This is a genomic window from Pseudomonas sp. Irchel 3F3, assembly GCF_900187545.1.
Lineage (GTDB): Bacteria > Pseudomonadota > Gammaproteobacteria > Pseudomonadales > Pseudomonadaceae > Aquipseudomonas > Aquipseudomonas fortuita.
In genome coordinates this window covers 510,362-559,692 of sequence record NZ_FYDS01000003.1, presented here as the reverse complement: position 1 = coordinate 559,692, position 49,331 = coordinate 510,362, and the positions used below count along the sequence as shown (strand labels likewise).

The 49,331-nt window shown below is 62.5% G+C and carries 47 protein-coding genes (1 of these 47 cut by a window edge); 38 read left to right on the top strand and 9 right to left on the bottom strand.

Annotation, left to right across the window (positions count from 1 at the left end):
- From CKW35_RS08750 to CKW35_RS08715, 8 genes are all read left to right on the top strand, one after another.
- A partial coding sequence (locus CKW35_RS08750) for an FAD-binding protein (RefSeq protein WP_218192385.1) occupies window positions 1-178 on the top strand: 178 nt, incomplete at its 5' end.
- A 75-nt stretch (window positions 179-253) separates the two neighbouring features.
- Window positions 254-1,075: an ABC transporter substrate-binding protein gene (locus CKW35_RS08745; protein ID WP_023048067.1), complete on the top strand. Its 822-nt coding sequence runs from the start codon at window positions 254-256 to the stop codon at window positions 1,073-1,075.
- Window positions 1,076-1,084: 9 nt separating this feature from the next.
- Window positions 1,085-1,438 (top strand): DUF4398 domain-containing protein, encoded by a 354-nt coding sequence (locus tag CKW35_RS08740; RefSeq protein ID WP_016488287.1) that lies wholly within the window; start codon window positions 1,085-1,087, stop codon window positions 1,436-1,438.
- Window positions 1,435-2,247, top strand: a complete 813-nt coding sequence (locus CKW35_RS08735) for an OmpA family protein (protein ID WP_016488286.1) — start codon at window positions 1,435-1,437, stop codon at window positions 2,245-2,247. The genes CKW35_RS08740 and CKW35_RS08735 overlap by 4 nt, the downstream gene beginning before the upstream one ends.
- 342 nt (window positions 2,248-2,589) lie before the next feature.
- Window positions 2,590-4,032 carry a PLP-dependent aminotransferase family protein gene (locus CKW35_RS08730; protein WP_016488285.1) on the top strand — a complete coding sequence of 481 codons (1,443 nt, stop codon included), beginning with the start codon at window positions 2,590-2,592 and terminating at the stop codon, window positions 4,030-4,032.
- Window positions 4,033-4,096: 64 nt separating this feature from the next.
- Complete coding sequence (locus tag CKW35_RS08725) at window positions 4,097-4,576, top strand: hypothetical protein (RefSeq protein ID WP_095115700.1); 480 nt, start codon at window positions 4,097-4,099, stop codon at window positions 4,574-4,576.
- A 129-nt stretch (window positions 4,577-4,705) separates the two neighbouring features.
- Entirely contained in the window at window positions 4,706-4,960 is a 255-nt protein-coding gene (locus CKW35_RS08720) for a YkgJ family cysteine cluster protein (RefSeq protein WP_009684718.1), read from the top strand.
- Window positions 4,961-4,993: 33 nt separating this feature from the next.
- Entirely contained in the window at window positions 4,994-5,599 is a 606-nt protein-coding gene (locus tag CKW35_RS08715; protein ID WP_095115698.1) for an START domain-containing protein, read from the top strand.
- Window positions 5,600-5,702: 103 nt separating this feature from the next.
- Here the strand turns inward: CKW35_RS08715 and gltA are convergent, their stop codons facing one another.
- Window positions 5,703-6,992: a citrate synthase gene (gltA, locus tag CKW35_RS08710; protein ID WP_016488282.1), complete on the bottom strand. Its 1,290-nt coding sequence runs from the start codon at window positions 6,990-6,992 to the stop codon at window positions 5,703-5,705.
- A gap of 352 nt (window positions 6,993-7,344) precedes the next feature.
- On the opposite strand from gltA, the gene sdhC reads away from it, so the two are divergent.
- From sdhC to CKW35_RS08655, 11 genes are all read left to right on the top strand, one after another.
- On the top strand, window positions 7,345-7,731 hold the full coding sequence (sdhC, locus tag CKW35_RS08705) for a succinate dehydrogenase, cytochrome b556 subunit (protein ID WP_008091902.1): 387 nt from the start codon (window positions 7,345-7,347) through the stop codon (window positions 7,729-7,731).
- Window positions 7,725-8,093 (top strand): succinate dehydrogenase, hydrophobic membrane anchor protein, encoded by a 369-nt coding sequence (gene sdhD / locus CKW35_RS08700; RefSeq protein ID WP_003254214.1) that lies wholly within the window; start codon window positions 7,725-7,727, stop codon window positions 8,091-8,093. The genes sdhC and sdhD overlap by 7 nt, the downstream gene beginning before the upstream one ends.
- Window positions 8,094-8,096: 3 nt before the next feature.
- The gene (gene sdhA, locus CKW35_RS08695; RefSeq protein WP_016488281.1) at window positions 8,097-9,869 is read left to right on the top strand and encodes a succinate dehydrogenase flavoprotein subunit; all 1,773 of its coding nucleotides are present in this window, start codon (window positions 8,097-8,099) and stop codon (window positions 9,867-9,869) included.
- A gap of 11 nt (window positions 9,870-9,880) precedes the next feature.
- Window positions 9,881-10,585, top strand: a complete 705-nt coding sequence (locus CKW35_RS08690) for a succinate dehydrogenase iron-sulfur subunit (protein WP_008091906.1) — start codon at window positions 9,881-9,883, stop codon at window positions 10,583-10,585.
- Between the two features lie 245 nt (window positions 10,586-10,830).
- Window positions 10,831-13,662: a 2-oxoglutarate dehydrogenase E1 component gene (locus tag CKW35_RS08685; protein ID WP_016488280.1), complete on the top strand. Its 2,832-nt coding sequence runs from the start codon at window positions 10,831-10,833 to the stop codon at window positions 13,660-13,662.
- 42 nt (window positions 13,663-13,704) lie between these two features.
- Entirely contained in the window at window positions 13,705-14,925 is a 1,221-nt protein-coding gene (gene odhB, locus CKW35_RS08680; protein WP_016488279.1) for a 2-oxoglutarate dehydrogenase complex dihydrolipoyllysine-residue succinyltransferase, read from the top strand.
- A 96-nt stretch (window positions 14,926-15,021) separates the two neighbouring features.
- Window positions 15,022-16,458 carry a dihydrolipoyl dehydrogenase gene (gene lpdA, locus CKW35_RS08675; protein ID WP_016488278.1) on the top strand — a complete coding sequence of 479 codons (1,437 nt, stop codon included), beginning with the start codon at window positions 15,022-15,024 and terminating at the stop codon, window positions 16,456-16,458.
- 172 nt (window positions 16,459-16,630) lie between these two features.
- On the top strand, window positions 16,631-17,797 hold the full coding sequence (gene sucC, locus CKW35_RS08670; RefSeq protein WP_008091914.1) for an ADP-forming succinate--CoA ligase subunit beta: 1,167 nt from the start codon (window positions 16,631-16,633) through the stop codon (window positions 17,795-17,797).
- On the top strand, window positions 17,797-18,681 hold the full coding sequence (gene sucD, locus CKW35_RS08665; RefSeq protein WP_003254203.1) for a succinate--CoA ligase subunit alpha: 885 nt from the start codon (window positions 17,797-17,799) through the stop codon (window positions 18,679-18,681). The genes sucC and sucD overlap by 1 nt, the downstream gene beginning before the upstream one ends.
- Before the next feature lie 392 nt (window positions 18,682-19,073).
- Window positions 19,074-20,387 carry a branched-chain amino acid transport system II carrier protein gene (brnQ, locus tag CKW35_RS08660; RefSeq protein ID WP_016488277.1) on the top strand — a complete coding sequence of 438 codons (1,314 nt, stop codon included), beginning with the start codon at window positions 19,074-19,076 and terminating at the stop codon, window positions 20,385-20,387.
- A 233-nt stretch (window positions 20,388-20,620) separates the two neighbouring features.
- Entirely contained in the window at window positions 20,621-21,370 is a 750-nt protein-coding gene (locus CKW35_RS08655) for a DUF599 domain-containing protein (RefSeq protein ID WP_060516951.1), read from the top strand.
- 67 nt (window positions 21,371-21,437) lie between these two features.
- Here CKW35_RS08655 and CKW35_RS08650 read toward each other — a convergent pair whose 3' ends face one another.
- Complete coding sequence (locus CKW35_RS08650; RefSeq protein ID WP_016488275.1) at window positions 21,438-21,722, bottom strand: hypothetical protein; 285 nt, start codon at window positions 21,720-21,722, stop codon at window positions 21,438-21,440.
- A gap of 154 nt (window positions 21,723-21,876) precedes the next feature.
- Between CKW35_RS08650 and CKW35_RS08645 the strand changes: the two genes are divergently transcribed.
- The 4 genes from CKW35_RS08645 to CKW35_RS08630 all read left to right on the top strand — a co-directional run bounded on the left by CKW35_RS08645 (window position 21,877) and on the right by CKW35_RS08630 (window position 25,610).
- Window positions 21,877-22,353 (top strand): PaaI family thioesterase, encoded by a 477-nt coding sequence (locus CKW35_RS08645; RefSeq protein ID WP_016488274.1) that lies wholly within the window; start codon window positions 21,877-21,879, stop codon window positions 22,351-22,353.
- Window positions 22,350-22,832, top strand: coding sequence for a PaaI family thioesterase (locus CKW35_RS08640; protein ID WP_016488273.1), 483 nt, complete (start codon window positions 22,350-22,352; stop codon window positions 22,830-22,832). The genes CKW35_RS08645 and CKW35_RS08640 overlap by 4 nt, the downstream gene beginning before the upstream one ends.
- Window positions 22,833-22,901: 69 nt before the next feature.
- Window positions 22,902-24,806, top strand: coding sequence for a molecular chaperone HtpG (htpG, locus tag CKW35_RS08635; protein ID WP_070086416.1), 1,905 nt, complete (start codon window positions 22,902-22,904; stop codon window positions 24,804-24,806).
- Window positions 24,807-24,884: 78 nt separating this feature from the next.
- A complete protein-coding gene (locus tag CKW35_RS08630; protein ID WP_016488271.1) occupies window positions 24,885-25,610 on the top strand; it encodes a dienelactone hydrolase family protein in 726 nt (241 codons plus the stop codon).
- A gap of 115 nt (window positions 25,611-25,725) precedes the next feature.
- Here CKW35_RS08630 and CKW35_RS08625 read toward each other — a convergent pair whose 3' ends face one another.
- Window positions 25,726-26,589, bottom strand: coding sequence for a pirin family protein (locus CKW35_RS08625; RefSeq protein ID WP_060516953.1), 864 nt, complete (start codon window positions 26,587-26,589; stop codon window positions 25,726-25,728).
- Window positions 26,590-26,706: 117 nt separating this feature from the next.
- On the opposite strand from CKW35_RS08625, the gene CKW35_RS08620 reads away from it, so the two are divergent.
- Entirely contained in the window at window positions 26,707-27,711 is a 1,005-nt protein-coding gene (locus CKW35_RS08620; RefSeq protein WP_095115696.1) for an amidohydrolase family protein, read from the top strand.
- 73 nt (window positions 27,712-27,784) lie between these two features.
- Here CKW35_RS08620 and fabB read toward each other — a convergent pair whose 3' ends face one another.
- The 5 genes from fabB to CKW35_RS08595 all read right to left on the bottom strand — a co-directional run bounded on the left by fabB (window position 27,785) and on the right by CKW35_RS08595 (window position 34,705).
- On the bottom strand, window positions 27,785-29,005 hold the full coding sequence (fabB, locus tag CKW35_RS08615) for a beta-ketoacyl-ACP synthase I (RefSeq protein ID WP_016488268.1): 1,221 nt from the start codon (window positions 29,003-29,005) through the stop codon (window positions 27,785-27,787).
- A gap of 11 nt (window positions 29,006-29,016) precedes the next feature.
- A complete protein-coding gene (gene fabA / locus CKW35_RS08610) occupies window positions 29,017-29,532 on the bottom strand; it encodes a 3-hydroxyacyl-[acyl-carrier-protein] dehydratase FabA (protein WP_016488267.1) in 516 nt (171 codons plus the stop codon).
- Window positions 29,533-29,739: 207 nt separating this feature from the next.
- Entirely contained in the window at window positions 29,740-31,671 is a 1,932-nt protein-coding gene (locus tag CKW35_RS08605) for an ATP-binding protein (protein WP_095115694.1), read from the bottom strand.
- Window positions 31,668-32,558, bottom strand: coding sequence for an ABC transporter substrate-binding protein (locus tag CKW35_RS08600; protein ID WP_016488265.1), 891 nt, complete (start codon window positions 32,556-32,558; stop codon window positions 31,668-31,670). Before CKW35_RS08600 ends, CKW35_RS08605 begins: the two co-directional genes overlap by 4 nt.
- The gene (locus CKW35_RS08595; protein ID WP_023048241.1) at window positions 32,558-34,705 is read right to left on the bottom strand and encodes a TonB-dependent siderophore receptor; all 2,148 of its coding nucleotides are present in this window, start codon (window positions 34,703-34,705) and stop codon (window positions 32,558-32,560) included. The genes CKW35_RS08600 and CKW35_RS08595 overlap by 1 nt, the downstream gene beginning before the upstream one ends.
- A gap of 241 nt (window positions 34,706-34,946) precedes the next feature.
- On the opposite strand from CKW35_RS08595, the gene CKW35_RS08590 reads away from it, so the two are divergent.
- From CKW35_RS08590 to CKW35_RS08525, 14 genes are all read left to right on the top strand, one after another.
- Window positions 34,947-35,972: an NAD(P)H-dependent glycerol-3-phosphate dehydrogenase gene (locus CKW35_RS08590; RefSeq protein WP_095115692.1), complete on the top strand. Its 1,026-nt coding sequence runs from the start codon at window positions 34,947-34,949 to the stop codon at window positions 35,970-35,972.
- A 36-nt stretch (window positions 35,973-36,008) separates the two neighbouring features.
- Entirely contained in the window at window positions 36,009-36,356 is a 348-nt protein-coding gene (locus tag CKW35_RS08585) for a DUF4389 domain-containing protein (RefSeq protein ID WP_016498711.1), read from the top strand.
- Window positions 36,353-36,811, top strand: a complete 459-nt coding sequence (gene sixA, locus CKW35_RS08580; protein WP_016488262.1) for a phosphohistidine phosphatase SixA — start codon at window positions 36,353-36,355, stop codon at window positions 36,809-36,811. Before CKW35_RS08585 ends, sixA begins: the two co-directional genes overlap by 4 nt.
- A 101-nt stretch (window positions 36,812-36,912) precedes the next feature.
- Window positions 36,913-37,299, top strand: a complete 387-nt coding sequence (locus tag CKW35_RS08575) for a hypothetical protein (RefSeq protein WP_023048239.1) — start codon at window positions 36,913-36,915, stop codon at window positions 37,297-37,299.
- 93 nt (window positions 37,300-37,392) lie between these two features.
- On the top strand, window positions 37,393-38,181 hold the full coding sequence (locus CKW35_RS08570) for an alpha/beta fold hydrolase (protein WP_016488260.1): 789 nt from the start codon (window positions 37,393-37,395) through the stop codon (window positions 38,179-38,181).
- Window positions 38,178-39,032 (top strand): alpha/beta hydrolase, encoded by an 855-nt coding sequence (locus CKW35_RS08565; RefSeq protein ID WP_095115690.1) that lies wholly within the window; start codon window positions 38,178-38,180, stop codon window positions 39,030-39,032. The genes CKW35_RS08570 and CKW35_RS08565 overlap by 4 nt, the downstream gene beginning before the upstream one ends.
- A 109-nt stretch (window positions 39,033-39,141) precedes the next feature.
- Complete coding sequence (locus CKW35_RS08560) at window positions 39,142-39,936, top strand: DUF4892 domain-containing protein (RefSeq protein WP_016488258.1); 795 nt, start codon at window positions 39,142-39,144, stop codon at window positions 39,934-39,936.
- Between the two features lie 12 nt (window positions 39,937-39,948).
- On the top strand, window positions 39,949-41,001 hold the full coding sequence (locus CKW35_RS08555) for an AI-2E family transporter (protein ID WP_016488257.1): 1,053 nt from the start codon (window positions 39,949-39,951) through the stop codon (window positions 40,999-41,001).
- 175 nt (window positions 41,002-41,176) lie between these two features.
- Window positions 41,177-41,266: a K(+)-transporting ATPase subunit F gene (gene kdpF, locus CKW35_RS08550; protein WP_003251485.1), complete on the top strand. Its 90-nt coding sequence runs from the start codon at window positions 41,177-41,179 to the stop codon at window positions 41,264-41,266.
- A gap of 9 nt (window positions 41,267-41,275) precedes the next feature.
- Window positions 41,276-42,970, top strand: a complete 1,695-nt coding sequence (gene kdpA, locus CKW35_RS08545) for a potassium-transporting ATPase subunit KdpA (RefSeq protein WP_023048237.1) — start codon at window positions 41,276-41,278, stop codon at window positions 42,968-42,970.
- Window positions 42,971-42,979: 9 nt separating this feature from the next.
- Window positions 42,980-45,034 (top strand): potassium-transporting ATPase subunit KdpB, encoded by a 2,055-nt coding sequence (kdpB, locus tag CKW35_RS08540; RefSeq protein WP_016488255.1) that lies wholly within the window; start codon window positions 42,980-42,982, stop codon window positions 45,032-45,034.
- Window positions 45,035-45,044: 10 nt separating this feature from the next.
- Window positions 45,045-45,602, top strand: coding sequence for a potassium-transporting ATPase subunit KdpC (gene kdpC, locus CKW35_RS08535; RefSeq protein ID WP_095115688.1), 558 nt, complete (start codon window positions 45,045-45,047; stop codon window positions 45,600-45,602).
- A gap of 132 nt (window positions 45,603-45,734) precedes the next feature.
- Window positions 45,735-48,389 (top strand): sensor histidine kinase KdpD, encoded by a 2,655-nt coding sequence (locus tag CKW35_RS08530; RefSeq protein WP_016488253.1) that lies wholly within the window; start codon window positions 45,735-45,737, stop codon window positions 48,387-48,389.
- Window positions 48,386-49,081 carry a response regulator gene (locus tag CKW35_RS08525; protein WP_016488252.1) on the top strand — a complete coding sequence of 232 codons (696 nt, stop codon included), beginning with the start codon at window positions 48,386-48,388 and terminating at the stop codon, window positions 49,079-49,081. The genes CKW35_RS08530 and CKW35_RS08525 overlap by 4 nt, the downstream gene beginning before the upstream one ends.
- Window positions 49,082-49,145: 64 nt before the next feature.
- On the opposite strand, the gene CKW35_RS08520 is transcribed toward CKW35_RS08525, so the two are convergent.
- A protein-coding gene (locus CKW35_RS08520) for a LysR family transcriptional regulator (RefSeq protein WP_016488251.1) crosses the window boundary here: on the bottom strand, window positions 49,146-49,331 show its final stretch. It continues 720 nt past the right edge of the window; only the last 186 of its 906 coding nucleotides appear in the window; its start codon lies off the right edge, out of view — the gene reads right to left on this strand; it ends in the stop codon at window positions 49,146-49,148.

Here is a 49,331-nt window from a genome sequence, read left to right as displayed (position 1 = left end):
ACAGCTGTACATCGCCGTCGGTATCTCCGGCGCGATCCAGCACCTGGCCGGCATGAAAGACTCCAAAGTGATCGTTGCGATCAACAAGGACGAAGAAGCGCCGATCTTCCAGGTGGCCGATTACGGCTTGGTCGCTGACTTGTTCGAAGCGGTTCCGGAGCTGGAAAAGCTGGTCTGATCCGCCTGCTTCACTTATAAAGAACCCGGCCCTCGCATTGAGGGTCGGGTTTTTTTATGGGTTGAGGAGTGAGGGATGACGTTGCGCGGAACGGGCAGGGCGCTGGTATGCATGGCGGCGTTGGCGTCGCCGCTGGCCATGGCAGCAGGCAAGTGTGAGCGCCTGGTGGCAACCGGCAGCCCCGATGCGCCGCCCTACTCTTGGCAGGACCCGAAAGACCCGAAACATTTGATCGGTGCCAACGTGGACCTGTTGCGCCAGGTGGCTGGCGAGCTGGGCGTGAAGGTGGAGGTGCTGAATGCCGGCCGTCGCGACCAGGCCCTGGAAGAGGTGCGCAGCGGGCGTATGGACCTGCTGCTCGATACACCCATGCAGGTCGAACAGCTCACCGCGCTGGACTACATCCACCCACCCCTTCAGCTCAACGAATACCTGGTGTGGACACGCCATGACGCCGAGTTGACGTTCGATGGCCCGGCGGACCTGGCCAAATACCAGGGCAGCTTGTCCGAACGCGCGCGCCTGACCCCGGCCTTTACCGCGTTTGCCAAGGCCCAGCTGAAGCTGGTGCCGGCGCAGAACCTGACCCAGGCATTCCAGAAGCTGGTGCTTGGCCAAGTGGATTATGTGCTCGCCGGCCGCTATTCGGGCATGGCCATGGCCCAGAGCCTGGGCATGAACAATGACCTGATCGCCCGCGGCCTGCCGGTGGACCGGCCAGGTCTGTATCTGGCCCTTTCGCACAACTCGGCATGCAATGACAGCTGGTTGCGTGGGCAATTGGCAAAAAAACTGACAGAATTGCCGATCTCCGGTGCGTCCGAGGCCGTCCTGCAACGAAATGTCGAGCGCTGGAAAGCGCAATTGCAGGTGCCGGCGGACGCCCCCAAACACTAGGAAGATTGCGTGAGAACCCAACCACTAATCCTTGCCTTGGCCGTGCTCGGCCTGGCTGGCTGCGCCAATGATCCGGCCCCTGACGAGCAGATGCGCATTTCCGAACAGGCACTGGAGCAGGCCAGGGCCGTAGGTGCCACCGAGCAGGTCGAGACGCTGAAGATGGCTGAAGACAAGCTGGCCCGGGCCAAGACCAACATGCTGACCGAAGATTACCGCGATGCGCGCATGCGCGCCGAGCAGGCCGAACTGGATGCTCGCCTGGCCGAGGCCCAGGTGCTGAACCAGAAGAGCGAAGAGCAGTTGCAGCTGCTGCAGTCGCGGGTCAAGCGCTTGCGCAAGCAGCTGGAGGTGCAGCCATGATCCGCCGTACGCCATTGGCCGCGTTGGCGTTGCTGGCGCTGGCAGCAGCCTTGCAAGGTTGCGCCAGCCAACGCAGCTCTGCAGCGCTGGAGGAAGCCAGTGCCACTTTCGCCAAGGTCAAGGATGATTCCGATGTGCTGCGCAGTGCGCCGCGTGACGTGATCCGCGCGGGCGAGTCGCTGGCCCGTGCCGAGCGCCTGTCCAGCTACATCGGCACCGGTTCCGATGTGCGTCATTACGCTTACCTGAGCCAGCGTTACAGCGAGATTGCCAGTGAGCATGCCAAGCTGGCGCTGAACCAGGAGCGCCAGGCCAAGCTTGACCTCGAGCGTCAGCGCCTGCAGCTGGCTTTGCGCGAGGCCAAGCTGGCCAGCGTGCAGCAGCAGGGCAAGTGGGTCGAGTCGCAGATCGCGGCGCTGGCTTCGGAGCAAGCCGACCGTGGCCTGGTGATGACCCTGGGTGACGTGCTGTTCGATACTGGGCGTGCCGACCTGAAAAACTCGGCCAGCCGTACCGTACTCAAACTGGTGCAGTTCCTTCAGCTGAACCCGCGACGGGTGGTGCGTATCGAGGGTTATACCGACAGCACTGGCGCCGCCGAGGACAACCTGAACCTGTCCCGTGACCGGGCGCAGGCCGTGGCCGACATGCTGGTGGACCTTGGCATCGACGAAAAGCGCCTGCAGGTCGAGGGCTATGGCGACCAGTACCCGATCGAGGCCAATGCCTCTGAGCGGGGCAGGGCGCAGAACCGCCGGGTGGAGATCGTCTTCTCCGACGACAAAGGCAAGCTCGCGCCGGCGCGCTGAGTTACAGCTCCCACAGGGAATGCGTGTCAGGCGTCATTGTGGGAGCGGGCTTGTCCCGCGAAGGGGGGCGCGCGGTGCATGGCACCGGCTTTTCCGGTGTTCGCGGGGCAAGCCCGCTCCCACAAGGTCCCTGCCAGATCAAAAGCCATGTTTTTGTTGAAAGGAGGCTGGATTGCCGGGGGGGGGCCGCCAGGCAGCCCCGCTTTTTGTCGGCTTAGTCGTTTCGATAGCTGTCACGCTGTTGTATTGTCGACTATGTTGCATTCTGTCCCAGTACACTTTGCAACTGTTACGGTATCCTCTACCGTCACTGAGCCGCACAAGAACAACGAGCCTGCCGCCATGACCAACCTGCTGCTGTACCAGCGTATCGCCCAGCAACTGGCCGATGACATCCGTCGCGGTGTCTACCAGCCAGGCGAGCGTGTACCCTCCGTGCGCAAGATGAGTGCCCAGCTCAATGTCAGCCATGCCACGGTGCTGCAGGCTTATGCCAACCTCGAAGACCAAGGGCTTATCCGCGCGCGGCCGCAGTCGGGCTACTACGTGCACCAGACGCCGGCCCTGACTGCGCAAACGCCGGACATTGCCCGGGTGGAGCGCCCCGGTCTGGTCACCCGCGCCAGCATCATCCAGCAAGTGCTGACCGAGGCGCGCCGTGATGGCGTGTTCCCGTTTGGTGCTGCGGTGCCGCATGTCGACTACCTGCCGGTCCGTGCCCTGCATCAGCAAATTGCCAAGGTCACCCGCTTTCACAGCCCGCGCGCGTTCAGCTACATGTTCAGCCCCGGCTTTGAGCCGTTGCGCCGGCAGATCGCCATTCGCATGCGCGATGCTGGCGTGCTGGTCGACCCCCGTGAAGTGATCGTGACCCATGGCTGCGTCGATGCCCTGCAAATGTCATTGCGCGTGCTGACCCGCCCGGGCGATCTGATTGCGGCCGAGTCGCCGACGTATTACGGCTTGCTGCAACTGGCCGACCTGCTGGGCCTGAAAGTGATCGAAATCCCCAGTGACCCGTCCACCGGTATCAGCCTTGAAGCCTTGCAGCTGGCGGCCAACCAGTGGTCGATCAAGGCCCTGGTGCTGACCGCCCGCCTGAGCAACCCGTTGGGCGGCACTGTTCCTGAAGAGCGGCAGAAGCAGTTGCTGCGCCTGGCGTCGGACTTCGACATCCAGATCGTCGAGGACGACATCTATGGCGAGTTGATGTTCGAGCAAGGCAAGACCAAGGCGCTGAAGGCATTCGACCGGCTGGACCGGGTGATCTACTGTTCAAGTTTCTCCAAGACCTTGTCCCCTGGTGTGCGCGTTGGCTGGATGATCGCCGGGCGCTATCAGGACGAGATACAGCGCCTGCAGACCTTCACCACTCATTCGGCCTGCAGCGTGACGCAGATGGGCGTGGCGGCCTACCTGGAAAATGGCGGCTACGACCGGCACCTGCGTTACATACGCCAGGAGTATCGCAAGAACCTCAGCGCCTACCAGTTGGCGGTGCAGCAGCACTTCCCGGAGGGTACCCAGATGACTCGGCCGACGGGCGGTTTCATCCTCTGGATAAGCTTGCCCGGGCGGGTCAATACCCAGGAGCTGCATGTGCGGGCGCTGGAGCAGGGCATCAGCATTGCGCCGGGGTTAATATTCAGTAACACAGAACAGTTCAATCACTGCATTCGCCTTAATTGCGGCATCCCGTGGAACAAGGAGGCCGAGCGGGCAGTGATGACGCTGGGTTTGCTGGCTCAGCAGTTGTGCAGGGAGCCTGCGCTCACACTTTTGTAAGGCTTGCCAGGCGCTTGTGGAACATGGAGCATACGCACCTTTCTTGCCAATCTGTCCATTTGCCATGAATGCTTTGCGCCGTTTTGCCCTGATCTTGTGTCTTGCACCGCTCTGCTACCCGGGCGGTCCAACCTTGGCTGCGCAGCCGGCGCAACAGGCGCAGGCAGCCCAGAGCAAGCCCGTGCAAAAAAAAGTGGCAGCCAAGCCCGCGCCGAAGCAGGTGGTGAAAAAAACCGGCAACAGCAAGACCAAGGCGCACAAACCCGTCAGTAAAGCGGTTGCCAAACCACTGCCCAAGGCAAAGCTGGACCTCAGCCTGCCAGTCGATATGGTCAATACCCTTGAGCCGGATGTGGGTACCCCGTCGCCCATCCAGCGGCGCAAACCTTTGCTGCCGCCGATGTTCACCGAAAAGCCCGAAACCAATGACAGCCCGTTCCAGCTCAATGGCCGGCTTATCAATAACGAAATGCAGCTGCAGTTGCGTAATGACAGCCGTCATGACGTGGAGGGGGCGGCGATCGATTTCGAGTATCGGCAGTAGCCGGGAACTGACTGCCGGGTCACGGCAGATTTCATCGTGCCAGCAATTTCAAACGCCTGTTTGAGCGGTTACTATCCAGGGACGTTCGTCCCGTTTTGTTCCAGGGAGTCCTGATTTTGGTGAATAGCCATGAACTGCCGTGAAGGCTGTGGTGCTTGCTGCATCGCCCCGTCCATCACGTCTGCGATGCCGCGCATGCCCAATGGCAAGCCGGCTGGTGAGCGCTGCCTGCACCTGACGGCTGCCAACCTGTGCGACCTGTTCGGCAAGCCCGAGCGGCCGGCGGTATGTGGCGGCTTCAAGGCAGATGTCGAGGTGTGCGGCAGTGACCGTGACGAGGCAATCAGGATTCTTGGCTGGTGGGAGCAGATGACGGCGGCGTGACAGGCTGGATCTTCGACAACAAGGATAAACATGATGAGATCGTTCAAGCGAATTGCACTGCTGTGTGGCGTGGGTGTTCTGCTGTCGCCTGCGGCCTGGGCCGAAAACTGGCAGGTGGCCAAGGACGAAGAGGGCATCAAGGTATCCCTCAGTGAAGTGGCCGGGTCCAAGTACAAGGCTTATCAGGGCGTCACCGTAATCAAGGCGCCGCTGGCCAAGGTGCAGGCGTTGCAGGAAGACGTGGTCGGGGCCTGCGCATGGATTCATGAGTGCAAGTCGCAGAAGCTGCTCAAGCACGAAGGTGATCAGAGCTGGACCTACACCCAGTTCAATACCCCTTGGCCGGTAACGCCGCGAGATTCGATTCTGCACGTGACCACTGTCAAGGGAGCGGACGGCAGCCTGGTGCGTAACCTGAAGGAAGAGCCGACCTATCTGCCGGAAGAGAAGGGCTATGTGCGGGTGGCCAAGGTTGAGGGCTTCTGGAAGCTGGTACCCAAGGGCGACAGCACGGAAGTGACCTACCAGGTGCACACCGAGCCGGGGGGGAGCGTGCCGGCGATGGTGGCCAACAAGTTCGTGGTGGACGCGCCGTTCAATACCCTGAAAGGGCTGCGGGAGCGGGCTGAGAAAAACTGAGGTTTAACGCAAGGCCGCTCCCGCAAGGGTCGAACTGCGGCCACCAGGACCTGGAAGAAAAAAGGCTGCCCGAGGGCAGCCTTTTGCGTTCGGCTAGAAAAGCTTACTTGCGGTCTTTCAGTGCAGTGATATCGCGTTTTTGCTCGCCGGTGTACAGCTGGCGCGGACGGCCGATCTTGTACGGGCTGGAGAGCATTTCTTTCCAGTGCGAGATCCAGCCGACAGTACGTGCCAGGGCGAAGATCACGGTGAACATGCTGGTCGGAATGCCGATCGCCTTGAGGATGATCCCCGAGTAGAAGTCGACGTTCGGGTACAGCGAGCGCTCGATGAAGTACGGATCGGTCAGGGCGATCTCTTCGAGGCGCATGGCCAGTTCCAGCTGCGGGTCGTTCTTGATGCCCAGCTCGCGCAGGACTTCGTCGCAGGTCTGCTTCATGACGGTAGCACGCGGGTCGCGGTTCTTGTACACGCGGTGACCGAAGCCCATCAGCTTGAACGGGTCGTTCTTGTCCTTGGCCTTGGCGATGAAGGTGTCGATGTTCGATACATCGCCGATTTCATCGAGCATGGTCAGTACGGCTTCGTTCGCACCGCCATGGGCCGGGCCCCACAGTGCGGCGATACCGGCGGCGATACAGGCGAACGGGTTGGCACCCGACGAGCCGGCCAGGCGAACGGTAGAGGTGGAGGCATTTTGCTCGTGGTCGGCGTGGAGGATGAAGATCCGGTCCATTGCCTTGGCCAGCACCGGGCTGATCGGTTTGATCTCGCACGGGGTGTTGAACATCATGTGCAGGAAGTTTTCCGCGTACGACAGGTCGTTGCGCGGGTACATCATCGGCTGGCCCATGGAGTACTTGTAAACCATCGCGGCCAGGGTCGGCATCTTGGCGACCAGGCGCACCGCGGAAATTTCGCGGTGTTGCGGGTTATTGATGTCCAGGGAGTCGTGATAGAACGCCGACAGGGCGCCGACTACGCCACACATCACCGCCATCGGGTGAGCGTCGCGGCGGAAGCCGTTGAAGAAGGACTTCAGCTGCTCGTGAACCATGGTGTGGTTCTTGACGGTGCTGACGAACTGGGCCTTCTGCTCGGCATTCGGCAGTTCGCCGTTGAGCAGCAGGTAGCACGTTTCGAGGTAGTCGGACTGTTCGGCGAGTTGCTCGATCGGGTAGCCGCGGTGCAGCAGGATACCTTTGTCGCCGTCAATATAGGTGATCTTCGACTCGCACGAGGCGGTCGCCATGAAACCGGGGTCGAAGGTGAAGTGACCAGTGGCCCCTAACCCGCGGACGTCGATTACATCAGGACCAACGGTGCCGGTTAAAATGGGCAGCTCGACGGGGGCAGCGCCCTCGATGACCAACTGCGCTTTTTTGTCAGCCATGTGGCCTCCTATTAATGCTTGAAATCATCAGACAGACCCCCCACGCAGGGCCCGCACCACTATAGAGGGATAAATTCAGATGTCAATTTGCCTAAAGGCTTGTTGAATCAGGCATTCAAGCCTGATTTTTCCCGAAATTCTCGCCCATTTACGCCTTTTGTTCGTTAAAGGCAATGCGCTATTTGGGCTACCCCGTCACGTTGTCATAAGCAGCCTAACTGTCTATACTCGGCACCCGACCGCCAGGGGCTTGCAAGCCCGAACTGCTGGGGGTCGCCGTTCCCTGGGTGGTGGGTACCTGACCAGTACACTTACCAACAACTTTGCCCTGATTCGCTAGGGGCTCTTCAGTGTGAAAAAAGCCGTGAAAAGCCAACGACCTGTAAACCTAGACCTAAGGACCATCAAGCTCCCTGTCACTGCATACACGTCCATTCTGCACCGTATCTCCGGCGTCATCCTGTTCATCGGCCTTGCCATCATGCTTTATGCACTGGGCAAATCGTTGGGCTCCGAGGAAGGCTTCGGTGAGGTGAAGGCGTGTCTGACCAGCCCGCTGGCCAAATTCGTGACCTGGGGCCTGTTGTCCGCCCTGCTTTATCACCTCGTGGCAGGTGTACGCCACCTGATCATGGACATGGGCATCGGTGAGACGCTGGAAGGCGGCAAGCTGGGCTCGAAAATCGTGATTGTCATCTCCGTGGTGCTGATCGTTCTGGTGGGAGTTTGGGTATGGTAACCAATGTCACGAACCTGTCGCGTTCGGGCCTCTATGACTGGATGGCGCAACGCGTCTCCGCGGTCGTTCTCGCGGCTTACTTCCTCTTCCTGATCGGCTACGTGGTCGCCCACCCAGGCATCGACTACACCCAGTGGCATGGTCTGTTCTCCAACAACGCGATGCGGATCTTCAGTCTGCTGGCCCTCGTTGCCCTGGGCGCTCACGCCTGGGTCGGCATGTGGACCATTGCAACCGACTACCTGACGCCTATGTCGTTCGGCAAGTCGGCAACTGCGATTCGTTTCCTGTTCCAGGCGGTATGCGGCGTTGCGATGTTCGCTTACTTCGTCTGGGGTGTGCAGATTCTCTGGGGTATCTGATCCATGGCTAGCATTCCAACCATCTCATTCGACGCCATCATCATCGGTGGCGGCGGCGCCGGCATGCGTGCTGCGCTGCAACTGGCTCAAGGCGGCCACAAGACTGCCGTAGTCACCAAGGTCTTCCCGACCCGCTCGCACACTGTATCCGCCCAGGGCGGCATCACCTGCGCCATCGCTTCGGCTGACCCGAACGACGACTGGCGCTGGCACATGTACGATACCGTCAAAGGTTCCGACTACATCGGTGACCAGGACGCTATCGAATACATGTGTCAGGAAGGCCCGGCTGCGGTCTTCGAGCTGGACCACATGGGCCTGCCGTTCTCGCGTACCGAAACCGGCCGTATCTACCAGCGTCCGTTCGGTGGCCAGTCCAAGGACTTCGGTAAAGGTGGCCAGGCTGCCCGTACTTGTGCCGCTTCCGACCGTACCGGTCACGCGCTGCTGCACACCCTGTACCAGGGCAACCTGAAAGCCGGTACCACCTTCCTCAACGAGTACTACGCTGTTGATCTGGTAAAGAACCAGGAAGGCGCTTTTGTCGGTGTGATCGCGATCTGCATCGAAACCGGCGAAACCATGTACATCAAGTCCAAGGCCACCGTTCTGGCCACTGGCGGTGCAGGCCGTATCTACGCCTCCACCACCAACGCCCTGATCAATACCGGTGACGGTATCGGTATGGCCCTGCGTGCCGGTGTACCGGTGCAGGACATCGAGATGTGGCAGTTCCACCCGACCGGCATCGCCGGCGCCGGTGTACTGGTCACCGAAGGCTGCCGCGGTGAGGGTGGCTACCTGATCAACGCCCACGGCGAGCGCTTCATGGAGCGTTACGCGCCGAACGCGAAAGACCTGGCCGGCCGCGACGTGGTTGCCCGTTCCATGGTCAAGGAAATCATCGCCGGCAACGGCGTGGGCCCGAACAAGGACCACGTACTGCTGAAGCTGGACCACTTGGGCGAGGAAGTGCTGCACAGCCGCCTGCCAGGTATCTGCGAGCTGTCCAAGACCTTCGCCCACGTCGACCCGGTCGTCGCGCCGGTGCCGGTCGTTCCGACCTGCCACTACATGATGGGCGGCGTTGCCACCAACATCCATGGCCAGGCCATCACCATGGACGAAGAAGGCAAGGATCACATCATCCCTGGCCTGTTCGCCGTAGGTGAAGTGGCGTGCGTATCGGTTCACGGTGCCAACCGCCTGGGCGGCAACTCGCTGCTCGACCTGGTGGTGTTCGGCCGTGCAGCCGGTCTGCACCTGGAGAAGGCGCTGAGCGATGGTATCGAGCACCTCGACGCCAGCGACACCGACATCGAAGTTGCCCTGAACCGCCTGAACAAGCTCAACGAGCGCTCCACTGGCGAAGACGTTGCCAGCCTCAAGCGCGAGCTGCAGAGCTGCATGCAGAACTACTTCGGTGTATTCCGTACTGGCGAATACATGCTGAAGGGTATCGAGCAGCTGGCCGGCCTGCGTGACCGCATCGCCAACGTCAAGATCAACGACAAGTCCCAGGCCTTCAACACCGCGCGTATCGAAGCGCTGGAGCTGCAGAACCTGCTGGAAGTCGCCGAAGCTACCGCCATCGCGGCCGAAGCCCGTAAAGAGTCCCGCGGCGCTCACGCCCGTGAAGACTTCGAAGACCGTGACGACGAAAACTGGCTGTGCCACACCCTGTACTACCCGGGTGAGAAGCGCGTTGCCAAGCGTGGCGTCAACTTTGCGCCGAAGACCGTACCGGCCTTCGAGCCAAAAATCCGGACTTACTAAGGGTGGCTGCTATGTTGAAAGTCGAAGTTTATCGTTACAACCCCGACACCGACTCGGCGCCCAAGATGGAGTCGTTCGACGTCGATACCGGTGGCAAGGACCTGATGGTTCTCGATGTATTGGCGCTGATCAAGGAAAAGGACGAGGGTTTCTCGTACCGTCGCTCCTGCCGTGAAGGCGTGTGCGGTTCCGATGGCATGAACATGAACGGCAAGAACGGCCTGGCCTGCATCACCCCGCTGTCGGGTGTGGTCAAAGGCAACAAGCTGGTTCTGCGCCCGCTGCCAGGCCTGCCGGTCATTCGTGACCTGGTGGTCGATATGAGCATCTTCTACAAGCAGTACGAGAAGGTGAAGCCATTCCTGCAGAACGACACGCCGGCCCCGGCCATCGAGCGCCTGCAGTCGCCTGAAGAGCGTGACAAGCTGGACGGTCTGTACGAGTGCATCCTGTGCGCTTGCTGCTCGACCTCCTGCCCGTCGTTCTGGTGGAACCCGGACAAGTTCCTGGGCCCCGCCGCACTGTTGCAGGCCTACCGCTTCCTGGCCGACAGCCGTGACACCAAGACTCAGGAGCGCCTGGCGTCCCTGGATGACCCGTTCAGCGTATTCCGCTGCCGCGGGATCATGAACTGCGTAAACGTTTGCCCGAAAGGTCTGAACCCGACCAAGGCAATCGGTCACGTACGTAACATGCTGCTGCAAAGCGGCACCTGATACAACCTGTTGTACCTGCAGTAAGCCGAGGTGCGGGTGTTGAGCCCGCACTGAGGTAAAACCCGAACAAGGGCCCACAAAGCCCGCGTTCATACCTATGAAGATATGAGACCAGCAGGGGCTTTCCGGGCTGGTACCCGGAAAATCAGCAGGATCCAAGTGGCGTGGTTCAGTCGCTTTATTCGGACTTTTCCAGGTTTGCTGTGGCTCTCGCCGATCAGTCCCCTAATCGAGGGTGACCAAGCATGCAAGAAAGCGTGATGCAGCGCATGTGGGATAGCGCCCACCTTTCAGGTGGTAACGCTGCATATGTGGAAGAGCTCTACGAACTCTACCTGCACGACCCTAACGCTGTGCCAGAAGAGTGGCGCACTTACTTCCAGAAGTTGCCAGCCGACGGCAGCACCGCTACTGATGTATCGCACTCGACAATCCGCGACCATTTCGTACTGCTGGCAAAGAACCAGCGCCGCGCCCAACCGGTATCCGCCGGGAGCGTGAGCAGTGAACACGAGAAGAAGCAGGTTGAAGTTCTGCGACTGATCCAGGCCTATCGTATGCGCGGCCATCAGGCTGCCAAGCTCGACCCGTTGGGGTTGTGGCAGCGCCCTGCGCCCGTAGACCTGTCGATCAATCACTACGGCTTGACCAATGCCGATCTTGATACGACCTTCCGTGCCGGCGACCTGTTCATCGGCAAAGAGGAGGCGAGCCTACGCGACATCTTCGATGCACTCCAGAAGACATATTGTCGCACCATTGGCGCCGAATTCACCCACATCGTCGATTCCGAGCAGCGCAGCTGGTTCCAGCAGCGCCTGGAAAGCGTACGCGGCCGTCCGGAGTTTTCCGCTGACGTGCAGGCGCACCTGCTGGAGCGCGTGACCGCCGGTGAGGGCCTGGAAAAGTACCTGGGTACCAAGTATCCGGGCACCAAGCGTTTCGGCCTTGAAGGTGGCGAGAGCCTGATCCCGATGCTGGATGAAATGATCCAGCGTTCCGGCTCGTACGGCACCAAGGAAGTCGTCATCGGCATGGCCCACCGTGGCCGCCTGAACGTGCTGGTGAACACCTTCGGCAAGAACCCGCGCGAGCTGTTCGACGAGTTCGAAGGCAAGAAGATGAACGAGCTGGGCTCCGGTGACGTGAAGTATCACCAGGGCTTCTCCTCGAACGTGATGACCACCGGTGGTGAAGTTCACCTGGCCATGGCGTTCAACCCGTCCCACCTGGAAATCGTTTCGCCTGTGGTCGAGGGTTCGGTGCGCGCCCGTCAGGACCGCCGCAACGATACCGCTGGCGACAAGGTGCTGCCGATCTCGATCCACGGCGACGCCGCATTCGCCGGCCAGGGCGTGGTCATGGAAACCTTCCAGATGTCGCAGACCCGCGGTTTCAAGACCGGCGGTACCGTGCACATCGTGATCAACAACCAGGTGGGTTTCACCATCAGCAACCCGCTGGACGCGCGCTCCACCGAGTACGCCACCGACGTTGCCAAGATGATCCAGGCGCCGATCCTGCACGTCAACGGCGATGACCCGGAAGCCGTGCTGTTCGTTACCCAGCTGGCCATCGACTACCGCATGCAGTTCAAGCGTGACGTGGTGATCGACCTGGTCTGCTACCGTCGTCGTGGCCACAACGAGGCTGACGAGCCGAACGGCACCCAGCCGCTGATGTACCAGCAGATCAGCAAGCAGCGCACTACCCGTGAGCTGTATGCCGAGGCGCTGATCCAGGCCGGTCGTATCGACGCCGAGCGTGCTCAGGCCAAGGTCGACGAGTACCGCAACGCGCTGGACAATGGCCTGCACGTGGTAAAAAGCCTGGTCAAGGAGCCGAACCGCGAGCTGTTCGTCGACTGGCGTCCGTACCTGGGTCACGCCTGGACCGCGCGTCACGACACCCGTTTCGACCTCAAGACCCTGCAGGACCTGTCGGCCAAGCTGCTCGAGCTGCCAGAAGGTTTCGTGGTCCAGCGTCAGGTGTCGAAGATCTACGAAGACCGTCAGAAGATGCAGGCCGGCGGCTTGCCGATCAACTGGGGTTATGCAGAGACCATGGCCTACGCCACCCTGCAGTTCGAAGGTCACCCGATCCGCATGACCGGCCAGGACATCGGCCGTGGCACCTTCTCGCACCGTCACGCGGTGCTGCACAACCAGAAGGACGCCAGCACCTACATTCCGCTGCAGAACCTGTTCCCGGGCCAGCCACGTTTCGACCTGTACGATTCGTTCCTGTCCGAGGAAGCGGTACTGGCCTTCGAATACGGCTACTCCACCACCACGCCAAACGCGCTGGTGATCTGGGAAGCCCAGTTCGGCGACTTCGCCAACGGTGCGCAAGTGGTGATCGACCAGTTCATCACCAGCGGTGAGCACAAGTGGGGCCGCCTGTGCGGTCTGACCATGCTGCTGCCACACGGTTACGAAGGGCAGGGCCCGGAGCACTCCTCCGCGCGTCTGGAGCGTTACCTGCAACTGTGCGCCGAGCACAACATCCAGGTCTGCGTACCCACTACCCCGGCACAGATCTACCACCTGCTGCGTCGCCAGGTCATCCGCCCGCTGCGCAAGCCGCTGGTGGTCCTGACGCCGAAGTCGCTGCTGCGCCACAAACTGGCCGTTTCGACGCTGGAAGACCTGGCAGAAGGCTCGTTCCAGACCGTGATCCCGGAAATCGACGCAATCGATCCGGCCAAGGTCGAGCGCCTGGTGCTGTGCAGCGGCAAGGTCTACTACGACCTGCTGGAAAAACGCCGTGCCGAAGGCCGCGAAGACATCGCCATCCTGCGTCTCGAGCAGCTGTACCCGTTCCCGGAGGACGACCTGGTCGAAATCCTGGCCCAATACAGCAACCTCAAGCACGCCGTATGGTGCCAGGAAGAGCCGATGAACCAGGGCGCCTGGTACAGCAGTCAGCACCACATGCGCCGTATCCTGGGCCGCCACAACAAGGCTCTGACCCTGGAATATGCCGGTCGCGACGCTTCTGCCGCACCCGCCTGTGGTTACGCTTCGAAGCACGCCGAACAGCAGGAAAAACTGCTGCAAGACGCCTTCACTGTCTAACGCCTTCGCGCACCTGAAACCGAATTTAAGGAAACACAGATAATGGCTATCGAGATCAAAGCCCCAACCTTCCCGGAATCGGTTGCCGATGGCACCGTTGCCACCTGGCACAAGAAGCCGGGCGAAGCCGTCAAGCGTGACGAGCTGATCGTCGACATCGAGACCGACAAGGTTGTCCTGGAAGTACTGGCGACTGCCGATGGCGTGCTGGGCGACATCGTCAAGGGTGAGGGCGACACTGTCCTGTCCGACGAATTGCTGGGTTCGATCGTTGAAGGCGGTGCTGCCGCTGCTCCTGCCGCAGCAGCCGCGCCTGCTGCAGCTCCGGCTGCTGCCGCTGACGCTGGCGAGGATGACCCGGTTGCTGCACCGGCCGCGCGTAAGCTGGCTGAAGAAAACGGCATCGACCTGGCCTCTGTTGCCGGTACCGGTAAAGGCGGTCGTATCACCAAGGAAGACGTGGTTGCTGCTGTTGCCAACAAGAAGTCGGCCCCTGCCGCTGCCCCGGCTGCCAAGCCTGCTGCTGCCGCTGCTGCCCCGGTTGTCGTCGCTGCTGGCGACCGCACCGAGAAGCGCGTGCCGATGACCCGTCTGCGTGCCAAGATCGCCGAGCGTCTGGTCGAAGCCCAGTCCAACATGGCGATGCTGACCACCTTCAACGAAGTGGACATGACCGAAGTCATGGCCCTGCGTTCGAAGTACAAGGACCTGTTCGAGAAGACCCACAACGGCGTGCGCCTGGGCTTCATGTCGTTCTTCGTCAAGGCAGCTACCGAAGCGCTGAAACGCTTCCCGGCTGTCAACGCCTCGATCGACGGCAACGACATCGTCTACCACGGCTTCGCCGACGTCGGGGTTGCCGTGTCCAGCGACCGTGGCCTGGTGGTACCGGTGCTGCGTAACGCCGAGTCGATGAGCCTGGCTGAAATCGAGAACGGCATCGCCACCTTCGGCAAGAAGGCCCGTGACGGCAAACTGTCCATCGAAGAGATGACCGGTGGCACCTTCACCATCACCAACGGTGGTACCTTCGGTTCGATGATGTCGACCCCGATCGTCAACCCGCCGCAGGCCGCCATCCTGGGCATGCACAACATTATCCAGCGCCCGATGGCCATCAATGGCCAGGTCGTGATTCGCCCGATGATGTACCTGGCGCTGTCGTACGATCACCGCCTGATCGACGGCAAGGAAGCGGTAACCTTCCTGGTCACTATCAAGAACCTGCTGGAAGATCCGTCCCGCCTGCTGCTGGACATCTAATCGCGCAGCTGTAAGCTGCAAGCCGCAAGCTTCAAGCCGAAGCCTGCTGGTCTTGCGGCTTGCGGCTTGCCGCTTGAAGCTAAAAAGGAATCTTTTATGACCCAGAAATTCGACGTAGTGGTGATTGGTGCAGGTCCTGGCGGCTATGTAGCTGCCATCAAGGCTGCCCAACTTGGTCTGAAGACTGCCTGTATCGAGAAATACACCGACGCCGAGGGCAAACTGGCCCTGGGCGGCACCTGCCTGAACGTAGGTTGCATTCCGTCCAAGGCGCTGCTGGACAGCTCCTGGAAGTACAAGGAAGCCAAAGAGAGCTTCAACGTCCACGGTATCTCCACTGGCGAAGTGAAGATGGACGTCGCCGCGATGGTTGGCCGCAAGGCTGGCATCGTCAAGAACCTGACCGGTGGCGTTGCCACCCTGTTCAAGGCCAACGGCGTTACTTCGATCCAGGGCCACGGCAAGCTGCTGGCTGGCAAGAAAGTCGAAGTCACCAAGGCTGACGGCACCACCGAAGTCATCGAAGCCGAGAACGTCATCCTGGCTTCCGGCTCGCGCCCGATCGACATTCCGCCGGCTCCGGTTGACCAGAACGTCATCGTCGACTCCACCGGCGCCCTGGAATTCCAGACCGTACCGAAGCGCCTGGGCGTTATCGGTGCCGGCGTGATCGGCCTGGAGCTGGGCTCGGTATGGGCTCGCCTGGGTGCTGAAGTCACCGTGCTGGAAGCCCTGGACACCTTCCTGATGGCTGCCGACACTGCCGTGTCGAAAGAAGCCCAGAAGACCCTGACCAAGCAAGGCCTGGACATCAAGCTGGGCGCTCGCGTCACCGGCTCGAAAGTCAATGGCAACGAAGTTGAAGTGACCTACACCAACGCCGAAGGCGAGCAGAAGATCACCTTCGACAAGCTGATCGTTGCGGTCGGCCGTCGCCCTGTAACCACCGACCTGCTGGCTTCCGACAGCGGCGTGACCATCGACGAGCGCGGCTACATCTTCGTCGACGATCATTGCGCCACCAGCGTGCCGGGCGTGTTCGCCATCGGTGACGTGGTGCGCGGCATGATGCTGGCCCACAAGGCTTCGGAAGAGGGCATCATGGTCGTCGAGCGCATCAAGGGCCACAAGGCCCAGATGAACTACGACCTGATCCCGTCGGTTATCTACACCCACCCGGAAATTGCATGGGTCGGCAAGACCGAACAGTCCTTGAAGGCCGAGGGTGTTGAGGTTAACGTAGGCACCTTCCCGTTCGCGGCCAGCGGCCGTGCGATGGCCGCCAACGATACCGGTGGTTTCGTCAAGGTCATCGCCGATGCCAAGACCGACCGCGTGCTGGGTGTACACGTGATTGGCCCGTCGGCTGCCGAACTGGTGCAGCAGGGTGCAATCGCAATGGAATTCGGCACCAGTGCCGAGGATCTGGGCATGATGGTCTTCAGCCATCCAACCCTGTCCGAAGCGTTGCATGAAGCAGCGCTGGCGGTGAATGGCGGCGCCATTCACGTGGCCAACCGTAAGAAGCGTTAATTATAAGAAACCACGGCGGGCAGCCCGTCGTGAGTCTTGCGTGCATGACTCACCGCGGAACGTCCGCCGGACCGGATCACACGGGAAAACCCGGGGTCAACGGTCACAGGTGGTGCGGCGCCAGTAATGGCGCAGCGCCGAAGCGCAGTACCTAACGAAGACGGTAAAAAGCATGAATCTTCACGAGTATCAGGGTAAGCAGCTGTTCGCTGAATACGGCCTGCCAGTTTCCAAGGGTTTCGCAGTCGATACCCCTGAAGCTGCAGCAGAAGCTTGCGACAAGATCGGCGGTTCCGAGTGGGTTGTAAAAGCCCAGGTTCACGCAGGTGGTCGCGGTAAAGCGGGCGGCGTCAAGCTGGTTCGCAGCAAAGAAGACGCCAAGGCGTTCGCTGCGCAATGGTTGGGCAAGCGCCTGGTAACCTACCAGACCGACGCCAACGGTCAGCCAGTGACCAAGATCCTGGTCGAATCCTGCACTGACATCGCCAAAGAGCTGTACCTGGGCGCTGTAGTCGATCGCTCGAGCCGCCGTATCGTGTTCATGGCCTCCACCGAAGGTGGCGTGGACATCGAGAAAGTCGCTCACGAAACTCCTGAGAAGATCATCAAGGCTACTATCGATCCACTGGTCGGCGCTCAGCCGTTCCAGGGTCGTGAACTGGCATTCCAGCTGGGTCTGGAAGGCAAGCAAGTTGCACAGTTCGCCAAGATTTTCGTAGGCCTGGCCAAGCTGTTCAAAGAACACGACCTGGCCCTGCTGGAAGTCAACCCGCTGGTCATCAAGGCCGACGGCGACCTGCACTGCCTGGACGCGAAGATCAACATCGACGCGAACGCCATGTACCGTCAGCCTAAGCTGAAAACCTTCCACGACCCGTCGCAGGACGATCCTCGTGAAGCCCACGCTGCCAGCTTCGAGCTGAACTACGTGGCCCTGGAAGGCAACATCGGCTGCATGGTCAACGGTGCCGGCCTGGCCATGGGTACCATGGACATCGTCAACCTGCATGGCGGCAAGCCAGCCAACTTCCTCGACGTTGGCGGCGGTGCTACCAAAGAGCGCGTTACCGAAGCCTTCAAGATCATTCTGTCCGACAGCAATGTCGCGGCCGTTCTGGTCAACATCTTCGGCGGCATCGTTCGCTGCGACATGATTGCCGAAGGCATCATCGGCGCGGTGAAAGAAGTCGGCGTTAAAGTTCCGGTTGTAGTTCGCCTCGAAGGCAACAACGCCGAACTGGGCGCTAAAGTACTGGCAGAAAGCGGTTTGAACATCATTGCGGCAACCAGCCTGACCGACGCTGCTCAACAAGTTGTCAAAGCTGCGGAGGGCAAGTAATGAGCGTCCTGATCAATAAAGACACCAAAGTCATCTGCCAGGGCTTCACCGGCTCGCAGGGTACTTTCCACTCCGAACAAGCCATCGCCTACGGCACCAAGATGGTCGGCGGCGTAACCCCAGGCAAGGGTGGCACCACCCACCTGGGCCTGCCGGTGTTCAACACCGTCAAGGAAGCCGTGGAAGCTACCGGCGCTGACGCTTCGGTCATCTACGTACCGGCTCCGTTCTGCAAAGACTCGATCCTGGAAGCGGCCTTCGGCGGCATCAAGCTGATCGTCTGCATCACCGAAGGCATTCCTACCCTGGACATGCTCGATGCCAAGGTCAAGTGCGACGAGCTGGGCGTGACCCTGATCGGTCCTAACTGCCCAGGTGTCATCACCCCGGGCGAGTGCAAGATCGGCATCATGCCAGGCCACATTCACCTGCCAGGCAAGGTCGGTATCGTTTCGCGTTCCGGCACCCTGACCTACGAAGCTGTGAAGCAGACCACCGACGCCGGCTTCGGCCAGTCGACCTGCGTCGGCATCGGCGGTGACCCGATCCCGGGTTCCAACTTCATCGACATCCTGAAGCTGTTCCAGGAAGACCCGAAGACCGAAGCGATCGTCATGATCGGTGAGATCGGCGGTTCGGCTGAAGAAGAAGCTGCGGCCTACATCAAGGCCCACGTGACCAAGCCAGTCGTTTCCTACATCGCCGGTGTTACTGCACCTGCGGGCAAGCGCATGGGCCACGCTGGCGCCATTATCTCCGGCGGCAAGGGCACTGCGGACGAGAAGTTCGCCGCCCTGCAGGACGCTGGTGTGAAGACCGTGCGTTCGCTGGCTGACATCGGCAAGGCCCTGGCCGAGCTGACTGGCTGGGAAGCCAAGAAGTAATACTGCTACACCCCCCACGCGCACAGAGGCCACCTTCGGGTGGCCTTTGTCGTTAATGCGCCTGGGTTCCCGTTTGGGGCGCTTCGCAGGCTAAAAAGATTTTTCGATGGGTTTGATAGGATTTTTCACACAGACCAATGTTTCAATCCGAGGATAATTCCTACTGTCCTCGGTCGCACAGACGACAAACATGTACGCACATCGGACAAGCAGCACTGTGCCAGTGCGTTTGACTGACAAAACAGTTACATTACGCGTTCACTCTGTGCCCGTACCCCAAAAGGGAACGACACGCTAAACGGGTCTGGCCTATCAAGCCGGGCAGCATTTCCCCTCATCCAAAGGGAAATCCCCTCTCGAATCCCGATTTCAGCAGTGTGGTACTACCTTAAATGAAAGTTCTCAAAGGCCAGGATATCCTGGCGCTTGGCTTTATGACGTTTGCGCTTTTCGTTGGCGCGGGCAATATCATCTTCCCGCCTATCGTCGGTCTGCAGTCTGGCCCGCACGTATGGATGGCAGCACTGGGCTTCCTGGTGACCGCCGTGGGCCTGCCGGTCATTACCGTGGTCGCTCTGGCCAAGGTCGGTGGCGGCATGGATGCACTTAGCAGCCCGATCGGCAAGTTCTTCGGCGGCCTGCTGGCGGCGGTGTGTTACCTGTCGGTCGGCCCGCTGTTCGCCACCCCGCGTACGGCGACCGTGTCGTTCGAAGTGGGCGTTGCACCGCTGACCGGTGAAAGCCCGCTGGCACTGTTCATCTACAGCCTCGTGTACTTCGTCGTGGTGCTGGCCGTGTCCATGTACCCGGGCAAGCTGCTCGACACCGTCGGCCGCTTCCTGGCACCGCTGAAGATCATCGCCCTGGCCGTGCTGGGGATTGCTGCCTTCGCGCTGCCAGCGGGCACCATTGGTGAGGCACAGCCGGCCTATGCCGCTGCCGCGTTCTCCAAGGGCTTCTCCGATGGCTACCTGACCATGGATACCCTGGGTGCCCTGGTGTTCGGTATTGTCATCGTCAACGCCATCCGCTCGCGCGGCGTCGAGTCGCCGAAGCTGATCACCCGCTATGCCATCATCGCCGGCCTGATCGCGGGTGTCGGCCTGGCCCTGGTGTACATCAGCCTGTTCCGTCTGGGTGCCGGCAGCCACGACATCGCGGCTGACGCCACCAACGGTGCGGCGGTACTGCATGCCTACGTGCAGCACACCTTTGGTTCGCTGGGCAGCGGCTTCCTCGCTGTACTCATCGCGCTGGCTTGCCTGGTGACGGCAGTTGGCCTGACCTGCGCCTGTGCCGAGTACTTCAGCCAGGTTCTGCCGCTGTCTTACCGTGCGCTGGTGGTGATCCTTGCGGGCTTCTCGCTGCTGATCTCCAACCTGGGCCTGACCAAGCTGATCATGTTCTCGATCCCGGTGCTCACCGCCATCTACCCACCCTGCATCGTGGTGGTCGGCCTGAGCTTCGTGAAAGACTTGTGGAACTCGCCGACCCGCATCCTCGCACCGGTGATGCTGGTTTCGTTGCTGTTCGGCATGGTCGATGCAATCAAGGGCAGCAGCATCGCCCACGTGCTGCCGGACTTCATGGCGCACTTACCGTTGAGCGACCAAGGCCTTGCCTGGCTGGTGCCTTCGGTGGTGACCCTGGTTGGCGCCGTGGCCTGCGACCGCATGCTCGGCAAGCCACGCGAGGCGTTGGCCTGATGGTTGAAGCCTGAGGGCGGCACCGGCCACAAGCCGAAGGGTGCTCGCCAGAGGTCTAGACTCGAAAGCCCCGTATCCGGAAGGATGCGGGGCTTTTTTGTGCGGTCCCTTTGCCCGGTGCGCTCTTTGTGGGAACCACGCCTATTTCTCTGCACAGCTGTGTCTTTTGCCGCTTGCCAGCGTCGAAACCTGGTCCCTATCCTCTAGGCCTCTGGCGCTTTCGGGAACCCTGCATGAACTTCATCCAAAGCAACTTCAATAACCTGCTGGCCATCGCATGGTTTGCCCTGTGCTGGGGTGGTTATACCCGCTATGCCATCTGGAAGGGCCGCGACACTGCGTGCCTGGCCAGCGTGTTGCACCTTTACCGTGAAGACTGGATGCGCCGCATGCTGCTGCGTGACAACCGCATTGCTGATGCCAGCGTGATCGGCAACCTTGAACGCAACGCGTCGTTCTTTGCCTCCAGCACCCTGATCATCCTTGCTGGCATTCTTACCGTGCTCGGTGCCTCCGACCGTGCGCTCTCGCTGCTGGCAGACCTGCCGCTGGTGCAACAGACCTCCCAGGGCATGTCGGAGATCAAGCTGCTGTGCCTGGCCACGGTCTTCGTCTACGCTTTTTTCACGTTCAGCTGGTGCATGCGCCAGTACAACTTTGCCGCGGTGCTGGTGGGTTCGGCGCCCATGATCGGGGAACGGCTGGTCAATGAGCTGGAGCGCAAGGCGTTCGCGTCGCGGGCGGCACGGGTATTGTCGCTTGCCGCCAACCAGTTCAACCTGGGCTTGCGTTCCTATTACTTCGGCATGGCCATGTTGAGCTGGTTTATCAGCCCGTGGTTGTTCATGGCGATGAGTGTGGGTGTCGTGTTTATTCTGTACCGTCGTGAGTTCCACTCGGATGTGCTGGATGTGATGGTGTTCACACCCACCGAAAGTGTACCGGCAGAGCCTGTCAAGGAAAGCCCCGTGGTCGGAAACTGAAACGTTTAATCGAAAACTTTCAGGCACAAAAAAACCCGACAATGTCGGGTTTTTTTGTTTTAAACAATTACTGTTTGGCAGGTTCAGCCGGAGTAGCTGGCGCGGCTTGCGGAGCCGGAGTAGCCGGTGCGGCTTCTTCGGCAGCCTTCTGCTCGGCTTCGGCCTGATCTTTGGCGGCTTCGGCGTTTTCCTTAGCAGCGTCGTTCATTTTATCCTGAGCTTCGCCCATTTTTTCCTGGGCTTGCTCGGCGTGTTCCTGTGCGTCTTGGGCTTTGTCTTCGCTCGCTTTATCGCAAGCGGCCAGGCCCATGGCAGCAGCCAGCATCAGAGCAAAAGCAAAAGGTTTACGCATGGGTGTGTTTCTCCTTGGTGGAATAAGTGACTTGTTCCTTCGAGTGCAACTATGCGGAATAAGTTCCACGCAGATTACAGATATATAACGCCGTGTTCTACATGGACTTTTTAACGAACTCATGCCGCCGCGTGGCGGCGGGCGGGAACAGCCTATGAGCGATTCAACCTTGATGGCAATGGCCGAGCGGTTTCTCTCGGCGTTAAAACATTGCCAGCTGTTGCAGATGCGTGTGGCGCAGGCTGATGGCGATGGCATGACCTTGGTCCTGCCCTGGTCAGCAGCCATCGTCGGCAACCCCCAGACCGGCGCCGTGCATGGCGGTGCGCTGACTACGCTGATGGACACCACTTGTGGCATGGCCACGCTGTGCGTGCTGCCCCGCTTCGAAGTGTGCCCCACGCTGGACCTGCGCATCGACTACATGCACCCGGCCGAAGCTGGCAAGGACATCTACGGTCACGCCCAATGCTACCGGGTTACCCGCGACGTGATCTTCACCCGTGGCACAGCCTATCAGGACAACCCCGACCAGCCCATCTGCCAGGTGGTGGGGACGTTCATGCGCCTGGGGCAGGAGATCAAGGGCGGTATCCGTTTCGGCAATGGCCTGAAGGAGGGCGGCGCATGATTCCGCATGCGGTTCGCCAGCAACTCAACGCTGCCCACGCGGTCGGTGATTACCGGCCATTGCTGGCGCTGATTCCCTACGCAGGGCTTATCGGCATCGAATGCGAGCGCCAGGGTGATGACCTTCTGTTCCGCCTGCCGGCGAGTGCGGACAACATCGGCAACCCGTTGCTGCCCGCTATCCATGGTGGCGTGATAGCGGGGTTCATGGAGTTGTCCGCCGCGCTGTACCTGCTGATCTACAGCGAAAGCGCGAGTATTCCGAAGATCATCGATTTTTCCATCGACTACCTGCGCGCCGGGCATTTTCGCGATACCTATGCCCAGTGCCAGCTGTGGCGCCAGGGCCGCCGGGTGACCAACGTCGCCATTACCGCCTGGCAAGGCGACAGGCAGGCACCCATTGCCACCGCCCGTGCGCATTTCAAGATCGAGCCGGAAAAGCCCTTGAAATCATCCGCTCAGCCCCCATCTGAATGACATCCGCCATTAACGCAGGCCAAATCGCTTGCCAGGCGCCACTGCCATCAGATCGGAGTTTCGAAGACCATGACTGTGGAAACACAAAAGGAAACGTTGGGCTTCCAGACCGAGGTAAAGCAACTGCTGCACCTCATGATTCATTCGCTGTACTCGAACAAGGAAATCTTCCTGCGGGAACTGATTTCCAACGCTTCCGATGCCGTGGACAAACTGCGCTTCGAAGCCCTGGCCAAGCCAGAGTTGCTTGAGGGTGGCGATGAACTGAAAATTCGCCTGAGCTTCGACAAGGACGCCGGTACCGTTACCCTCGAGGACAACGGCATCGGCATGAGCCGCGAAGACGTCATCGCCCACCTGGGCACCATCGCCAAGTCTGGCACCGCCGACTTCATGAAGAACCTCACCGGTGACCAGAAGAAGGACTCGCACCTGATCGGTCAGTTCGGCGTGGGCTTCTACTCCGCGTTCATCGTGGCCGACAAGGTCGACGTTTACAGCCGTCGCGCTGGTCAGCCTGCTGCCGAGGGCGTGCACTGGTCGTCGAAAGGCGAGGGCGAGTTCGAGGTCGCCACCATCGACAAGCCACAGCGCGGTACCCGCATTGTCCTGCACCTGAAGCAGGAAGAGAAAGAGTTCGCCGATGGCTGGCGCCTGCGCAATGTGGTCAAGAAATACTCCGACCACATCGCCCTGCCTATCCAGCTGCCGAAGGAGCAGGCTGCCGCCGAAGGTGAAGAGCAGCCGGCCGAAGAGTGGGAAACCGTCAACCGCGCCAGTGCCCTGTGGACCCGTCCGCGTACCGAGATCAAGGACGAGGAATACCAGGAGTTCTACAAGCACATTGGCCATGACTTTGAAAACCCGCTGACCTGGAGCCACAACAAGGTCGAAGGCAAGCTCGAGTACAACTCGCTGCTGTATGTGCCGGCCCGCGCACCGTTCGACCTGTATCAGCGCGAAGCGTCGCGCGGCTTGAAGCTGTACGTGCAGCGCGTGTTCATCATGGAGCAGGCCGAATCGTTCTTGCCGCTGTACCTGCGCTTCATCAAAGGTGTGGTCGACTCCAACGACCTGTCGCTGAACGTGTCTCGGGAAATCCTGCAGAAAGACCCGATCATCGAGTCGATGAAGACCGCGCTGACCAAGCGCGTGCTGGACATGCTGGAGAAGCTCGCGAAAAACGAACCCGAGCAGTACAAGGGCTTCTGGAAGAACTTCGGCCAGGTGCTGAAGGAAGGCCCGGCCGAAGATTTCGCCAACAAGGAGAAGATCGCCGGCCTGTTGCGCTTTGCTTCCACCCACGACGACAGCGGCGAGCAGAGCGTTGCCCTGGCCGACTACCTGGCCCGTGCCAAAGAGGGCCAGGACAAGATCTACTACCTCACCGGCGAGTCGTACGCGCAGGTCAAGAACAGCCCGCACCTGGAAGTCTTCCGCAAGAAAGGCATCGAAGTGCTGCTGCTGACCGACCGTATCGATGAGTGGCTGATGAGCTACCTCAACGAGTTCGACGGCAAGGCTTTCGTCGACGTCGCCCGTGGCGACCTGGACCTGGGCAACCTGGATTCGGAAGAGGACAAGAAGGCCCAGGAAGCAGTCGCCAAGGACAAGGAAGGCCTGGTCGAGCGCCTGAAAGGCGCGCTGGGTGACAGTGTTGCCGAAGTGCGCGTGTCGCACCGCCTGACCGACTCGCCGGCGATCCTGGCGATTGGCGAGCAGGACCTGGGCTTGCAAATGCGCCAGATTCTGGAGGCCAGTGGGCAGAAGGTACCGGAGTCCAAGCCGATCTTCGAGTTCAACCCGAGCCACCCGCTGATCGAGAAGCTGGACAACGAACAGAGCGAAGACCGCTTCGCCGAGCTTTCGCATATTCTGTTCGATCAGGCGGCCTTGGCGGCCGGTGACAGCTTGAAGGACCCGGCGGCTTACGTTCGTCGCCTGAACAAGCTGTTGGTCGAGCTGTCTGCTTGAGTTGATGCAAAGGAAAGCCCGCTTCGGCGGGCTTTTTTCATGGCGCGCTTTTTATAGAAAGTGCCTAAGGAGTGCTTGATGAGCAAGGTAATCGTCGAATCGCTGGTTTATCACCTGTCCGGCAAGGCTTACGAAAGCCGGCTGGTCTTTGAGCCAGGTGCGCTGGGCCGCCCAGGCCTGGTGATGGCGCCGAACTGGATGGGTATTGGCGAAGGTGCCGAACGCATCGCCAAGGAAGTGGCCGAGAAGGGTTATGTGGTGCTGATTGCCGACCTGTACGGCCAATCTGTACGCCCGTCCAATGCCGACGAGGCCGGTGCGGCGATGATGCCGTTGAAGAACGACCGTGGCGAGCTGCGCAAGCGTATGCAAGAAGCCCTGGCGCAACTGCTGGGGCAGTCGAAGGCGCTGCTGGAGCCTGGCAAAGTTGCCACGTTCGGCTTCTGCTTCGGTGGCTGCTGTGCCCTGGAACTGGCCCGTTCTGGCGCCGACCTGCGTGCGGCGGTGTCGTTCCACGGCACGCTGGACACGCCGAACCCTGAAGATGCCAAGCACATCAAGGGATCGGTGCTGGTGTTGCATGGCGCCTCCGACCCGTTGGTGCCGAAAGAGCAGTTGCCAGCATTCGAGGACGAGATGAACGCGGCCAAGGTCGACTGGCAGTTGCTGAGCTATGGCGGGGCGGTGCACTCGTTTACCGACCCGAATGCCAACGTACCAGGCAAGATGCAGTATGACCGCCGCACTTCCGAGCGGGCGTTCCGCTCGATGCACAACCTGCTGACTGAAGTGTTCCAGCGCTGATATAGCAGGGGGCGCTGCGCGCCCCATCGCCGGCAAGCCAGCTCCCACAGTACAGCGTACGCCGCTCTTTGTGGGAGCTGGCTTGCCGGCGATGGGCTGCAGAGCAGCCCCAGATTTACCGGGGCAACTCGATCCTTGAGGTTTCCCCCGGCACCACCGGCCAATCCCCCGCAGCCCACCGCGCCCTGGCTTGTTCGATCAGTTCCGGGTCACTGGCCACGAAATTCCAGTTCATCCGCCGCGGCCCATCCAGTGGTGCCCCGCCAATCAGCACCAGCTGGCACTCCCCCTCTGCATACAGGGTCATGTCCTCGCCCTCTGGCAGCACCACCAGGCTGCAAGGCTCCACATCCTCATCGTTCAGCAACAGCTCGCCATCCAGCAGGTAAAGCGCCCGCTGGACGTGCTCACTCGGTATCAGCAGCGTCGTCGCTGGTTGCATCTGTACATGCGCATAAAGAGTGGGGGAGAGCACCGGCACCGGTGACGCCAGGCAGAACCCGGTGCCGGCAATCATGCAAATGCGCACCCCCAGGTTGTCACTCACCGGCAGGCTCGCCGCCGGGTAGTGGCTGTAGCTCGCCGGGCCTTGCTCGTGCTCCTGTGGCGAGGCTAGCCACACTTGCAAGCCGTGCAGGCACGAGCCATGGGCCAGGGCATCTGCGGGTGTGCGCTCGACATGGGCCACGCCGCTGCCAGCCGTCATCCAGCTGACATCGCCGGGGAGTACCCGCTGCTCCGAGCCGAGGCTGTCCTTGTGCAGGATCGCTCCCTCGAACAGGTAGGTCAGGGTCGACAGGCCGATGTGCGGGTGCTGGCGGATGTCCATGCCATGCCCTGGGGCATAGTCGGTTTCGAGCATGTGGTCGAAAAACACGAATGGGCCGACGCTACGGCACTGGGCTGCCGGCAGCGGGCGCAGGATCGGCTGGCCCTCGACCGATTCGGCACGTGGGCGGATGATCAGGGGGCTGCTCATGCGGTGGGCTCCAGGCGCGGTGGAAATGCCTCAAGCATAGCGGTTTGCCCGCTGTGGCTGAACCGTCTGGATCGCCGGCGGGTCTACTGTTTTCATCACCGGAGAAGGAAGCTGCCCATGATTGCCCGAGCGCTGGCCTGCGTGTTGTTGTCTGGCAGTTTGTGCCACGCGGCACTGGCGCGCGACTACCGCTACAGCGATGCTCACCTGCACTACGTCGACTTCTTCCAGGAAAGCGAAGGCATGCCGGCGTTGCTTAAGGCGATGGATGCTGCGGGCGTCGAGCAGTCGATGATTTCCGGCATCCCGGTGGCCAAGAAATGGCATGAAGACGAGCCCAAGCGCCCGCGCTATTACGCGGGTGACGACGCCGATGCCTACTGGTACAGCGCCACCGACACTTACGTGGCCGCAGCCCTGCAGCAGTTGCCGGTCGAGCAGCGCAAGCGCTTTCATCCGTTCCTGACCGGTTTCAACCCGGTGGACAAGAATGCCGTCAGCCATATTGAGCGCATGCTCGATCTGTACCCAGGGCTGTGGCAGGGCATTGGCGAGGTCTTCACCCGCCACGATGACCTCACGGCGCTGACCAGTGGGGACACGCCACGGGCCAACAACGAAGCCATGACGCGTATCTACCACCTGGCGGCGGAGCGTGACCTGCCGGTGCTCCTGCATTCCAACATCACCTCCAAGCGCGAGCGCAATCCACTGTACCTGGCGGAAATCGAAGAGCCGCTGCGCAATCACCCGCATACGCGCTTTATCTGGGCGCACGCTGGCAGCAGCATGGAGATCCACCGGCACCAGACACAGATGGACTTTTTACTGCCGGTGCTGACGCGGTTGCTGGAGGATTACCCGAACCTCTATGTCGACCTGTCGTGGAGTGTGTTGCAGCCTTACCTGCTGGACGACAAGGGTGTGCCGCGCAAGGAATGGCTGGCGTTGGTCGAGCGGTTCCCGGAGCGGTTCATGCAGGGGTCGGATGTGGTGGGGCGGTTTGGCAGCCTGGGGGAGCAGATGCACGGGTTCAGGCCGTTTCTGGATGCTTTGCCTGAGCATGTAGCGAACAAAGTAGCCCGCGATAACTTTCTGGCTGTGCTGCCCAGGCAAAAATAGGGGTTGCCCGTACGGGCTACACATGAAAACGCCCCGAACCAGTCGGGGCGTTTTCGATTACCGCATCAGCGTCTTACTTGCCTTCCCAGCGCTTGAGCACCAGGGTGGCGTTGGTGCCGCCGAAGCCGAAGCTGTTGCTCATGACCGTGTCGATCTTGGCGTTTTCTTCGGTTTTGCGCAGGATCGGCAGGTCAGCGACCTCCGGGTCCAGCTCGTCGATGTTGGCAGAGCCGGCGATGAAGTTGTTTTCCATCATCAGCAGGCAGTAGATCGCCTCGTGCACGCCAGCAGCGCCCAGCGAGTGACCCGACAGGCTCTTGGTCGAGCTGATCTTCGGTGCCTTGTCGCCGAATACTGCGCGAACGCCCTTGATCTCGGCAACGTCACCGACCGGGGTCGAGGTGCCGTGGGTGTTCAGGTAGTCGATCGGGGTGTCGACGGTGGACAATGCCTGCTGCATGCAGCGGATGGCACCTTCGCCACTCGGGGCAACCATGTCGTAGCCGTCGGAAGTGGCGCCGTAGCCAACGATTTCAGCGTAGATCTTGGCGCCACGGGCCAGGGCGTGTTCCAGCTCCTCGACCACCACCATGCCGCCACCGCCAGCGATGACGAAGCCATCACGGTCAGCGTCGTAGGCGCGAGAGGCCAGTTCCGGGGTTTCGTTGCGCTTGGTCGACAGGGCGCCCATGGCATCGAACAGGAACGACTGGCTCCAGTGCTCTTCTTCACCGCCACCGGCGAAGACGATGTCCTGCTTGCCCCACTGGATCTGCTCCAGGGCGGTACCGATGCAGTGTGCCGAGGTGGCGCAAGCCGACGAGATCGAGTAGTTGATGCCCTTGATCTTGAACGGGGTGGCCAGGCATGCCGAAACGGTGCTGCCCATGGTGCGGGTAACGCGGTATGGGCCGACGCGCTTGACGCCTTTCTCGCGCAGGGTGTCCAGCGCTTCCATCTGGTTCAGGGTCGAGGCGCCGCCGGAGCCAGCCACCAGGCCAGTACGCGGGCTGGAAACCTGCTCTTCGGTCAGGCCGGCGTCCTTGATCGCGTCCTGCATTGCCAGGTAGGCGTAGGCAGCGGCATGGCCGACGAAGCGGTAGACCTTGCGGTCGATCAGTTCTTCGAGGTTGAGGTCGATCGACCCGGAAACCTGGCTACGCAGCCCCATTTCCTTGTAATCCGGGTTGAAACGGATACCCGGACGGCTGTTGCGCAGGTTTTCGGTGACGGTAGCTTTGTCATTGCCCAGGCACGATACGATGCCCAGACCAGTGATAACGACGCGGCGCATGCGAATAACCCTTAGAAATTGTCAGTGGAAGTGAACACGCCGACCCGCAGGCCTTCGGCAGTGTAGATCTCACGGCCGTCGACGCTGACCGAGCCATCGGCGATGGCCATGTTCAGCTTGCCCTTCAGGACACGCTTGATCTGAATGTTGTAGGTGACTTTCTTGGCTTCGGGCAGTACCTGACCGAAGAACTTCACCTCGCCCGAGCCCAGGGCGCGGCCGCGGCCCGGCAGGCCTTGCCAACCGAGGAAGAAGCCAACCAGCTGCCACATGGCGTCGAGGCCCAGGCAGCCCGGCATGACCGGATCGCCTTCGAAGTGGCAGGCGAAGAACCACAGGTCCGGGGTGATATCCAGCTCGGCGACCAATTCACCTTTGCCGTACTTGCCGCCTTCTTCGCTGATATGGGTGATGCGATCGACCATCAGCATGTTCGGCGCGGGCAGTTGCGCATTACCTGGGCCGAACAGCTCACCGCGACTGCAGCGCAGCAGGTCTTCCCGAGTAAAGGCGTGTTGTTTGGTCATGCGAGCTCCTCAATAACCCCCTGTGGCAGGGGATGAATCTTCCCGGCCGGCCCGAAAACCAACGGCTTCGAGACGGCAGCCTACAGGTAGACTATTGCGTTGTGGTGAAAGTCACAGCGCACCTGCCGAAAGAAGTACAGGTGTGCACTGAAACGTCTATTTTCAGGTCCGATGAAGGTCCTGTCCAGTGTTTAAGACTGCCGCACTTTAGCATTTATCGCCAGTCGCGGTTGTCTGACCGGGCAACCAGCGTTGCAGCACCCGCTGCAGTTCGGTGCGACGCAAGGGTTTGCTCAGGTAGTCGTCCATGCCGGCGGCCATGCAACGCTCGCGGTCGCCCTGCAAGGCATTGGCGGTCAAGGCGATGATCGGTAGGCCGGCGCCGTTGGGCAGCTGGCGTATGCGCCGGGTAGCTTCGTAGCCATCCAGGTGCGGCAGGCGGCAGTCCATCAGCACAGCGGCAAAGCGCTGCCGGCCAACCAGGTCGACCGCCTCCAGGCCGTCTTCGGCCGTGCATACCGCCAGGCCCAGACTGCGCAGCATGGCTTCGATGACACTTTGGTTGACCGGATTGTCCTCTACCAGCAGTACCTGATCGTTGTCAGACACCGTGGTTGGCGCAGCTGCTGGCGGCGTCAGCGCGACGGGGGCAGGGCTGGCGAGGGCCAGCGGCATCTCCAAGGTAAAGGTGGAACCCAGGCCTTCACGGCTTTCACCGCGCAGCTTGCCGCCCATGCGCTCGGCAAGGGTGCGGGCGATGGACAGCCCTAGCCCGGTACCGCCATACCGGCGGGAAATCGAGCTGTCAGCCTGCTGGAACGCAACGAACATCATCTCCAGGCGGGCGCTGTCAATGCCGATACCGGTGTCGCGCACGCTGCAGGTCAGCCAGATCAGCTGCCGGTCGAGTACCTGCCAGCGCGCCTCCACCTGCACTTGCCCGCGTTCGGTGAATTTCAGGGCGTTGCCGATCAGGTTCAGCAGGATCTGGCGGATGCGCGTGGGGTCGCCGTTCACCTGCAGTTGCCCGATACCGGGCGGCAGTTGCAGGTGCAGGCCCAGGCCGCGCTGCTGGGCGCTGTGCTGGAACGACTGGACGCTGCTGGTGATCAGCTCGGCGAGGTTGAAGTCGATGTGTTCCAGTTGCAGCGCGGCGCGCTCGATGCGCGAGAAGTCGAGGATGTCATTGATGACTTTCAGCAAATGCCCGGTGGATTCGCTGGCCACTGCGGTGTAGTCGGCCTGTTCGTTGCTCAGTGGCGTGGTTTCCAGCAATTGCAGCATGCCCAGCACGCCATTCATCGGGGTGCGCAGCTCATGGCTCATCATCGCCAGGAAGTCCGATTTGGCACGGTTGGCCTGTTCGGCCTCCTCACGGGCCTGGATCAGCTCGGCAATGGCCTGCTTCTGTTCGTCACTGGCCTGCTCCAGGGCGCTGGCCAGGTTGTTGATGTGGCGCGCCAGGTGGCCCAGTTCGCTGTCGTCGACCACTGGCAAGGGGGTGTTGTACTCGCCTTGCTGGATTGCCTTGACCGCATGCCCCATGTCGCTGATCGGCTTGGCCAGGCTCAAGGCCAGGCGACGCGCCAATATAAAGGTGAACAGCAGGGCGAACAGCGCCAGGATGCCGGCCTTGATCACGATTTCCTGTTGGCGTTGGCTGAAGGCGTCATCAGACATGCCGACGATCACCCGGCCCAGATAATCATCGCCAATGGCGGGTGAGGCGGCCTTGCCCTGCTGCAGGAAGTCGCTGTCCAGGCGGATTTGCTGCAGCCGTATGGGCGCCTGGAACACCTCGACACGTTGCGCGCGGTTAGCGCTCTCGTCGGACTGCTCGACGTACACAAGGATGTGGTTGCGGCTGTCCTGCACCTCGAGAAAGCGCACGTGCGGGATACTGAGGGTGGCACGCATCAGGCCTTCGAGCACTTCGTTGTTGCCTGAAATCACCCCGTACTCCGAGGCTGGGGCCAGCTGGTTGGCGATCAGTTGCCCGGTGTGGTTAAGCTCCTGGCGCAGGTCCTGGATCCGCACGAAGGTGAAGAAGCTGATCAGCAGCGAGGTCAGCAGCAGGGCAGGGCCCAGGCTGATGATTTGCGTGCGGGTGTGGATGTCCCAGCTCAGGCCTTTGCTCATGGGGTGGGCTCTCCTTCTGCCAGGGCCTTGGCGGCGGCGTTCGGATCGATCGGTTGCAGGCCCAGGGCGCGCGCCACCTGCTGGTTGCCGCTGACGCCGAAGCGTGCCGGGTACAGGCTGCGCGGCCAGCGCCCTGGCGGCTGGTCGAGCAACTGGTCAAGTACTGCCAGCCAGTCCTCCTGGTCGCTGTAGGTGCTGGCCAAGGCGCCGGCGCGAACAAAGCCGGCGTTCGGGCCGATCAGCGCCATCTGACGGCCATAACTGCTCAACAGCAGGTTCTTTGCAGTCTTGGAGTTGTACAGGTCCGGGTCATCCAGGCCCAGCAATACATCACTGTTACCCAGCAGGTGCTGCAGGGGGCGGCTGTCACGCAGGTCGGGCCAGGCCTGGGCAATGATCTCCAGGCCTAACGGTCGAGCCGCATGGCGCAGCTCTTCAAGCAGGAACCCACTGTGCTCGCCGTACAGCACACCAATGCGCTGTGCCTGCGGCAGCAGGTAGCGCGCAAGGCGCAGTTGCCGGCCCAACGGCGGGTCACTCCACAGCAGGGTGAGGAACGCTGGGCGCGACTTTCCCAGGCGCTGCTCAGCCTGTACCCGGCTTATGCGCATGGCCAGCGCTGGCGGGCCGGCGTTTTCACCCAGCCGCCATTCCAGGGCGGCATTGTCCATCAGAATCAGGCGCTGGCCAGTTTTGAGCTTGCCAGGGCTTGGCAGGTCGGCTGTGGTCTGGAAATGCACATGATCGCCCGGCCGACGGCTTTCGAGTGCGGCGACGAAACTGCGGATGCCAGGCTGATCTTGCGCGCCTACCAGCAGAATTTCGCTGGCGGACAACGGCCCCAAGGGCCACAGGCACAGCAGCAACAGGCGCAGCACCAAGGCCATCAGAACGCCAGCTCCGCGCTGAAGCTGAGGCGGTGGCGGCTGTCGTAGCGGTTCTGCACGGTTGTGGTCGGTTCGTCGTCCAGGCGCTGCTGCCACAGCGCCGCCAGTTCCAGGTTGCTGCCCTGCACCCGAAAGCGTTTGGCCACGCGCAGGTCCAGGCGCTCGTAGCGGTACTGGTTGAGCGCATCGTCACCGTAGTAGAACAGCGCACTCGACCAGCCATCGCCCCATTCGCGCATCCAGCCGACCGAGCCGCTGTTGCGGGCGGTGAGGCGGCGGTCGTCGGGGTTGCTGGCCCAGGCATCGACATAGGCATAGGTCAGGCGCAGGCGGTCACGCAGGGTGGGGCGCCAGTCCAGTTGCGTCTCGCTGCCGCTGAACCGGGCCTTGTTGGCGTTGCTGGCGATGTACTGGTTGTTCTTCAGGGGCTCGCTGATCATGCCGGTGATCTCGTCATAGAACAGCTTCACATCCATGCTCAGGTCGATGTCGCTGAAGTAGCCGTTGTAGCCCAGTTCGCGCGAGCGCATGCGCTCCTGGTCGAGGTCGCCCGGGCCGCGGGTCTTGACGAAATACTCGCCGTGCTGCTGGCCGAACACGTCGCGGCTGAGGTTTTTGACCGTGTAGCTCCAGTTGATGTTGTTCTCGAACATGTCGGGCGAGCGCACCGCCTCGGAATACACTGCGCGCAGGCCGTGGCGCGGGGTGATCAGGTAGTTGACCGCTACGCGCGGCGTCAGCGAACTGCCCGACAGACGCGAATCTTCGAGCATGGCCCCGCCCTGCAAGATCCAGTGCTCGTCAGCGCGCCATTCCAGCTGGCCGAACAGGCGCCAGGTCTGGTCATCGATGCTGCCGTTGAAGTAAGTCTGCGAGTCGGCACGATCATAGCGGTAGTTCACCCCACTGAGCAGGCGCAGGCTGTCGGTGAGGCTGAGGGTGTCCTGGATTTCCAGGTCATAGCGGGTTTCGCGCGTGCTCTGGTCGACATCGCCGCACACCGCACTGCTGCCGCCCTGGTTGTTCCACTGATCCTTGATGGCATCGACCAGCGCTTGTTCAGCAGGGTTGTTGCTGGGCGGCGGGTTGTTGGCACCGCGTGCCACCAGCTCGGCGTAGTTGGGGTTCATCTGCCACAGCCGGGTCAGTTCGGGGCTGAACGACAACGCGGCATCACAGGCCCGCCAGACCTGTTGGCGGTCAAAGTGTTGGGCAGAACCCTGCACATACAGGCTGTGATCGGGGTTGAAATCGATGTTCCAGCGTACCGACCCTGCGTAGTCCTTGGCATTGACGTCGGCATTGTCGCCGCGCTGGGTGACGTAGGGGAAGACAGGTTGGTAGGTGTAAGGCCGCTGGTTGCTGCCTTCTTTTGCCGCCAGTTGCCATTCCAGGGTCTGGTTCAGCGACAGATTGTGGCTGGCACTGAGGTTGAAACGGGTCAGCCGGCGGCTGTCCCGGTAATCCTGGCCGAACGGGTCGTGGTCGAAACCGTCGTCCTGCTGGCCCGACAGTGACAGGCGCATGTCGCCGCCCTCCCAGCCGAAGCCGTGGCTGGCATAGAAGTCATTGATGCCGTCCTCACCTCGGGTCACCTTCAGCCGTGTGCCGTGGCTGTCGGCAGGGTTGCGGGTGAGAATGTTGACCACCGCCATCAGCGCGTTGGCGCCGTAGCTGACCGTGTTGGGGCCGCGGAACACCTCGATGCGCTCGATGTCTTCCATGGCCAGGGGGATGTCGCTCCAGTCCACCGTGGCCAGGCCTGCACGGTACACCGAGCGGCCATCGATCAGCACCTGCATGCGCCGTGCTTCGCTGGCGTTGCTGCCGTGGTAGTTGACCGTCGGCTGGTTGCCGGCACCGTAGCCGATCATCATGCCCGGTACCAGGCGCAGCAGTTCGGGGATGTCACGTGCGCCGCTGGCGCGGATCAGTTCGCTGTCGAGCACGGTCATGCTGCCCGGGACTGCCGCCGGGGATTGTTTCAGGCGCGTGGCGGTCAGAACCTGCGGCAGGTCACTGTTGTCGATGAACAGGTCGTCGCCCATGGCCGGGCCACCGAGCAAGGCAGTCAGTATCAGCAGGCGCGGGAACGGGGGCGTGCCAGGGAACACGGGGGGGCCTTGTATCAGGAATGGAACAGGCATGGTAACTGACCTTGGCGTATTTTCCAGTGATCTGCGGCGGTTTTGCAGCGTGTCTGTCCTGACGCTTTTATGGGGGCGAAAATCGAGCGCCGCCCGGGCGGCGCATCGCGAGCCAGCTCGCGCCTACAGGGGTTGCAACGTGGCCATGACAGTGTCATCTGCGTTGCTGGCCTTGGCGCAAGGCAGGCGAGCCGTATAATGACGGGGTCGCCACTTAACTTTTGGCTTTAACGGATTGGATATGACTGAACAGCAACCTGTTGCAGTTCTGGGAGGCGGCAGCTTCGGCACCGCCGTGGCGAACCTGCTGGCGCAAAACGGTGTGCAGGTGCGCCAATGGATGCGCGACCCGGCGCAGGCCGAGGCCATGCGCGTCAACCGCGAAAACCCGCGCTACCTCAAGGGCATCCGCCTGCATGATGGCGTGGAGCCGGTCAACGACCTGCTGGGCACCTTGCAGGCCAGCGCGTTGATTTTTGTCGCCCTGCCATCCAGCGCCTTGCGCAGTGTGCTGGCGCCCCACGCCGAGCTGTTGCGGGGCAAGGGCCTGGTCAGCCTGACCAAGGGGATCGAGGCGCAAAGCTTCAAACTGATGAGCCAGATCCTTGAAGAGATCGCCCCCGATGCCCGCATCGGCGTGCTGTCGGGCCCCAACCTGGCCCGCGAGATCGCCGAACATGCGCTGACTGCCACGGTGGTCGCCAGTGAGGACGAACAGCTCTGCCAGCAAGTGCAGGCCGTACTGCATGGGCGTACCTTCCGTGTCTACGCCAGCGCCGACCGCTTCGGCGTCGAGCTGGGCGGGGCGCTGAAAAACGTCTACGCCATTATCGCGGGCATGGCCGTGGCCTTGGGCATGGGCGAGAACACCAAGAGCATGCTGATTACCCGGGCCTTGGCCGAGATGACCCGCTTTGCCGTCAGCCAGGGTGCCAACCCCATGACCTTCCTTGGCCTGGCCGGTGTGGGTGACCTGATCGTCACCTGCTCCTCGCCCAAGAGCCGCAACTACCAGGTGGGCCATGCGCTGGGTCAGGGCCTGAGCCTGGAGCAGGCGGTCAACCGCCTGGGCGAAGTGGCCGAAGGCGTCAACACCCTCAAGGTGCTCAAGGCCAAGGCGCAGGAGGTGCAGGTGTACATGCCGCTGGTGGCCGGCCTGCATGCCATCCTGTTCGAAGGCCGCACGTTGAACCAGGTGATCGAGCACCTGATGCGCGCCGAGCCCAAGACCGATGTCGATTTCATTTCCATCAGCGGTTTCAACTGAGCCCTTGGCGGCTCTGACACGAGCAAGGAGCAACACATGAACGATACGCCCGAACGCGCCCAGCGTGAGTCGATCATCCTGCGGGTCCTGTGGATGCTGGTGTTCCTGGTAGTCTGGCAACTGGCCGAATTGCTGCTCGGCGGCCTGGTGCTGGTGCAACTGATCTACCGCCTGGTGTATGGCGCGCCCAGCGCCAGCCTGATGAACTTCGGCGACAGCCTGAGCCAATACCTGGCGCAGATCGGCCGCTATGGCAGCTTCCACACTGAGCAGAAGCCCTGGCCGTTTGCCGACTGGCCAGCACCGCGTGCTCCGGAAGGCGAGGCGCCGCATGCCGTGGCCCCGGCCCCGCACCCGGTGCGGGACGAGGAACCCAAGCTGTGAAGCTGTGGGTGCTGCGCCACGGTGAGGCAGAGCCGCGGGCCAATACCGATGCCGAGCGCCGCCTGACCGCCCATGGCCGCGAGCAGGTGCTGCACAGCGCTGCTCGCCTGTTGGGGCAGCCGTTGCAGGCGATCATCGCCAGCCCCTACGTGCGCGCCCAGCAAACGGCCGCGCTGGTGCATGACACGCTGGGTTTCAGGGAGCCGGTGCGCACCGTGCCCTGGCTGACGCCAGAGCATGATGTGCAGCAGGTGATCGGCGAAATCGAACGGCTGGGCCTGGAGCATGTACTGCTGGTCAGCCACCAGCCGCTGGTAGGCACCTTGGTTGGCGCGCTGGAGCATGGTCATCAGCAGCAACCGGCGGCCATGAGCACTGCCAGCCTGGCGGAGCTGGAAGGGGATTGGCCACTGGCCGGGCTGATGACCCTCCGGGCGATCAACCCACCGGTGTGATGCCCCCGCAGATCGACAAGGCAACTGGCATTTTTGTCAGTTGTCGCACTTGATGGCCTCTTGCTAGCGTTGCCTCAAAGCAATCAGGCAGGGAGCAACGGATGAGCGGTGACATGCGGGAGCTGTTGAGTTCCCTTGACCTGCAACCCACCGTAGACAAAGTGGGGCAAGGTATTGCGCTGGACTTTGCCCAGTACAGCCTGCTGCGCGATTCGGCCGACGCCAAGCTCTACCAACTGCTGCACAAGGTCAACGGCAACGGCAAGCTGGAACCTGCTACCAGGCAGCAAAGCGAGCAAGACCTGCGCACGCTTCAGGACGCCTGCCTGCGAGTCTCCCACCTGCTGCAAACCAGTTGTCTGGCGTTGCGCCGCCTGCAGCTGGACTTTCAGGACCAGCGCCTGGCCCGTGAGGCGTTGGAAAGCCAGTTGGCCTACATGCAGGCCTGCTTGCGCCGGTCTCTGGCCAGCTTCGACCGCTCGGCGTGACCTGATAGCCCTCGTCGATGACCTTTCCGGATGTTGCTCAATGGCGTCCCGATGCCGACAATGAGCCATCATCTTCCGTCTGGACCAGGCGCCATGTCGCAGCAGATCTTCTTCGCTCATGCCAACGGTTTCCCTTCGGCCACGTATGGCAAGCTGTTCGCTGCCCTGGCGCCGGACTACCAGGTGCAGCACCTGGCCCAGCATGGGCACGATCCGCGCTTTCCGGTAGACGACAACTGGCAGAGCCTGGTCGATGAACTGCTGCATCACCTGGCACAGCAGGACCAGCCCATCTGGGGGGTCGGGCACTCGCTGGGCGGGGTGTTGCACCTGCACGCTGCATTGCGTCGTCCTGAGTACTACCGCGGGGTGGTAATGCTCGACTCGCCGGTGCTTACCCGTGCTGACCAGTGGCTGCTGCGCACCGCCAAGCGTTTTGGCTTCATTGACCGCATCACGCCCGCCGGGCGCACGCTGGGGCGGCGCGAAGTCTTTAGTGACCGCGACAGTGCCCGGGACTACTTTGCCGGCAAATCACTGTTTCGCCATTTTGACCCAGACTGCCTTGAAGCCTATGTCGAACATGGCTTGCAGGCGATGGAGCAGGGACTGCAATTGCGCTTCGATCCCGCCACCGAAATCAGTATCTACCGCAGCATCCCGCACACCAGCCCCGCGCCTGCCCGGCAGTTGCAGGTGCCGCTGGCCATGGTGCGCGGCCAGCGCAGCAACGTCATTCGCCGTCACCACACCCTGGCGGTGCGCGGCATGCCCAAAGGCGAATATCACAGTGTGCCCGGCGGGCACATGTTCCCGTTGGAGCGCCCGACCGACACCGCCAGCCTGATCAAGGGCCTGTTCGACCGCTGGAGCCAGGTATGAGCGCGCAGGTGGAGGAAGTCCGTCTGAGCCTGGGCCATATCGAACTGGCGGCTCACCTGTTCGGCCCCGAAGACGGGCTGCCGGTGATTGCCCTGCATGGCTGGCTGGATAACGCCAATAGCTTCGCCCGCCTGGCGCCGCAACTGAAGGGCCTGCGGATCGTCGCCCTGGACCTGGCCGGGCACGGTTACTCGGAACATCGCCCGCCTGGCGCCGGCTATGCCTTGGCAGACTATGCCCACGACGTGCTGCGGGTTGCCGAGCAGCTGGGTTGGCAGCGTTTCGGCTTGCTAGGCCATTCGCTGGGCGCAATCATTTCGGTACAACTGGCCGGCGCCTTGCCCGACCGGGTCAGCCACCTGGCGCTGATCGACGGGGTCATCCCGCCAACCGGTGCCGAGCAGGACGCTGGCGAACGGTTAGGGATGGCCCTGCAAGCCCAGCTGCGGCTGGATGGCAAACGCAAGTCGGTGTACGCCACCCTGGAAGAAGGCGTGCATGCCCGGATGAAAGGCATGGTCGCGGTCAGCCGTGAGGCTGCCGAATTGCTCGCGCAACGTGGCCTGATGCCAGTGCCCGGGGGTTACAGCTGGCGCAGTGACAGCCGCCTCACCCTGCCATCGCCGGTGCGCCTGAGTGAAGCCCAGGCCATGGCCCATGTGCGCCGGGTGCGTTGCCCGGCGCTGTTGGTGGTGGCCGCCGAAGGTATGCTGGCGCGCCACGCCGTGTTGCTGGAGCAGCTACCCTTTGAGCAGGTGACGCTGCCCGGTGGCCATCACCTGCACCTGAATGACCAGCAGGGCGCGGCCCTTGTCGCAGACTGTATCAATCGCTTCTTTGGCTTTGCTTGACTTGCACCGGACAAGTGTCGAGGCTTGGCGGGTTGAACAGGGAGACAACCATGCAACTGCCAGACATCCTGGAGCTTCATTTAGGCGCCGCGCGCCGCCTGGTTCGCCAATGAGCGCGCCTGTTGCCATCCGTAATGCTGTCGTCGCCTGCCTGGCGCTTGCCAGCCCGGTATTGTGGGCCGGCAGCCTGCCGGTGCCGGTGGACGCAAAGGTTGTTGACCAGCGCCCGGCCGTGGAGCAGGAACGCGTCTACCCCATGGGCCCGCTGCGCAAGATCAGCGGTCGTCTGCGGGTCGATAACAAAGTCGAGAGCCGGGGGCAGGTCAGCTCGGTCACCTACGAACTGCCGGTCGAACGTACAGCCCGTGAAGCCTTCACCAGTGCCCGCGAAGCACTGCAGCGTGATGGGGGTTACCCATTGTTCTGGTGCCAGGGTCGCGATTGCGGCGAGGCCAGCCTGTGGGGCAACGATGTGTTCGCCAATGCCCGCCTCAACGGTGGTGACGAGCAGCAGGCGTTCATCCTGCTACGCCGCTCGGCAGCCGAGGCCGACACGCTGGTCGCGCTGTACAGCGTTACCCGCGGCAACCGCCGCGCCTACCTGCATGTGGAGGAGTTCGTCGCCGCCAGCCCGCTGGGCGAGCTTCTGCCAACCGCCGCCACGGTGCTGCGCGAAATGCGCGACACCGGCAAGCTCGACTACCCTGACCTTGCGGCGCCGCAAGACGCCTGGGTGAACCTGCTGGCCCGCAGCCTGAACCTCGACAGCACCTTGCGCGCCAGCCTAAGCGGCGCCCAGGCTGAAGCCTGGCGTGAGGCGCTGGTCAAGGCAGGCGTACGCAATGGCCGCCTTGAAGTCGGCAGCGCACCCACCGATGGCCTGCACCTTGAATTGATCCGTTGAACGAGCGCCACCATGGTTAACAATGACCGCCTGCTGATCCAGATTCTGCTGCTGGCCTTGCTGGGTGCCGGCCTTTGGGTGATGGCACCGTTCATTTCTGCATTGCTGTGGGGGGCTATCCTGGCTTTTGCCAGCTGGCCGTTGATGCGCTTGCTGACGCGTGTGCTGGGCGGCCGTGAAACCCTGGCGGCCAGCCTGCTGACCACGGCCTGGATACTGATCGTGGCACTGCCGCTGGTGTGGCTGGGGTTCAACCTGGCCGATCATATTCGCGATGCTACGGCGTTTGTGCGTGACGTGCAGGTCGACGGGCTGCCCGATGCGCCGGCCTGGCTGGGTGGCATTCCATTTGTGGGCGAGCGCCTGGTCAACGGGTGGCAATCCCTGGACCAGCAGGGCGCAGCCCTGCTGGCCTCGGCCAAGCCCTACTTCGGGCAAGTGGGCAACTGGTTGCTGGCGCGCAGTGCGCAGATTGGCAGCGGCGTGCTGGAACTGACCCTGAGCCTGGTGTTCGTGTTCTTCTTCTACCGCGACGGGCCGCGCCTGGCAGCATTCGTGCTGCGCTTGCTGCACCGCCTGGTGGGCGAGCGCGCCGAGTATTACCTGGAACTGGTAGCCGGTACCGTTCAGCGGGTGGTCAACGGGGTAATCGGCACGGCGGCTGCGCAGGCCGCGCTGGCGCTGATCGGCTTTCTGATCGCGGGGGTACCCGGCGCGATCGTGCTGGGCCTGGTGACCTTCATGCTCAGCCTGATCCCCATGGGCCCGCCACTGGCCTGGATCCCGGCCACTGCCTGGCTGGTGTGGAAGGGCGAATACGGCATGGCGGTGTTCCTGGGTATCTGGGGCACCTTCGTCATCAGCGGCGTGGACAACGTGCTCAAGCCCTACCTGATCAGCCGTGGCGGCAACCTGCCGCTGGTGATCGTGCTGCTGGGCGTATTCGGAGGCTTGCTTGCCTTTGGTTTCATTGGCCTGTTCATCGGCCCGACCTTGCTGGCGGTAGGTTACAGCCTGCTGCTGGACTGGAGCCGTAACGCGGCGCAACAGCCGCCACAACAGTAAGTCCGCGCCGGCCTCTTTGCGGGCGTGCCCGCGAAGAGGCCGTTACAGGCAGACCCAGCGCTGATCTTTACGCATTCTTTATCCCCACGCCCATCCCCCGATCTCGCCCCTTTACGCCCCTCCCTCGGACAATTTCCCCAAAGCGGCCCAAGCCGTACCACGGGGAGATCCACACATGAACATGCTCGACGGGCTGTCACTGCTGCTGGCAGTGGCCTTGGCGTTTTATCTGCTGGTGGCGCTGCTGCGCGCCGATCGCAGCTAGGGAGCGGCCATGCACAGTTACGATTTCGCCTTGCTCCTGGCGTTCTTTGCCATCGTGCTGCTACCCGCACCCTGGCTTGGGCGGTTCTACTTCAAGGTCATGGAAGGCCAGCGCACCTGGCTGTCGCCGCTACTCGGCCCGGTCGAGCAAGCCTGCTACCGGCTGGCGGGCGTGAACGCCATCCAGGAGCAGAACTGGCGGCAGTACACCCTGGCCCTGCTGGCCTTCAACCTGGTCGGGTTCCTGCTGCTGTTCGCCGTGCTGCTGTTGCAGGGGTACCTGCCGCTCAACCCGCAGCACCTGCCAGGCCAGGAATGGTCGCTGGCGTTCAACACCGCCGTCAGTTTCGTGACCAACACCAACTGGCAGGCCTACAGCGGTGAAGCGTCGGTCAGCTACCTGAGCCAGATACTCGGCCTGACCGTGCAGAACTTTGTCAGTGCTGCCACCGGCCTGGCCGTGCTGGTGGCGCTGTGCCGTGGCATTGCCCGGCGCAGCGCGTCGACGCTGGGCAACTTCTGGGTCGACATGACCCGTGCCACCCTCTACGGCTTGCTGCCGCTGTGCGTGCTGCTGGCGCTGTTGCTGGTCTGGCAGGGCGTACCGCAGACCTTTGCCGACTATGCCCATGCGCTGACCTTGCAAGGTACTGACCAGACCATTCCACTGGGCCCGGCCGCCAGCCAGATCGCTATCAAGCAATTGGGTACCAATGGCGGCGGCTTCTTCGGCGTCAACTCGGCGCATCCGTTCGAAAACCCTACGGCCTGGAGCAACCTGTTCGAGGTGGCTTCGATCATTCTCATTCCGGTGGCCCTGGTGTTCACCTTCGGCCACTACGTGAAGGACTTGCGCCAGAGCCGCGCTATCCTGGCCTGCATGCTTGCCCTGTTCCTGATCGGTGGCAGCACGGCGTTGTGGTCCGAGCATCAACCCAACCCGGCGTTGCAGAGCCCACAGGTGCAACAGACTGCCCCCCTGGAGGGCAAGGAAAGCCGCTTCGGCACCACCGGTTCGGTGCTGTGGACGGTCACTACCACCGCGGCCTCCAACGGTTCGGTCAATGCCATGCACGACAGCCTGAACCCGCTGACCGGCATGGTGGCGATGGTCAACATGATGGTCGGCGAGGTGATATTCGGCGGCGTCGGCGCGGGTCTCTACGGGATGCTGCTGTTCGTCCTGATCGCTGTATTCCTGGCCGGGCTGATGATTGGCCGCACCCCGGAGTACCTGGGTAAAAAGCTGCAGGCTCGTGAGGTGCAGTTGCTGGTGGCGACCCTGCTGGTGATGCCGGTCGGCGTCCTGATACTCGGCGCCATTGCCGCCAGCCTGCCAGGCCCGGCGGGGGCGGTCAGCAACCCGGGGGCGCACGGTTTCAGCCAACTGCTGTACGCCTACACCTCGGGCACTGCCAACAATGGCTCGGCCTTCGCCGGTTTCGGTGCCAACACGGTGTACCACAACCTGATGATCGGCCTGGCCATGCTCATTGGCCGCTTCGGCTACATCCTGCCAATCCTGGCCCTGGCCGGCAGCCTGGCGGCCAAGAAGAGTGCGCCACAGGGGCAAAACAGCTTCCCCACCCACGGCCCGCTGTTCACCGGCCTGCTGCTGGTGACCATCTTGCTGGTCGGCGGCCTGACCTTCCTGCCGACCCTGGCCCTTGGGCCAATCGCCGAACACCTGAGCCTGGGTTTTTGAGGACCGATCATGAACATGCCCATTCCTGAAGTGAATACCCGGCACACTGCCAAGGACCAGACGCGCTTTGCCGCGCTGTGGCGCCCGGCGCTGGTGCAGGCGTTTGTCAAACTCGACCCGCGCCAGCTCAAGCGCTCGCCGGTGATGCTGGTGGTGGCCCTGACCGCAGTGCTCACCACCGTACTGTGCTTCGCCCCTGGCAATGGCGTGAGCACGGGTGTTGCCGTGCAGATCGCACTGTGGCTGTGGTTTACCGTGCTGTTCGCCAACTTCGCCGAGGCCCTGGCCGAAGGCCGTGGCAAGGCCCGCGCCGACAGCCTCAAGGCCGGTAGCCAAGGCCTGACTGCCCAGCGTCGCCAGCGGGATGGCAGTTACGAGACGGTTGCTGCCAGCGCGCTGCGCAAGGACGACGTTGTGCGCGTGGTCGCCGGCGAGATGATCCCCGGTGACGGCGAGGTGCTTGAAGGCATCGCGGCTGTCAACGAGGCCGCCATTACCGGCGAGTCCGCCCCCGTGATCCGCGAGTCCGGCGGCGACCGCTCGGCGGTGACCGGCAATACGCGGCTGGTCTCCGACTGGCTGCTGATCCGCATTACCAGCAACCCGGGCGAGTCGACCCTGGACCGCATGATTGCCCTGGTCGAAGGTGCCAAGCGGCAAAAGACCCCCAACGAGATCGCCCTCGACATCCTGCTGATCGGCCTGACGCTGATCTTCCTGATCGTGGTGGTGACTTTGCAGCCGTTCGCCCACTTTGCGGGTGGCAGCCTGCCGTTGATCTTCCTGGCCGCGCTGCTGGTGACGCTGATTCCCACCACCATCGGCGGCCTGCTGTCGGCCATCGGCATTGCCGGTATGGACCGGCTGGTGCGGCTGAACGTCATCGCCCGCTCGGGTCGCGCGGTCGAGGCCGCCGGTGACGTGCATACACTGATGCTCGACAAGACCGGCACCATCACCTTCGGCAACCGCCGCTGCAGCGCGCTGCATGCTGCGCCAGGTATCACCGCTCGCGAATTGGGTGAGGGCGCCTTGCTGGCCTCTCTGGCCGACGACACCGCCGAAGGCAAGTCGATTGTCGAATACCTGCGCCAGCTCCATGAGTTTGTCGAACCGGCGGCCGGGCAGTTCGACGCTGTGGCCTTCAGTGCCGAGACACGCCTGTCAGGCATCGACTACCAGCAGCACCGCTACCGCAAGGGTGCCGTCGATGCCGTGCTGGCATTTGTCGGCATGCAACGCCTGGAAATGCCCCCGGCGTTGGCCCGCGAAGTGGAGCGGATTGCCCAGAGCGGTGGTACGCCGCTGCTGGTGTGTATCGACAAGCGCCTGCTTGGCGTGATCCACCTCAAGGATGTGGTAAAGCCCGGCATCCGCGAGCGCTTCGCCGAGCTGCGCAAGCTGGGCATCCGCACGGTGATGGTGACCGGCGACAACCCGTTGACTGCCGCCGCCATCGCCGCAGAAGCGGGCGTGGATGACGTATTGGCAGAGGCCACCCCCGAGAAGAAGCTGGCGCGTATCCGCCAGGAGCAGAACGACGGCCGCCTGGTGGCCATGTGCGGCGACGGCGCCAACGACGCCCCGGCACTGGCCCAGGCCGATGTGGGTATGGCCATGAACGACGGCACCCAGGCCGCGCGCGAGGCGGCCAACATGGTCGACCTGGACAGCGACCCGACCAAACTGCTGGATGTGGTGCAGGTGGGCAAGGAATTGCTGGTGACCCGTGGTGCGCTGACCACGTTCTCCATTGCCAACGACGTGGCCAAGTACTTCGCCATCCTGCCAGCGCTGTTCGCCGCCATCTACCCACAGTTGGGCGTGCTCAACCTGATGCAGCTGGCCAGTCCGCAGAGCGCGATCCTGTCGGCCATCGTGTTCAATGCACTGATCATCATCGTGCTGATCCCGCTGGCGTTGCGTGGCGTACGCGTGCAGGCGGCCAGTGCCGCGCACCTGTTGCGGCGCAACCTGCTGATCTACGGGCTGGGCGGCATTGTGGTGCCGTTTGCCGGGATCAAGCTGATCGACCTGCTGCTCAATGCCCTGAACCTGGTCTGAGGAGGCCGCCATGAATGCTTATGTACGCCCGGCTCTAAGCCTGGCCCTGTTGATGACGCTGGTGACCGGCGCACTGTATCCGCTGGCAGTAACCGGCATCGCCCAGGTTGTTTTTCCGGAACAGGCCAATGGCAGCCTGGTGCGGGATGACCAGGGCCAGGTGCGCGGTTCGGCGTTGATCGCGCAGGATTTCAAGGGGGATGGCTGGTTCCATGCGCGGCCTTCGGCAGGCGCTTTTGCCACGGTGGCCAGCAGTGCCAGCAACCTTTCGCCTAGCAACCCGGCGCTGGCCGAGCGGGTCAAAGGGGAGGCGGCTAGCCTGTACCAGGCGCAGCAGGGGCCGGTGCCGCAGGCGTTGTTGACCACCTCGGGCAGCGGCCTCGACCCGCACCTGCCACCGGAGGCCGTGGCCTATCAGATCCCACGGGTGGCGGCGGCGCGTCAACTGCCGGTGGAACGCTTGCAAGCCTTGCAGGAAGAGGCCACCCTCCACCCATTGATCGGCCCACCGGTGGTCAATGTGCTGGCGTTGAACCAGGCCTTGGAAAAGCTCGCAATTACCAAATGAATTGAAGCGGTAGCAGGGACCCTGTGGGAGCGGGTTCACCCGCGAATGCGATGGTGCTGCCAGCAACGCATTCGCGGGTGAACCCGCTCCCACAGGTACGGTGCTTGCCCCTGAAATAGCAAAGGATGAAACATGAGTGATTCCGCCCGCGCAGATGCGCTGTTGGCTAACCTCCCGCGCACCGGCCGGGGCCGGCTGAAGGTGTTTCTTGGCGCCGCGCCCGGCGTGGGCAAGACCTTCGCCATGCTCCAGGCCGCCCACGCCCAGCAACGCCAGGGCGTGCAGGTACTGGCAGGCGTTGTCGAAACCCACGGCCGCGCGGAAACCGAAGCGCTGCTTGCAGGTCTCCAGCAGCAACCTCTGCTGCGCAGCCAGTACCGCGACGTCACCCTTGAAGAAATGGACCTCGACGGCCTGCTCAAGGCCGCGCCAAAACTGGCCCTGGTGGACGAACTGGCCCACACCAATGCCCCCGGCAGCCGCCACGCCAAGCGCTGGCAGGACGTACAGGAACTGCTGGCCGCTGGCATCGACGTGTACACCACGGTCAACGTCCAGCATCTGGAAAGCCTCAACGACAAGGTGCGTGACATCACTGGCGTACAGGTGCGTGAAACCCTGCCGGACTGGGTGCTGCAGGAAGCCTTCGAACTGGTGCTGATCGACCTGCCACCCCGCGAACTGCTCGAACGCCTGCGTGAAGGCAAGGTTTACGTGCCCGAGCAAGCGCGGGCGGCCATCGATGCGTACTTCTCGCAAACCAACCTCACCGCCTTGCGCGAACTGGCCATGCAAACTGCCGCCGCACAGGTCGATGCCGACCTCGCCGACGGCTATCGCCAGCGTGGCCAAGAGGCCCCGGCCTTGCGCGGGCGGCTTCTGGTAGGCGTGGACGGCGACGACCAGGCCGAACGCCTGGTGCGACATGCCAGCCGCGTGGCGCAACGCCGTCACCTGCCCTGGAGCCTGGTGCATGTGGACAACGGCCGCTTGCGCGACGAAACCGCGCGTCACCGCTTGCAGGCCGCGCAGCAGCTGGCCGAGCGCCTGGGCGGCGAGGTGGTGCTGCTAAGGGCTGGCGAAGTGGCGCGCACGTTGATCCAGCATGCCGCCGAACGGCGGGCCAGCCTGGTGCTGGTGGGGCAGTCCCGTGACCGCCTGCGTCGTCGCCTGTTCGGTGCCGGTGTGGCTGCGCGGCTGCTGCGCGAAAGCCATGGGCTGGAAATCAACGTGCTGGACCGCGACGTGCAGCCGCAAGCACCGCGGTCGGCGGTGCGGCGGGTGTGGGTGTGGCGCCACTACCTGCTGGCGCTGCTGGCCACGGTCATGGCGGCGGGGCTGGCCTGGGCGGTGTCGAGTGTGTTGGCGCTGCCCAACATCTCGCTGGTGTTTCTGGCTGCGGTGTTGCTGGTGGCGGTGCGCAGCAGCCTGGGGCCTGCGCTGGCGTGCGCCGCGCTATCGTTCCTGACATACGATTTTTTGTTCATTCCACCCAATTTCTCGTTCAGCATCCAGCGCGAAGAAGACGTGCTGACCCTGGTGTTCTTCCTGCTGATGGCCGCGCTTACCGGCAATCTGGCTGCACGCCAGCGCCGCCAGTTGCAGGCGCTACGCGAAACCCAGGCGCAGACCAGCCAGCTGCTCGACTTGTCGCGCCGACTGACCGTGGCCACCGACCGCCAGGCCGTGTTCAGCGCTGCGGGCCAGCACCTGGACGGCTGGCAGGACATGCAGGTGTGCCTGCTGGAGCGCAACCCCGAAGGCCAGCTGCAGGTGGCCAGCGGCGAAGCCCACGCCTTCAGCGACACCGAACGGGCTGCCGCCGATTGGGCCTGGCAGCACGGCCAGGCCGCTGGCCATGGCAGCGACACCTTGCCCAATGGCCGCTGGTGGTGGTGGCCGCTGGCGGTGGACGAACAGCCTTTGGCACTGCTGGGGGTGCGCCCGCGCAACGGGCAGCCGCTCAACGACCCACGCCGGCGCCTGCTGACGGCCCTTGGCCAGCCACTGGCTCAGGCCCTGGCCCGCGCCCGCCTGGCCGAGCAGTTGGAGGCTGCGCGCCTGCATGGCGAAACCGAGCAGCTGCGCAGCGCCTTGCTGGCGTCTGTCTCCCACGACCTGCGCACGCCGTTGACCGCCATGCGCGGCAGTATCGACAGCCTGCTGGCGTTGGGCGAAGCGATCCCGCCTGAAGACCGCCGCGAGCTGTTGGAGGGCACACGCAACGAGGCCGAACGCCTCGACCGCTATATCCAGAACCTGCTGGACATGACCCGCCTGGGCCATGGTGGCCTCAAGCTTGCACGCGACTGGGTAGCCCCGGCCGACATCGTTGGCAGTGCGCTCAACCGCTTGCGCGTTGTGCTGGCGCCGCTGCGGGTGCACACCGACGTGCCGGCCGAGCTGCCCTTGCTGTTCGTGCATGCGGCGCTGATCGAACAGGCGCTGGTCAACGTGCTGGAAAACGCCGCACGCTTCTCCCCGGGCAATGGTCGGCTTGAGCTGCAAGTGGCCGTGCATGAAGACCAGTTGCGCTTTACCGTCAGCGACCAGGGCCCTGGCATTCCGGTCGCCGACCGCGAGAAGATCTTCGACATGTTCTATACCGCTGCCCGTGGTGACCGCGGCGGGCAGGGCACAGGCCTGGGCCTGGCAATCTGCCAGGGCATGATCGGCGCCCATGGCGGGCAGATTCTGGTGGGCGAAGGCATCGATGGCCAGGGCACCGGCATCACTTTATGCTTGCCGCTACCCCCTCAACCTGAAGCCGAAAGCGAAACCCCATGAGCCAGTCCGCCACGCTGTTGGTCATCGACGATGAACCGCAGATCCGCAAGTTCCTGCGCATCAGCCTGGCCTCGCAGGGCTACAAGGTGCTCGAAGCTGCTACCGGCCAGGAAGGGCTGGCCCAGGCTGCTCTGGGCAAGCCGGACCTGGTGGTGCTCGACCTGGGCCTGCCGGACATGGACGGCCAGCAGGTGCTGCGAGAGCTGCGCGAATGGAGCGCGGTGCCGGTGATGGTGCTGTCGGTGCGCGCCAGTGAGGTGCAGAAGGTGGATGCGCTGGACGGCGGGGCCAACGATTACGTGACCAAGCCGTTTGGCATCCAGGAATTTTTGGCGCGGGTGCGGGCCTTGCTACGCCAGGTGCCACAGGCCGGGGGCTCGGAAGTGGCAGCCAGCTTTGGGCCGTTGACCGTGGATTTTGCCTTTCGCCGGGTAACCCTCGACGGTGTGGAGGTGGCGTTGACGCGCAAGGAGTATGCCTTGCTGGCGCTATTGGCCGGGCACCCAGGGCGGGTGATTACTCAGCAGCAACTGCTCAAGGATGTCTGGGGGCCTACCCATGTGGAGAATACCCACTACCTTCGGATCGTGGTCGGGCATCTGCGGCAGAAGCTGGGCGATGACCCCACGGCGCCACGGTTTATCATCACCGAGGCAGGGGTGGGGTACAGGTTGGTGGCGCCGCCCATCTAACTCCCCCTTGCGGCAGCATACTGGCTGTGCCGTTGATCGCGGGCAGTTACGTCCGCAAGGGGCGTCAGGCTCTGGGTGGCTCCTTCTCGAAGAGCTGGCGCGTGACCTCCAGGTAACGCCTGGCACCGAGGCCCAGCGGCCGTGACTTGATCCAGATGATGTCCACCCATAAGCGCAGGCGGCTGGCCATGTTGTCGAACCTCACTTCTGCCAGTGCACCCGAAGCAATCAGCGGTTCAACCAACGGCTG

What these genes read in the sequence shown, in the direction of transcription:
- gltA (WP_016488282.1), bottom strand. Translation starts at nt 6,992, where the DNA reads ATGGCTGACAAAAAAGCGCAGTTGGTCATCGAGGGCGCTGCCCCCGTC.
- CKW35_RS08735 (WP_016488286.1), top strand. Translation starts at nt 1,435, where the DNA reads ATGATCCGCCGTACGCCATTGGCCGCGTTGGCGTTGCTGGCGCTGGCA.
- CKW35_RS08715 (WP_095115698.1), top strand. Translation starts at nt 4,994, where the DNA reads ATGAGATCGTTCAAGCGAATTGCACTGCTGTGTGGCGTGGGTGTTCTG.
- CKW35_RS08720 (WP_009684718.1), top strand. Translation starts at nt 4,706, where the DNA reads ATGAACTGCCGTGAAGGCTGTGGTGCTTGCTGCATCGCCCCGTCCATC.
- CKW35_RS08605 (WP_095115694.1), bottom strand. Translation starts at nt 31,671, where the DNA reads ATGAGCAAAGGCCTGAGCTGGGACATCCACACCCGCACGCAAATCATC.
- CKW35_RS08570 (WP_016488260.1), top strand. Translation starts at nt 37,393, where the DNA reads ATGTCGCAGCAGATCTTCTTCGCTCATGCCAACGGTTTCCCTTCGGCC.
- fabA (WP_016488267.1), bottom strand. Translation starts at nt 29,532, where the DNA reads ATGACCAAACAACACGCCTTTACTCGGGAAGACCTGCTGCGCTGCAGT.
- brnQ (WP_016488277.1), top strand. Translation starts at nt 19,074, where the DNA reads ATGAAAGTTCTCAAAGGCCAGGATATCCTGGCGCTTGGCTTTATGACG.
- CKW35_RS08725 (WP_095115700.1), top strand. Translation starts at nt 4,097, where the DNA reads ATGAATGCTTTGCGCCGTTTTGCCCTGATCTTGTGTCTTGCACCGCTC.
- sdhA (WP_016488281.1), top strand. Translation starts at nt 8,097, where the DNA reads ATGGCTAGCATTCCAACCATCTCATTCGACGCCATCATCATCGGTGGC.
- CKW35_RS08525 (WP_016488252.1), top strand. Translation starts at nt 48,386, where the DNA reads ATGAGCCAGTCCGCCACGCTGTTGGTCATCGACGATGAACCGCAGATC.
- htpG (WP_070086416.1), top strand. Translation starts at nt 22,902, where the DNA reads ATGACTGTGGAAACACAAAAGGAAACGTTGGGCTTCCAGACCGAGGTA.
- CKW35_RS08575 (WP_023048239.1), top strand. Translation starts at nt 36,913, where the DNA reads ATGAGCGGTGACATGCGGGAGCTGTTGAGTTCCCTTGACCTGCAACCC.
- kdpC (WP_095115688.1), top strand. Translation starts at nt 45,045, where the DNA reads ATGAATGCTTATGTACGCCCGGCTCTAAGCCTGGCCCTGTTGATGACG.
- CKW35_RS08640 (WP_016488273.1), top strand. Translation starts at nt 22,350, where the DNA reads ATGATTCCGCATGCGGTTCGCCAGCAACTCAACGCTGCCCACGCGGTC.
- CKW35_RS08730 (WP_016488285.1), top strand. Translation starts at nt 2,590, where the DNA reads ATGACCAACCTGCTGCTGTACCAGCGTATCGCCCAGCAACTGGCCGAT.
- sucC (WP_008091914.1), top strand. Translation starts at nt 16,631, where the DNA reads ATGAATCTTCACGAGTATCAGGGTAAGCAGCTGTTCGCTGAATACGGC.
- CKW35_RS08600 (WP_016488265.1), bottom strand. Translation starts at nt 32,558, where the DNA reads ATGGCCTTGGTGCTGCGCCTGTTGCTGCTGTGCCTGTGGCCCTTGGGG.
- CKW35_RS08690 (WP_008091906.1), top strand. Translation starts at nt 9,881, where the DNA reads ATGTTGAAAGTCGAAGTTTATCGTTACAACCCCGACACCGACTCGGCG.
- CKW35_RS08560 (WP_016488258.1), top strand. Translation starts at nt 39,142, where the DNA reads ATGAGCGCGCCTGTTGCCATCCGTAATGCTGTCGTCGCCTGCCTGGCG.
- CKW35_RS08745 (WP_023048067.1), top strand. Translation starts at nt 254, where the DNA reads ATGACGTTGCGCGGAACGGGCAGGGCGCTGGTATGCATGGCGGCGTTG.
- kdpB (WP_016488255.1), top strand. Translation starts at nt 42,980, where the DNA reads ATGAACATGCCCATTCCTGAAGTGAATACCCGGCACACTGCCAAGGAC.
- CKW35_RS08655 (WP_060516951.1), top strand. Translation starts at nt 20,621, where the DNA reads ATGAACTTCATCCAAAGCAACTTCAATAACCTGCTGGCCATCGCATGG.
- kdpF (WP_003251485.1), top strand. Translation starts at nt 41,177, where the DNA reads ATGAACATGCTCGACGGGCTGTCACTGCTGCTGGCAGTGGCCTTGGCG.
- lpdA (WP_016488278.1), top strand. Translation starts at nt 15,022, where the DNA reads ATGACCCAGAAATTCGACGTAGTGGTGATTGGTGCAGGTCCTGGCGGC.
- CKW35_RS08555 (WP_016488257.1), top strand. Translation starts at nt 39,949, where the DNA reads ATGGTTAACAATGACCGCCTGCTGATCCAGATTCTGCTGCTGGCCTTG.
- CKW35_RS08530 (WP_016488253.1), top strand. Translation starts at nt 45,735, where the DNA reads ATGAGTGATTCCGCCCGCGCAGATGCGCTGTTGGCTAACCTCCCGCGC.
- CKW35_RS08595 (WP_023048241.1), bottom strand. Translation starts at nt 34,705, where the DNA reads ATGCCTGTTCCATTCCTGATACAAGGCCCCCCCGTGTTCCCTGGCACG.
- CKW35_RS08590 (WP_095115692.1), top strand. Translation starts at nt 34,947, where the DNA reads ATGACTGAACAGCAACCTGTTGCAGTTCTGGGAGGCGGCAGCTTCGGC.
- CKW35_RS08585 (WP_016498711.1), top strand. Translation starts at nt 36,009, where the DNA reads ATGAACGATACGCCCGAACGCGCCCAGCGTGAGTCGATCATCCTGCGG.
- CKW35_RS08685 (WP_016488280.1), top strand. Translation starts at nt 10,831, where the DNA reads ATGCAAGAAAGCGTGATGCAGCGCATGTGGGATAGCGCCCACCTTTCA.
- sucD (WP_003254203.1), top strand. Translation starts at nt 17,797, where the DNA reads ATGAGCGTCCTGATCAATAAAGACACCAAAGTCATCTGCCAGGGCTTC.
- CKW35_RS08645 (WP_016488274.1), top strand. Translation starts at nt 21,877, where the DNA reads ATGAGCGATTCAACCTTGATGGCAATGGCCGAGCGGTTTCTCTCGGCG.
- CKW35_RS08565 (WP_095115690.1), top strand. Translation starts at nt 38,178, where the DNA reads ATGAGCGCGCAGGTGGAGGAAGTCCGTCTGAGCCTGGGCCATATCGAA.
- odhB (WP_016488279.1), top strand. Translation starts at nt 13,705, where the DNA reads ATGGCTATCGAGATCAAAGCCCCAACCTTCCCGGAATCGGTTGCCGAT.
- CKW35_RS08630 (WP_016488271.1), top strand. Translation starts at nt 24,885, where the DNA reads ATGAGCAAGGTAATCGTCGAATCGCTGGTTTATCACCTGTCCGGCAAG.
- CKW35_RS08650 (WP_016488275.1), bottom strand. Translation starts at nt 21,722, where the DNA reads ATGCGTAAACCTTTTGCTTTTGCTCTGATGCTGGCTGCTGCCATGGGC.
- CKW35_RS08625 (WP_060516953.1), bottom strand. Translation starts at nt 26,589, where the DNA reads ATGAGCAGCCCCCTGATCATCCGCCCACGTGCCGAATCGGTCGAGGGC.
- sdhD (WP_003254214.1), top strand. Translation starts at nt 7,725, where the DNA reads ATGGTAACCAATGTCACGAACCTGTCGCGTTCGGGCCTCTATGACTGG.
- kdpA (WP_023048237.1), top strand. Translation starts at nt 41,276, where the DNA reads ATGCACAGTTACGATTTCGCCTTGCTCCTGGCGTTCTTTGCCATCGTG.
- CKW35_RS08620 (WP_095115696.1), top strand. Translation starts at nt 26,707, where the DNA reads ATGATTGCCCGAGCGCTGGCCTGCGTGTTGTTGTCTGGCAGTTTGTGC.
- fabB (WP_016488268.1), bottom strand. Translation starts at nt 29,005, where the DNA reads ATGCGCCGCGTCGTTATCACTGGTCTGGGCATCGTATCGTGCCTGGGC.